This is a genomic window from Streptomyces sp. NPDC001941 (assembly GCF_040296945.1).
GTDB lineage: Bacteria > Actinomycetota > Actinomycetes > Streptomycetales > Streptomycetaceae > Streptomyces.
In genome coordinates this window covers 57,672-115,342 of sequence record NZ_JBEOYE010000009.1, presented here as the reverse complement: position 1 = coordinate 115,342, position 57,671 = coordinate 57,672, and the positions used below count along the sequence as shown (strand labels likewise).

Below are 57,671 nucleotides of genomic sequence, written 5' to 3'. Positions count from 1 at the left end.
TATGCATCGGAGCCTTCCTCCAGTCGGGGTGCGGGGCCGTCAGGCCATGAAGTTGCGGGCCCAGCCGTAGGCGTCGAGCACGGCCAGGACCAGCGGGACCATCGAGACGCCGACCAGCAGCTCGGCGATCTCCGCGGCGCGCCCCCAGTACGGCAGCAGGCGCCGGCCGGGCAGCAGGCGCGCGCCCAGGACGCACAGCCCGGCGAGGACCGCCAGGCCGCCCGCCATCAGGGCCAGCCGCGGGGCGAGCGGCAGGTCGCCGGAGAGCTTGAGCAGGACGATGACCAGCCCTACGGTGCCGGGGACGAGCAGGGCCATGCGCTGGCCCGCGCTGAGGACGACCCGGCTGCGCAGGACGAGCGCGGCGCACGCGGCGACCGACAGCGTCTCGGGGGCCCAGCCGTCGGCGGTGGCCAGGACCAGGAGCGCGGCGGTGCACACCACACCGACGGCCGTGAACAGGGCGGTCATGCCGTGGTCGGCGACGACGGCCCGGTCCATCAGGCGCTGGGCCCGGAACGGCTCGACCTCCTCCTGGAGCTCGTCCGCGTCGGCCGGGAGCGCGGGCATGCGCAGGTCGGCCATGCGGAACGCGGTCATGGGGACGGTGACGTTGAAGACGAGCGCGGCCACCAGGACCACGGCCGCGGCCTCGTACCAGCGCGCGTCGGCGAGCGCCGAGAGCAGGCCGCCCAGGGCGAGCGCTCCGGCGCCGACCAGGGCCGCCGCGAAGGCGGGCATGGTGACGGAGATGGCGACGAGGGCGAGGACCACGGCCAGCAGGGCCGCGCCGCCCGCGGCGAGCACCTGCTGGGCGAGGATCGCGTCCTCGCCCTCCACGGCCGCCGCGAGGTAGCCGGCCAGGCCCGCGAAGGGCCCGGCGGCCAGGCCGAGCATGGCGCCCGCCGCCTGGTCGTCGCCGGCCCGGGCTACCAGGGCGCCGCCGACGAGCAGCGCGAGGGCGATGACGGCGGCGACGGCGGCCCTGGCGGGTGCGGAGCCGCCCTGGAGGAGGACGAGGAACCCGGTCAGCAGCGCGGCGGCGGCCAGGCCGACGAACAGGCGGTGGGTCATCGCGTCCCGCCACCGGTCGGGGCGCTTGCGGGTCCCCTCGGCGACCCCGGTGATCAGGTCGTCGAAGTCGAGCGCGGGCAGTTCCGCGCTGCGCGGACGCAGGTGGACGGTCTCCCCGTCACGCAGGGAGAGCGCGGCGAGCGTGCGTTCCTCGTCGAGCGGGGGCTCGCCGAGCCGCTGGAGCACCCAGCCGTCGTGTTCCACCCCGACGTCCGCGAGGTCCGGCCCCGCGTAGACGAGAAGCGTCGGGAGGAGGTCGTACAGCGGAACGTCCGACGGCACCGCGATCTCCAGTGACGACGAGGGCGTCACGAGCATCAGCCGGCACAATTCGTTGGTCACGTAGCTGTTCACGGGGACAGGCACGCGGTGCCCGGTGCGCCGGTTCAAGCCGTCCGGCCACGAAAGGTGCCAGGGGTTTTCCGGCCTCCCCGGTGAAACTTCCGGCCCGGTGGTGCGTGCTGTGGTCCGTCAGGACCCAGCCGTGGGGTCAGGTACCGCGGCCGCGAACCCCACAAGGAGGCACCAGGGTGTCGACCGTGCTCTTCCGCCGCCCCGCCCGCCGCTCCGCGCCGGAGCTGCCGAGCGGGGAACTCAGTATGCAGTCACCTCCAGGCCTGCCCGCCCTGGAGAGCCAGGGATTCATGAGCGTGATGGGCGTGCTGCCCATGGCCGCGCAGGGCGTGGGCATGTCGGTGATGTTCCTGGTCCCCGGCATCAGTTCCACGCTGCGCTACGTGACGATGGGCGCCATGGCCTTCTCCATGGTCATCATGCTGGTGATGAACCTGCTGCGCCCGGGCGTCGAGCGCAAGCGCAAGCTGATCGGCGAGCGCCGCGGCTACCTGCGCTACCTCGCCCAGGAGCGCCGCAAGGTGCGCAAGGTCTCCGACCAGCAGCGCCGCCACCTGCTGTGGCAGCACCCGCACCCGGACGGGCTGTGGTCGGTGGCGCTGAGCAAGCGCCTGTGGGAGCGGCGCTCCAGCCACCCGGACTTCGGCGAGGTGCGGATCGGAACGGGCAGGCAGGGACTGGCCGTTCAGCTGCGCGCGCCCGAGTCGGCGCCGGTGGAGGACCTGGAGCCGGTCGCCACGCACGCGCTGCGGCGCTTCATGGAGGCGTACGCCACCGTCCCCGACACCCCGGTCTCCGTGTACCTGCCGGGCTTCGCGCACGTCCTGCTGGACGGCGACCGCGACGCGGCGCGCGGCCTGGCGCGCTCGATGGTCGCGGGCCTGGCGACGCTGCACTCGCCGGAGGACCTCAACATCGCGGTGCTCGCGGGTCCGGGCGCGGCGGCCGAGGAGTGGGACTGGGCGAAGTGGCTGCCGCACTGCCAGCACCCCAAGGACGTCGACGCGGCCGGTCCGGTGCGCCTGGTGGCGCGGGAGTGGGAGAAGCTGGAGGAGCTGCTCGGCGGTGACGCGCTGGGCGAGCGGGGCCGGTACGAGGCGGACGCGGAGGTCACCGCGAACGAGCCGTTCCTGGTGCTCGTGGTGGACGACGCCAAGGTCCCGGCGACCGCGCAGGTGGCCACCGCCGGCTACCGCAACGCGGTGGTGATCGACCTGGCGGCGGCCCTGCCGCGTCGCCACAACAAGTTCGTGCTGCGCCTGCAGGTGTCGGCGGACAAGGTCGAGCAGATCACCCGCAACGAGGTGGGCGCCGACGAGCACTCGCTGGTGTGCGCGCCGGACTTCCTGGCGCTCGGCCGGTGCCGCAAGCTGGCCCGGCTGATCGCGCCGTTCCGCGCGGGCGGCGCGGTGGAGAAGTCCGAACCGTCGCTCGCGGACTACGAGTTGCCCACCATGCTCGGCGTCGGCGACGCCAAGAAGCTGGACCCGCAGATCACCTGGCGCCCCCGCTCCACCTGGGACCAGCTGCGCATCCCGATCGGCTACTCGGAGAGCGGCCTGCCGGTGGAGCTGGACATCAAGGAGGCGGCGCGCGGCGGCATGGGCCCGCACGGCATCCTGATCGGCGCGACCGGCTCCGGGAAGTCGGAGCTGCTGCGCACCCTGGTGCTCGGGATGGCGGTGACGCACTCCTCGGAGGCCCTGAACTTCGTCCTGGTCGACTTCAAGGGCGGTGCCACGTTCCTCGGCATGGAGCGGCTGCCGCACACCTCGGCGGTCATCACCAACCTGGCGGACGAGCTGCCGCTGGTGGACCGCATGCAGGAGGCGCTGCAGAGTGAGATGACGCGCCGTCAGGAGTTGCTGCGGGCGGCGGGCAACTACAGCTCCGTGCACGACTACGAGAAGGCGCGCGCGGCCGGGGCCGAACTGGCGCCGCTGCCCTCGCTGTTCATCGTGGTGGACGAGTTCTCCGAACTGCTCTCCCAGAAGCGCGAGTTCATCGAGACGTTCGTGATGATCGGACGGCTCGGGCGCTCGCTCGCGGTCCATCTGCTGCTCGCCTCGCAGCGGTTGGAGGAGGGCCGCATCCACGCGCTCCAGTCCCACCTCTCGTACCGCATCGGCCTGCGCACGTTCTCGGCGAACGAGAGCCGCGCGGTGCTCGGCGTCCCCGACGCGTACACCCTGCCGTCGGCGCCCGGTCACGGCTACCTCAAGACCGACACCTCCACCCTGGAGCGCTTCCGCGCCGCGTACGTCTCCGGGGTCTACCGCTCCGCGGCGACCCGGGCCCGCCGCCAGGCCGTCATCGAGCAGCAGGTCGTGCCGTTCACCCCGGACTACATCGCGCCGCGCGTGCTGGACACCGGTGAGCCGGAGCAGGAGGAGCAGGTCACCGAGACGTCCGAGACGATGATGGACGTCATCCTGGAGCGCCTGGAGGACCAGGGCCCGCCCGCGCACCGGGTGTGGCTGCCGCCGCTGGGCGCGCCGCCCACCCTGGACATGCTGCTGCCCGCCCTGTCCGCGCACCCCGACCTGGGCCTGACCACCGCGGACTGGGACCAGCGCGGCCGGCTGGTGGTGCCCGTCGGCCTGGTCGACAAGCCGCTGGAGCAGCGCCGCGACAACCTGTGGGCGGACCTGTCCGCGTCCGGCGGCCACGTCGGCGTCGTCGGCGGTACGCAGAGCGGCAAGAGCACCCTCGTACGCTCCCTGGTCACCGCGCTGGCCCTGACGCACACGCCGCGCGAGGCGCAGTTCTACTGCCTGGACTTCGGCGGCGGCAGCCTGTCGTCGCTGCGCGGCCTGCCGCACGTGGGCAGCGTCGCGGGGCGCCTGGACGTGGACCGGGTGGTGCGCAGCGTCAACGAGATCAAGGCGCTCATCGACCGGCGCGAGGACGCCTTCCCGGCGCACGGCGTGGAGTCGATGGCCGAGTACCGCAAGGCCCGCCGCGAGGGCCGGTTCGCGGACGACCCGTACGGCGACGTGTTCCTCGTCATCGACGGCTGGTTCACGCTGCGCCAGGACTTCGAGAAGCTGGAGCCCGCCGTCCAGGAGATCGCCTCGCGCGGTCTGGCCTACGGCGTGCACCTGATCATCGCGTCCAACCGGTGGGCGGACTACCGCGCCTGGCTGCGCGACGCGATGGGCACCCGCTTCGAGCTGCGGCTCGGCGAGCCGATGGAGTCGGACATCAACTCCAAGGCGGCGGCGGGCGTCCCGAAGGTCCCGGGCCGCGGGCTGACCCGGCAGCGGCTGCACTTCATGGCGGCCGTGCCGCGCACCGACGCGGTGGAGAGCTCCGAGGAACTGGCCGACGCGCACCGCGGGCTGGTCGCCGAGGTCGCCACCGCCTGGCACGGCGCCCCGGCCCCGCAGGTCAAGCTGCTCCCCGACGTGCTGCCGCTGGCGGACGTGGCGAAGCCCGAGGGCGACGTGCGCGTCGCGCTGGGCCTGGAGGAGCGGGCCCTGGAGCCCGCGTGGCACGACTTCGACGCCAATCCGCACCTGGTCGCGTTCGGCGAGACGGAGAGCGGCAAGACCAACCTGCTCAAGGTGGTCGCCAAGTCGCTGGTGCAGCACTACTCGCCGGACGAGGCGCGCTTCATCATCGCCGACCCCCGGCGCAACCTGTTCGACGCCGTCCCCAAGGAGTACCAGCTCAGCTACGCGGTGGCGGCGTCCACCCTGGAGACGACGGTGAAGGAGGTCGCCGAGTCGCTGGCCAAGCGCGTCCCGGGCCCGGAGATCTCCCCCGACCGGCTGCCGCTGCGCGACTGGTGGGCGGGCCCGCAGCTGTACCTGCTGGTCGACGACTACGACCTGCTGGTGACGGGCAACCCGCTCAAGCACCCGTTCGCCCCGCTCTTCGAACTGCTCTCGCAGGGCTCGGAGATCGGCCTGCACGTGGTGCTGGTGCGCAGCACCACCGGCGGCATGCGCGGGGTGAGCGACGCGTTCGTCAAGCGCCTGAGCGAGGTGGGCACGCTGTCGATGCTGTTCTCCTGCGGCCGCGAGGAGGGCGCGTTCCTGCACAACACCCCGCCGAAGAAGCTGCCGGCGGGCCGCGCCCAGCTCATCACGCGGCGCGGCGCCCCGGTCCTCGTACAGACCGCGTTCGCGGACGAACCGGAGGCGTAGGCCGTACGTGAGCCGTGCAGAGGGGCCCCACCCGAACCGCTTCCGGGTGGGGCCCTCTTCGTGCCTCGCTCCCTACCGCCGGCGCGAGCTCATCCGTGCCGCGAGCACACCGCCCGCGAACAGGCCGACGACCGCGATGACGCCGACGACAAGGAGCACCATGCCGAAGGGCCCGGAGGTGCGGGCCGGCGCTGCCGCCGCGGCGGGCGCCGGCGGCAGCGGGGCCGGGGTGGCCGCGGCGGACGGCGCGGGCGAGGCACCAGGACGCTCCTCGGGGAGTACGGCGGTGACGGCTCGGTAGGGGTTGACGGTGCCCCAGCCCACCTGCGGGTCGGGCACCTTGCGCGCCGGGCGGTCCGCGGTGCTCTGGATGCGGTGGATGACCTGGCGGACGCTGAGCTCCGGGTGGTAGGCGCGGACCAGGGCGGCGGTGCCGGACACGAACGGCGCGGCGAAGCTGGTGCCCTGGTCGATGACGTAACCGGGGCCGCCGGTGCCCAGGCTGATGATGTCGACGCCCGGTGCGGCGACGTCCACGAAGCTGCCCGGCTCGGAGAACTGGGCGGGCTCGTCGTCGCGGCCGACCGCGCCGACGCCCAGGACGTCGGGGAAGGAGGCCGGGAAGCTCGCCCGCAGGGGCTCGGAGCCGCTCTGCCGGTTGCCCGCCGACGCGACCACCAGGACGTCCTCGCGCACCGCGTGGCGCACGGCCTCCTGGAGGGCGGCGCTGGTGGTGGGCGCGTTGGCGGAGATGTTGACGACCCGGGCCCCGCCGTCGACGGCGGCCCGGATCGCCCGGGCCATGCCGTCGGCGGAGCCGTCCTTGCCGTCGGACGTCTGGCGGACCGGCAGCACGGTGGCGCCGGGCGCGACGCCCGCGAACCTCAGCTTCGGGTCCTGGCGGGCGGCGATGACACCCGCGACGAAGGTGCCGTGGCCGACGCAGTCGGTGTCGCCCCGGCCGCTGTCGCCCACGACGTCCGTGCCGCGCAGGACGTGCCCCTTGAGCTGGGGCACCGAGGCGTCGACGCCGGAGTCGACGACGGCGACCTTCTGCCCGGCGCCCTGGGTCACCTCCCACACGCGTTCCAGGTCCAGCCGGGCCTGGGCCCAGGGGAGTTCGGGGATGGTCTTGACGGCCCTCTCGGCGCACCGGCCGGGAAAGCCGGCCGCCGCCGCACTCGCGTACGCCGACGGCGGGGCCAGCAGGGAGGAGCCGAGGACGCCGAGCGCGAGCGCCCCGGCGACGGGCCGCACACGGGCGGCGCGGATGTCACGCACGGGCGTGCTCCGGGGATCCGAGGAGCTGGGACTCCACGCGGGTGGGGGTCAGGCCGACCACCTCGACCCGGCCGGGCAGCACCAGGGCGGTGGCCCCGGCGGGCAGCAGCGGCAGCATCCGCAGCACGCTCTCCGGCAGCTGGAAGGCGTCCCGCAGGGCGCGGGCCGCCTCGATGGACACCCGGGGCACCAGGACCGCGTCGTAGCGGCGCATCTCCTCGGCCCCGCCGGTGGGGACCTTCGGCTGGACGGTCACGCCGACCTGCCAGACCCCGAGGTCGGCGCGCGGGCCGCCGCTGGCGCCCGCGAAGTCGTCGACGACCGCGACCGGGGCGAGCGGCGTGCCGGCCGGCGGGGTGACGCCGCCGGGCAGGTTGATCGCCATGTGGTGCGGAGCGACCCCGGCGGCGCGCATCAGGGTGGCCCAGGTCTGCGGCTGCGGGGACCGCACGTGGACGCCCGCGCCCGCGCTGAGCAGCCGGAAGACGACCAGCTCGGCGGTGGCGCGCGGCACGAACGCGCCCAGCCGCACCGGGTCGCGCCGCAGCAGCCGTACGGTGGCCGGGGAGCCGTCGCGCAGCGTGCCGAGCGCCAGCCCCTCGCGCTGGAGGGAGAGTTCGAGGGCACGCTGCTCGGGGACGGCGGTGACGTGGGCGCCCGCGGAGCGGCCGAGCGGGAGCGTGGCGAGCAGGCCCGCCGCCTGGTCCCCGTCGAGGGAGACGAGCCGCAGGCCGTGCTCGGCGGCGACCTTGACGAGGGCACCGTTGGCCTCGCCCGAGCCCCCCGACGTACGGATGAGGACGTGGCGGCGCAGGTGTCCCGCGCCGCTGTCGGTGAAGGTGACGGACAGGACGCTCGCCCGGGCCGGGAAGGCGCCGAGCAGGCCCTGGAGGTCGGCCAGGCCCCGGCCCGAGGGGTTCCAGTCGCGCACCCAGTAGGAGACGTGGTCGGTCTCGGCGCTCCAGGCGGTCCAGGACTCGGCGGGCTGCGCGGAGCCGCCGGCGGTCAGCCCGGCGGTCGCCGCCAGGGTCTCGGCCGCCTCGGTCTCGTCCAGGACGCGGGCCTGCCAGCCCTCGTCCTCCAGGACGCCCACCGCGCGCACGACGCCCCTGCGCAGGGCGCGCCGGATGCCCGCCTCTCCCCCGCCGCGTGCCTGCACGGCCTCGGGGCAGGACGCGGCGTCCAGGCGCACGACCACCCACGCGGACTGGGTGAGCGGCGTACGGTCGGCGTTCAGCTCCTGGTACGCCATCGGGCACAGCGGCGAGGCCGCGTCCTTGCCGGTGGGCGCGGTGACGCTCTGCACCAGGACCTGGACGGACTCGAAGCGGATGTCGTCCATGTGGACCAGGGCGCCGAGCCGGGCCAGCGGGAGCGCCCCGCCGTCCGCCTGTCCGGTGGCCGTGTCGCCGCGCTCGACGGCCACCAGCGCGACCCAGGCCCGGCCGTCGTGGACGACGCCGAGCCGGATGCGGCTGCGGCCCTCCGCCCGGCTGACGGAGATGTCGGGCAGCAGGGTCGTCAGCGGGGACAGCAGCGTGGTGTCGCGCACCGCGCGGGTGCGGCGGCGGGTCCAGTACCGCAGCCGGGTGAGCAGCCAGTCGTACAGCCAGCGCCGCTGGACGCGGAGCGTCGTGCAGAGGAGGACGACCGCGCCGGTGAACAGCGCGGCGTACCCCGGGGGGCTGGGCGAGAGCAGCCCGTACGCGAGGAGCATGGCGGCCAGTTCCCACGCGACGAGGTGACCCGGCCGGATGCCCAGCACCGGCCGGGTGGCCCGATCCGTCACCGCACTCATGTGTTCCGTCCTTCCGGCAGTCCGTGCGCGGTGCGGACGGGGCGCCGCACCGCTTCTGAGGAGGCACGTCCGGCGCGGGGGTTCGGCTCAAGCCCCCGGGTGGGCGGCGTCGCGGCGCTGAACCCGGCCGGGCCCGGTGTCGTGCCCGGTGGTACCCGCCGTCACCGGTACGGCGGGCCTGACGAACGCCTTGCGGGAGGAGCACCATGGCGAACGACTCCGGCGCCCCGGACCAGGGGACCGTCAAGCGGATCCTGGATCAGGCGGGTCTGTCGTACGGGACCGACGGCGAGGGGGACCTCTTCGCGGCCTGGGAGGGCCGCCGCACGTACTTCCTGTTCCTGCCGTGGGGCGAGGACGCGGCGGGCGGGCGGGTGTTCACGGTACGGACCTTCTACGAGCGGCCGTTCCGCGCCGAGGACCGGCCCGCGCTGCTCGACCACCTCGACGTGTGGCACCGGGGCGCGATGTGGCCGAAGGTCCACACCTACCCGCTGGAGGGCGGTGAGCTGCGGCTGGTCAGCGAGGCGGAGCTGCCGATCGGTCCCGGGGTGGGCGTGGAGCAGTTCACGGTGTGCCTGGTGGCGTGGGTGAGCGCGGCGGGCGAGTTCCAGGAGTGGCTCACCGAACGGCTGGACGCGCCGCCGACGGCACGGGCGGGGCGGGCGGCGCGGGCGGGCACGAAGCGCTGAGGGGGGCGCGGGCGGGACGTGGAGGGGGACGCCGACAAGGGCGTCCCCCTCCGTGCTTCTCCGGGGCTCTGGACTCCCTCAATCCGCCACGTCCAGCGAGGCCTTGAGGCGCCTCGCCGCGTCCAGGGCCCGGCGCTCGTCCGCGCCCTCGTGCAGCAGCCGCGCCACCGAGGCGACGTGCTCGGCGTGGAGCACGGCCGCCTCCTCCGTCTTCGTCGCGGACCAGAGGCCGTTCGGTGCGGGCAACGGAGCGTGTTCCCCGACGAGTTCCTCCGCGCGCCGCCAGGTGTCCGGGGGAATGCCGTCGATGCCGGTGTGGCCGATCGTCACGCGTTCCGCCCAGAAGTCGACGAGGCTGTCGTGCAAGCCCATCACGCGGACGAACTGGGCCAGTTGGGACACTCCGTCGACGGGCACGGGTCCGGTGCCGTCGCCGAGGAGCAGCCTGCGGGCCTCTCGGTAGTGCTTCCGGTACTCCTCGGAGTGCTCGATCAGCCGTGTGTGGACGCGGTGCGGACCGGCGCTCCAGTCCTCGGGCCACAGCCGCCGGGCGACGTCCTTGACGGAGAGGTGCTCGCGGCGCCACGGGGTGCGTTCCAGCCACTTCCAGGCGCTGGAGGCGTCGAGGCTCCGCGAGCGCTCGCCGGGCGTCACTCTCTGCCGTGCCCGTTGCGACGCCTCCCGCACACGGTCCTGCACCCGGGCGGGGTTCGGCCCGGACGGAACAGGCGCCCCGCCGTCCTTCCGCACCCGGGACTCGAACTCTTTGATGAAGGACCTGGCTATCCCCACGGGAGGCTCGCCGTTCCCCATGACCTCGTCCTCACCCTCGTCACCGCTCTCGACGCCGCCCCCGTCCGAGTCCCCGGGGTCCTCGTCCGTCTCGGAGTCCTCGGCCATGTCGGAGCCGTCGGTGGCGTCGGAGCCGTCGTCGGCGTCGGAGCCACCGTCCTCGTACGGGCCCTCGTTCGGGTCCTCGTACGAGTCGTCGGAGTCGTCCATCTCCTCGTCCCAGTCCGGCGTTTGCGGCCGCTGGTAGAGCACCCACTCCTCGGCCCCGTCCTCCTCCTCGTCGACCCCGATGTGCCGGACCAGCGTGACGTACGGGCCGCCCTCGGCCTCGGTGCCGAGGAGGCGCAGGCCCGTCATGCCGAGGACCGGGCCGTCGCGCAGCTGTGCGAGCCGCAGGGCGGCGGATCCGCCGCCGACGGCCGAGTGGCTCCAGCCCAGGACGACCGCCGCGTCGTCCGGGATCCCGATGAGCGCGAGCTTGGCCGCCAGCACGCCCATGTCCCACCACCGGCGCCCTTCGCCGGGCCAGAAGCCCTGCATCCGCGCACCGAACCCGGTGGCGTCGATGTAGTACACCGGCGTGTCCCGCGGGAGCAGCGCGAGCTTCCGGCTGAGTGCCGCCGACGCGCCGAGGGCCTCCTGGGGCTGCGCTTCGGTGGGCAGCTGGAAGGAGAACGTGTCACTGAAGGGCGGTGTGACGTCGAGCTGTTCGACGAGGAGGGGGTGTACGGGTACGTGGACGAAGGGCTCGTCGCCGGGTCGCGCGAAGACTCCGAGCGTCCCGCCGTCGAGGGGGGCCGTGGCGTGCGGGCTTCCGTACACGACGAGTCGGGGGCCACCCGTTCCCGCGCGTTCGCCGAGCCGGACGGCGATGGACTCCAGCGTGGCCCGCGTGCGGTCGGGCGACGAGCCGGTGCCGTTCGCCACGACCACGACGTTGAGCGGCGTGTCGCCGCGCAGGGCGAGGTCCGCGGCCTCCTGGAAGGCGGAGCTCGCCAGCGTGAGGTCCACCAGCTCCTCCGGGCTGATCACCCGGTGGCCCCGGGGCTGGGGGCCCTGCCGTCCGGCGGTCTGCGCCGACCCGAGCGGTGAACCGTCGTACCCGGGGTCCGCCGTCGCCGCGAGCAGGCCCCGGTCGTCGTGGCCGTGCAGGTGCAGGTACACCGTCGGCTGCCCGGCCCAGGGGAGCGGCGCGCTGCCCAGGACCGGTGGCCCGCCGATCGCCGGGGGCTGTCCGGTCGACGGGCTCTGCCCGGTCGTCGGGGTGCCGATGAAGTCGAAGGTGGTGAGCCCGGTGTCGGACCGGTGGTCGCCCCAGCGCGGCAGGTCGTCCGCCTCCTGGGTGGCGTCCAGCAGGCTGACCACCCGGGTGTGCGGTGCCTGGCCCGGCGTGGTGAACGCCGTCCGGAAGGGGTGGTTCCCGTCCGGCACGTGGAACCGCTCCTGCCGCTCGCGGAAGGTCTCAAGCAGCCCCTGGGGCGCCCCGGCGCCGACCGCGACGGCGAGGAGCCTGCGGTACCGCTCATCCGGGTCGGTCAGGGAGAACCAGCTCGGCTCGAACGCGGCCAGGAGGTCGTACGCCTGGCGGAAGCGCGTCTGCGCGTGCGCGTCGACCGTGACGCCCTGAGGGGCACTGCGGAGCAGGGCGCTGGCGTCGACGATCGCCGTGACGAGACCGACGGCCGCCGTCCAGCCGCGCTCCAGCAGCTCGCCCACCACGAGGTCGTCCAGCAGGGCCTGTTGTGCGGCGGTCTGCGCACCGTAGTTCGGGGTCGCTTGGGCCAGGTACGCCTGTACCTCGGCGTACGCCGTCCGGAGGTCCTCCAGCGCGAGCTCGCCCCGCCGGACCCGGAGTGCCGTGCGCTCCCGCGTCTCGCGGCTGCGCGCGGCGAAGACGTTCGCCTCGTCGAGCAGCCGCTGGCTCGCCTGCCGGACCACCTGCATCCAGCCGGGGCGGGTCGGGGCGGGCTCGGCACCCTTCGGGTGGAAGACGTGCCACTTCTCGTAGTCGCCTTCCGCCATGTCCTCGGACGGGGTGCTCCCGACCACCGCTCCCTGCCCCGCCGCGCTGTCCTTGGCGCCGTAGCGGCGGAACCCCCACAGCGCGATGACCGGCCGGCCCCTCAGGTCGGCCAGCTGCTGTCCGGCCGAGGTGCTCCGTTCGGAACGGCGCGTGACGGTGACCTCCGGGACGTACGGTTTGACGCCCGGGATGTTCTCCACCGGCGGCGGCAGGAGGAGGCGGCCCTCCTCGTCGCGCTGTGGCGTCCGTACGGGTGCGTCCGGTTCGTCCAGCACGCTTCCCCGGGCCGAGAAGTCCCAGCCGAGCACCAGGACGGCGTCGGCGGGGACCTGGCGGGCGAGCAGTTCCCGCTGGAGCGCCGCCATGTCCCAGTGGGCGGGCGGGGCGTGACCCGTCGCGGTGAGCGCGGTCCCGTCGACGAAGGGGCCGAAGCCTTCCGCGTCGACGTAGAAGAACGTGCTGCCCCGGGGGAGTTCGGCCATGCGCTGCTTCAGTTCGGGCGCGGCCTTCACGGGGTGGCGGGGCAGGGTCCCGGTGTTGGGCTGCACCGTGAGGGCGCCACTGAAGGGGGACTCGAAGGCCAGTTCCGGTATGTGCGGGGCGCGTATCGGCAGGGACCAGAAGGCCTTCTCGGTGGCTGGTGCGTTCACCGAGATGTGCCCGCCTGTCCGCACGGTGACGATGTGCGGGCTGCCGTGCATCACCATCTCCACGCCCGGCTGCGTGACGATCTCCCCGAGGCGCGTCGCCGCCGCGCCCAGAGCCGTGCGGGCCTGGCCGTAGTCCGCACCGGTTCCGCACGAGATCCAGACGATGTTGAGCCGCTCCCGTCGTTCGCGCGCGAGGTCCGTCAGCTGCGCGAAGACGGGGTCCTGGACGACGAGGTCGATCCAGTGCTCTGAGGTCACCGGTATCTCGGGGCGGCCGTAGGGCACCGGCCCCAGCGTGCGCCCGGTGTCGGGGTCGGTCCCCTGGACCATCCTGCCGAACGCGGTGTCGGCCGGTGAAGCGGCCACCATGTAGCCGTTGCCGTGCATGACCAGGTAGAGCACGGGCTCCCCGGCCCACGGCAGGGGCTCCTGACCCAGGACCTTGTAGTCCTGGTCCTCGAATTCCAGCCGGCTCAGCGGGCCCGCGTCGTGGCTGTTCCACATCCTCACCGTGCGGCCCTCGTCCCCGGGAGGCATCGACATGATGACGCGCGCGTGGGGGGACTTCAACGGGGCCATGCTCACCCACCGGAACGCCGACACCGGTGACGAACCGATCACCCGGGCCTGTTCCGCGTTCAGCCGGTCCACGAGTTTCGCCGGGTCCTCCATGACCTCCCGCGCCGCCCTGACCAGCCAGCGGTAGCGCTCGCCGGCGGTCAGCGAGGGCCACTTCGGCAAGTGGTGGCGCAGGTACCGGGCGCCCTGGGTGAACGCCTCGGTCAGGTACTCCTCACGGCTCAGCCGGCCCGTCGGGGCACTCATCAGGGCCGCCTCGTCGGACATCCTGAGCCCCAGCGCCTGCGCCGCTTCGGGCCCGTGCTCCCACAACTCCCGTACGGCGACGGCCTTGACGGCCCGTGCCTCCTGCGGCGTGAGCGCGCTCCACCCCGGGTAGTGGCGCGCGAACAGCCCCTCGGCGACCTGGAAGGCCTCGTCCACCTGCTCCTGCCTCGTCGTGCCGAAGGAGGCCGGCAGCGGCTTGGACGCGGTCCGCTCGTCCGTGACGACCGACGCGAGGGCCGCCTCGGCCCGGGCCCCGGCGTCGAGCCGCCCTTCGAGGCTTCGCCTCAGGTCTTCGAGCCCGACGGTGACGGCGCCCGCCCATGCGAGGCCGTCGGACGCGTCGTCTTCCCGCCGGGGCCCCTGCACCGAAGAGGACGTGCTCGTCGTCTCCTGCTCCCGGGGCCAGAAGACGGTCCACTCCGTGTTCTCCTCGGCCCCGTCGGCGCCGTGCTGCTTCCGTGAGGGCCCGACGAGCGGCACGGTCGTGCCCCGCTGCCGTTCCTTCCCGTACCCGACGAGTCCCCCGGCGCCGATGACGGGCGCGCGGCGCAGGTCGGCCAGTCGCTGGGCCGCCGACGCGTGGCGGGCCCGGGTCTCCCCGGCCCGGTCCCGGGCCGTGGAGTCCGGGGTCGCGCTGCCGACGCCGGGCGGCATCAGCAGCTTGCCCGTCGCCGGGTGCCGGAACGTCGTCGGCCCGAAGTCGCGTGACGTGTGGTCCGGGCTCCCGAGGCCCGAGTGGTTCCACCCGAGGACGAGGGCCGCGCCCGGTGGCACCGGGCGGCCGGGCGTGATGCCCGCGGTGAGTGCCTGGTCGAGCCGGGTCATGTCCCACCGCGTGGCCGTGCCCCCCTGGTCCGGCGCGCCCTGGACCGAGTCGCCGAAGCCGGTGGCGTCGACGAAGTACACCGGTGTTCCGGGCGGCAGCTGGCCGAGGGCCCCGGTCAGCGACGCGGACGCGCCCACCGGCAGGGTGGGCGGGCCGTCCGTGTTCGGGCGCAGGGTCACGGCGCCGTCGAACGAGCCGTCGTGGAAGAGCTCCGGCACGTGCGGCGGCACCGCCCGCACCGTCACGAACCCATCGTCCGAGGGCTCGGAGGCGACGTGCAGGACCCCGTCCCGCCGCTCGAGGTCCACGTCGTACGGACTGCCGTGCAGCATCACCTCCAGGCCCGAGGCGGCCGTCCACCGGCCCATCCGGGCCGCCATCGTGTCGAGCGTCGTACGGACCCGTCCGGTGTCCCGTGCCGTGCCCGGGGTGATGAACACGATGTGGAGCCCGGTCCCCCGCTGCTGCGCGTGCCGCGCCATCTCGTCGAAGACGGGGTCGTCGACCAGCAGGTCGACGAGGTGCTCGGGGCCGAGGGTCTGGGTGCCGCTCAGCCACGCCGCCCCTGGTTGCCCGCTCCCCTGCCCGTCCTCCTCGCCGTCGGACATCGCGTCCTGGTCCGGCTCCGCGTCCTGCGCCGCCGGCCCGTCCGACGGGCCTTCCCCCGCGCTGATGACCCTGCCGAACTCCGCCTGCGCCATCACGGGGGCGAAGGTGCCGGACACGCCGTGCAGGTCGACGTAGAGGACCGGTTCTCCCGCCCAGGGCAGCGGCACGGGGTCCGTGTTCTCGTACGGCTCGCCGTCCTCGTCGTCGTAGAGGTAGGACGCCCCCGTCCCGGCGTCGTGGACGTCCCACAACTGCGCGGTGTCGGCGTCGAGTTCGGACCACGTCGCGACGAACACCCGGGCGTCCGGCGACCGCCGCGGGCGCAGCGACGTCCAGCGGAAGGCGTCCCGCCCCGCCGAGCCGTGCACCCGGTCCTGCCGTGCGCGCAGTTCCGCGACGACCGCGGTCTCCGTCTGGTCGTGCAGCATGCGCATGACATGGACGAACTCGGCGTAGCGCTCGCTGGTGGTACCCCGGGAGCCCCACGTCGGGTAGTGGGCGGCGATCAGGTCGTACGCCCGGGACACCAGCGGGGCGAGGTGCTCCCCCAGCCGCTGGTCCGGCGGCTTCGCGGCGAGCAGCACGGCCTCGTCCGTGATCAGGGTCCCCACGGTCAGCGCGCTGCCCTCGCCGCCCTGCCAGAGCGACAGCGCGAGCACGGCCTTGAGCTCCTTGGCGGCCTGTTCCGGCAGCCGCGCCCAGCCCGGGTAGTGGGCGGCCATCTCCCGCTCGGCCTGCGCGAAGGCGTTGTCCACGGCTTCCTGCGTGGTCTCCCCCGACCGCACCAGTGCCGCGAGCCGCCGCAGCGACTGCTGCCCCTTGGCCGGCCACTGGCTCGCGCTCTGGCCGAAGTGCTCGGGCATCCCGCGGCTGATCGCCGCCTTGGCGGGCATCCGGGGGGCCGGGACCGTCTGCGACGTCCCGCCGGGTGCGCCTCCCCGGGGCGCGCGCGGCAGTTCCAGGCCGTGGGTGAGCGCCGCCCGGCGGGCCGCCTCGCGGGCAGCGCCGGGGTCGGTGCGCACGGCCGCGGCGACCTCGATCAGCGCCTGGTACTGGCCGGTGCCGTAGTCCTGGCGCCGGATCGGCATCCGGCCGAACTCCTGGAGCGCGTCCCGCGCCCGCGCCAGCACTGTCGCGGCGCCGTCCTCGCCCAGGTCCCCGCGCAGCTCCCGCTCGGCCTCCTCGGCGGCGTCCCACCGTGCCCGCCGGGTCGCGGCGTCCGCGGAGGAGCGGGCGAGGCGGTGGACGACGCGCTCGGCCGCCTCCGGGCCGTGCGTGCGGTACGCGTGCGCGACCTGGGCCGTCTCCAGGCGGTGCCGTAGCTCCGTCTCCGTACGCCGCTGTCCGTACGCGACCGCCAGCAGGTCCCGCGCCGCGCGCAGGGCTTCCGCCTGGTGCCTCCTGCCGTCTTGGAGGAAGGCCTCCGCGGTGCGCAGCCCCTCCATGAGCTCCTGGGCGGCCTCGTTCCCCTGGCGGTGGAGGGCGTCCGCCGCCAGCCACGCGTACGCGTCCCGCGGCCCCGGGCCCAGGGACGCCCAGCGCGGGTTGCGGTGCGCGGCGCGGGACGTGCCCTCGGCGTGCAGTTCCGCACCGACGGCGTCCCGGTGGGCCGGGTCCGGGGAGGCGTCGTCGAGCAGCCGGTCCCTCACCCGGAGCGCGTGCGCTTCGAGGGAGGCCAGGTCGCCGCGCAGGGCGCGGGTGAAGTCGTCCACCCCGTCGAGGTCGTCGTGGCCCCGGTCCCGGTCGCCCGCTGAGGCGCCCTCCGAACTGTCGCCGTCGTCGTTCGTCCGCTGCTGGTGGCCGGGCCCGCCGCTTCCCCCGTGTCCGCCGGAGCCCCGCGGGGTGCCGCCGGCCGGGCGCCACTTGCGGTAGCGCGCGCTGAGGCTCGCGGCCCAGAAGTCGGCCGTGGACCCCGCCAGGCCGCGCGCCGTCATCCGCTCCCGTACCGCCTGTCGCGCCACCTCGGTGGGCACGTCAGGGTTCAGGAAGAGCTTCGACGCGGTCACGAAGTCCCGGGCGTAGACCCCTTCGAGGGCGAGGAACTTAAGGTGCGTGCGCACCGCCTCGACCGGCGCGTCCGGCAGCTCGAAGCCCTTGTAGAGCAGCACGTCCTGCCGGGAGACGAAACCACTCGGCCTCCCGGTGGTCGCCTGCTCGAACTCGGCGAGGGTCGTCGGGGGTTCCTCCGGACCCCGGCCGCGGTGGGGTGCGAGCCCGAGGTCCGCACCGAATCCGCGCGCGTACCCGGTGGCGAGGGCCTCCCGGTGCGGCGAGCTCGCGTGCTCGGTCATGATCGTCGCGATGTCCGTCACCGCCTCGTCGAACAGGGCCCGCCACTGCTCGCGCTGCGGCCCCGGCCCCATCGCGGTCAGGACCTCGACCTCGCCGAGGAGCACGGCCCGGGCCCGGTGCCGCGCCTCCCGGTAGGCCTGCCCGTCCCCGCCTAGCAGCCGGCGGAGGTGCTCGTCCGCCGCCGTAGCCCGGGCCTCGTCGGGCACCGGCAGACCGGGCCGGTGGAGTTCTTCGGGCAGTGGCGTGGCGGGTGGCTGCGGCGTGTCGTCCCGGATGTCCTCCTGCTGGGCCGCGAACTCGTCGGCGGGAACGCCGAGTCCGAGGCGCTTGCGGATGAGGACCGCCAGTTTTACGGCCTCCAACTGCGGGTCGGGCGCGCCTTCGTTCAGGACGAGCGTGCCCGCGAGGGTGAGGACGGAGTCCTCGTACAGGTCCCGCCACAGGGCCTGTTCGGGACCGGGCACCAGGTGGCCGGTGAACTGGGCGTGGTTCAGAAGGAGTTGGGCCGCCTTCTCGGCCGCGGTCTCGAATGCCTCCTCGTCTCCGTCGAGCAGTTCGAGCAGGTACTCGGCCTTCTGGCGGACGGCGCCGTCCGGGAGGTGCGGAACGGTCAGCGGCTGCGCGTCGAGTTCGTACGCCTCACGCACCGCGTGGGCGATCCGGACGGCCTCCGCCTCGGGGTCGGGCGCGTCCCGGTGCTCGAACAGCGCGAGCGCCATGTCGATCACCGTGCCGTAGTACAGGTCCTTGTACGGCCTGAAGGCCCGGGAACTCTGCGGCAGCGAGGGGAAGACGACGTCCGACTCCAGGAGGTCCTTGGCCTTCCTCTTCCACTCGTTGAAGACGGTGAAGTCGTACCGCACCGCCTGGTAGAGACGCTGGTCCCGGTCCAGGATCGCCGACCGGTCGACCCGGGGCACCAGGATGCGCTGCGCCGACGCCTCCTCCGCCTCCCTCCGGCCGCGCACCTCCTCGGCCAGTGCGGCGGCCAGGGCCTGCCCGGCCCGCTGGCCGCCGGACATGATCTCGGCGGTCAACAGCTCCTTGATGCCGGGGAATTCGGCCAGGTCGTACCTGCGGATGTAGACATCCGCGGCGTCCGACGCGATCTGCTCGCGGTCGCTCCTCGGCGGGAGGTCGCCCCCGAGCCCCTTGAACGGATCGGAACTCATCCGGCCCAGGGGCTCCTCCTCCTCGACCGGCGACGTCTCGTCGCCGCCCCTGCCGAAGAACTTCTCCCGTACGTTCGTCAGGATCGCGGGCATCCTCGGCGACGACGCCGCCGCGTGGAGCGGCACGCTGCCGCTCGGCGCCATCGGGAACACCGGGACCTCCGGAACCGCCACCGTGGGCGCGCCCAGCGGGCGTTCCTTCATGACCGGGCCCGAGTCGTGCGCGTCCTCGATCTGGCTCAGGTACGCCGCGGGCAGCCACGCCTGCGCGGTGCCGCCCGGCAGGTCGAGGACGCTGGTCATGATCCCGTACGCGTCCGTGGTCCGCGCCGACCGGCGGAACAGCACGTCCGGGTCCGGGTAGCGGTCGCGCAGCCCCGCGTAGTGGAGCAGCTCGTGCAGCAGCACGCCGTCGTCCTGCCCGGGGTTCCCGGACTCGCGGTGCAGGTGGAGGACGAGCTGGTCGGACCGCGCGGCCTCGGAGTCGCCGAGGTGTTCCAGGCGTACGGCCTCGGTGTGCTCCGGCTGCTCGGTCAGCTTCACCTCCATGTGCAACTGGTCTCCGGACTCAGGGAGTTGGTAGCCGACGTTGATGTGCTTGTCGAGCAGCCCCTGCATCCGCTGCTCCAGGGCCGCCACCTCCCCCGCCCCGAAGCCGCGGCCCGGCCTGACCGGAAGGTGGACGAGCACGTTGCGCACCCAGCGGCCGTCCGTCGCCTGCACCCGCTGGACGAAGGACCGGACCAGCACGTTCGAGCCGGCGAGCACGCCCGGCCCCGATCCCTCGCCGTCCGGTCGCGTGGCGGGGTCGTACACCTCGGTGTGCACCGCGGCCCAGCCCCCGGGCCCGGTGTCCCGGCGCCCGTACCACGTGTTCTTGGCCAGCCGCCGGTCCTCGGGCAGCGGTGTGCTGCGCGCGGGCGTCAGCTCGCCGCGTTCGGCGTCGGAGGCCGGGGCGTTGGCGGTCTGGTGCTGCGGCTGGTGCGTGGTGCCCGTCGCCGTGAGGCCCACCAGGCTCCCGGGCACGTTCCGGGGGGTCGGCAGCGGTACGACGCCGCGCGCCCGGGCCAGCCGCTGCGCCAGCTGCACCGCCTTGGCCACCGCCCTGCCCTTGGCCTCCCGGTCGAGGACCGTGCCGGGTGACGACCCCTGGGCCCCCTGTTCGTGCCAGGTCCGCAGCTCGTGGGCGATGCGCTTGACCGCCTTGTTCCGCTGGGTGGCGATGCGGTTGGCGCGCACCGGGTCGGACGCGTCGACGGGCGGGTAGGGGTTGTGCAGGTCGTTGATCCAGGCGGCTTCCTTCAGCAGGTCGGTGCGCACCTGGCCGGACAGCGCGTTGAGGTACTCGTCGAGTTCGGCCACGTCGCGGAACTCGGTCGGTTCGAGGAGTTCCACGATCACGCGGCGCTGCTCGGCCTCCGGGGCGGCGTCCTCGCTCTTCTGCCGGAAGATCGAGGGGCGCCGGGTCGGCGTGCCGGCCGTCGGCGGGGAGAACGACCGCCGGCGCACCAGTGTCTGACGGCCGACGGAGGCGGACTGGATGAGGAAGTCGCCCAGCGGCGGGACCCGGTACCCCTGGCGCGCGAACTCGTCGAGGGCCGCCTGGAGTGCCTTCGTGAAGTGGGCCTTGGTGTTGTCGGCCCGCTTCTGGCCCGACGCCATCGCGCTCGTCGCGCTGCGACCGCTGCCCGTGATCCTGATGACCGGCAGGGGCATCCCGTGCTGGACGCGCCAGAGCACGTTCCGCGCCACGTCCCGCGCGAAGGCCTGGACACGGCCCTGGGCGAGGGCGTCCAGCGCCTTGTCGCCGGAGTTCTTGAAGACGATCTCCAGGTCGCGCGCGGTGGGACCGTGCTGGCCCGTGGCGACCAGCGGGTTGGGCGTCCTGGAGATGAGCCGGGGATCGCCGCCGCCGCGCGCGGTGGTCTCGAAGAAGGTCTCGCCCGCCGCCTTCCCGTACAGCCTGAAGTGGTACAGGTCCGCGTTGGCGCCCATCTCGTCGGTGCCGGACAGGGCGAGCAGCGCCTTGCCGGCCGCCGTCCGGGCGCGGGCGAGCACGGCGAGGCCCTGCTGCTCCTGCCGCCGCGCCTCCTCCTGCTGCCCGGAGCCGGAGCCGATGGCCTGCCGGGCGGTGGCGATCACGGTGCGGGCCGCCAGGATCTCGCCGATCCCGTTGGCCAGGGCGAGGCGGTTGCGCGTGGGCTGGGACGCCTTGCTGTTGTCGGCCAGGCGCTGTTCGAGGTTCGCGCGCCGCTCCCGCAGGGGCACCTTCTCGCTCTCCGGAACCCTCGCGGAGCCGATGCGCGCCTTCACCCCCGCGAGCTGTGCCTTCAGGGCCGCTTCCTCCGTCGTGAACGGGACGAGCGCGGCGCGCAGGGCCGTCACGAACCCTTCCGCGCTGCCCTCGTACATCTCCGCGAGCTGGTCGAGCGCCTCGTCGAGCACGGGCTGGAGCGGGGGCACCCGCCGGTAGTTCTCGACGGTGATGTGGTGCAGCCCGTTCTCGCTCTCGCCGACGACGGTCGCGAAGTGGTTGGTCGCGGGGTTCGGATCGCTGACCGGGTCCTCGCCCCGGGAGTGGTCGGTGCTGTAGTCGCGGGTGCCGATCATCCCCCCGACGCCGATCGACTGGCTCACGTACACGTCGCCGAGGGCGGGCCAGGTGAACTCGTTCACGCCCAGGGCCAGGGAGGCGCGGGTCCTGCGGTCGGTGTCCCGGGGACTCGCCGTCCGGGGGTGGAGCGTGCGCCCGTACGCGTCGCCGCGCCCCGCCCGCAGCCCGGTCCTGCCGCCCGTGGAGTTGTACGCGGTGTCGCGCGCCCAGGTCGGGTTCACCAGGGTCGGGTCGGCCTGCCCGTCGATCACGTCCAGGATCCCGTCCGCCAGTTCGTGGAAGACGCGGACCTCGACGCCCTGGGCGCTGCTCGACGGGATCAGTACGGTGCCGGACTCACCGGTCTCGCCCACGCTGTCGGGCTGCTGGTTGTGCAGCACCAGGTGCTGCAGCTGCCCGCCCGCGACGGCGGCCGCGAAGTCCCGTGAGCCGTCGCTCTCCAGGTCGGGGACGTTCAGGGAGGCCATGGTGAGCGTGCGCGGACGGCCGTCGACGACGACGGTCACGCTGTTCTCGGGCACGCGGACCAGCTCGGCCTTGCTCCCGATCGCGGCGAGCTTGCTCTCGGTCGCGTCGAGGACCTCGTCGGTCGCGTAGAACTCCGTGGGCTCCTCGGCCTCGGCGTTCACCGCCAGGGTGCCGTCCGCCGAGAGGGCCAGCGGGGGCTTCTCGTCGAACACGACGGGCCTCTTCAGGACCAGCGCCGGGAAGGCGTCGAGCGAGCCGGGGTCGCCCTTCGACTCCAGTACCGGCTTCGGCAGTCGGCGGACGAACGGCGGAACGTACGAGCCGTCCTCCCGCCGCCTGCTCGTCAGCTCGTACGCGGTCACGATCCGGCGCCCGGGCCACTGCTGCCGGATCATGTCGGGGTCGAGGCCCTGGGAGGGGCGGAAGTAGGGCGTAGGGTCCCACTGGATCGCCTTGGCGCTGGTGGGGGACGGCACCACGGTCAGCTGGGTGACCGCGCGGCCGGGCAGTGACTTCTCCCGCCCGACGACCAGTTCGCGCAGCTCGGGCTTGGCGGTCTGCACGTACGTGTCGCCGTTGAGGCCGATGACCTCGCGCCCCGACGCGTTGGCCAGGCGCTGGGCCAGGGGTTCCCGGCCGCCCCGGTCCATCCCGCCCTGCTTGCCGAAGCTCGGCGCGTGGGTGCCGGAGTCCGAGACGGCGAGGAGGACCGGCCTGCCGGGCTCAAGGCCGTAGTCGGACACCAGCAGGTCGGCGAACTCCTGGACGCTGACGGTCCTGCGCACCCCGTCCGTGTGGATCCTGATCCCGTCGCCCGCGTAGTCGGGTTCGGCCTCGATCAGCACGGGGTCCCGGCCGACGAGCTTCTGGAGCCCCCGCTCGACGCTCTCCACGACGACCGGGGGCACCGTGCTGGTGTCCCGCGGGTCGTTCGTCGCCTTCGGTCCCGTCAGCAGGGAGGTGCCCGCCTTGCGGAAGGAGATGGCGCCGGTGAGGTGCTGGCTGCGCACGCTGATCTCGGCCCGGCCGCGGATGCCCGGGATGACCGGGGGCTCCGGGATGTCGAGGACCGGTATCCGCCGCAGGTCGTGGCTCTCCTGCCGGGCGTGCGAGGGCGACGCGTCGGCTTCGGTTTCCAGCTCGTGGTCGTTCCCCGCAGTCGGCTCGGCGTACCGGTCCGGGAGCGGAGGCGTGCTGGCGTAGAAGTCCTGGGCGGTCGTCGGTGCCTTGTGGCCCTGAGGCAGCGAGGGCTCGGGGCCCAGGAGGTCGTCGAGGACCATGTTCACGTCGTCGAAGAGTGGGTGCGGGGGGATCACCTCCGGCCCGCTCTCCCCCTCTTCCGTTTCCATGCGGAAGTCGGCGAGGACGCTGTCCGGCGCGTAGTCGTCCGCGTCCCTCAGCGCCGCCAGGGTCCCGTCCTGTTCGAGGAGGCCCAGCCACGCCGTCGCGAAGTTCTCGTGCAGCCCCACGCTGTCGAGGTAGTCGGCGAGCCCGTCCAGGTTCCGGTGGCCCAGCTCCGCGATGAAGCGGTCCAGCTCGTACCCGTACACGAACGACTCGGCCTTCATCGCCTCGTGCACCGCCCGGGGGTCGTGGCCGTACGAGAAGACGTCGTCGCCGCTGTTCATCAGGATCAGCAGCCGCGTCACGGCCGCCTCGTCGAGCGGACGCGGGACGTCCCGGCCCTCCGGGTCGGTCACGTCCTGGCTGGTCGAGGACGTGCCGACCTCGTTCTCCTCGGTGACCGTCCCCAGGCCCGTGTCCGACGCCTCCGTGACGTCGCCCCCACCGGGCGGGGCGATGCGGATCTCCGCGCCGCGGGCCGCGCCGATCTCCTGGGCGAGCGTCCGGGCGGCGCCGCGCACGGCCTCGCCGCGCCGTTCGAGGTGGAGGAGGTACGCGACCCGGTTGCGCTCCGCACGCCGGCGCTCACCCACCTCCGGCGACGGCGCACCGAAGGCCATCGGCTCGTACGCGTAGGTGTGCAGCAGCGCCGACGCCCGGGTCAGCAGGGGCGTGGCGTCGGCTCCCGATTCGTACCACAGGATCTGGTCCAGCTGGTCTGCGGTGAACCGCCGTGCCAGGTCGCCCGCCTGCGCCATGGAGAGGACGGAGGGCGACGAGAACCGCTGGGCCAGCTCGGCGGCCGCGTACAGCTCGGGAAGGTCGTCGTCGGCCGTGGGCAGCACCACGGTCGACTCGTCCAGCGGCCCTTCGCCCTGGTTCAGCGTCCGGGCGAGCAGGTACTGCATGCGGAGGGACTGCTCGCCGCGGAGTTCACGGCTCCCGGTCACCTGGGCGCCGGTCACCTGGGCGCCGGGAGCGAACTCGTCGAGCACCTGGCCCGCCAGGATCCTCAGGCCGCGCAACTGCTCGTCACCGAGGACGCTCATCGCGTCCATCAGCTCCGACAGCGGGCTCCACAGGGCGGTTTCGAGGGGCTCGTACGAGATGCTCGGCGCCGGGTCCTCCTGGCGCGGGCCGTCCGTGCTCGGGTCCTGTTGGCGAGGGCCTTCCGCGGTCGGGTCCTGCCGTTCGTAGGCCGGGGACTCGGCGCTGGTGGCGAGGGCCTCGGCGAGCAGCAGGGCCGGTGCCCGGACCTCGTCGTCGATCGCCTGCGTACCGAGGACGCCCTGGGCGAGAAGCATCGCGTACATCAGCCGCTTGACCTGGTCGGCCTTGCGCGCCGTCACCGTGTCGTCCGTGGCCGTCGGGACGGGGATGTTCATGCCGGCGATCAGCTGCGCCTCGGACCGCAGGGCCGAGAATCGCGAGTGGTCGGCCGAGTCGAGTTCGGTGAGGCGGTGGTCGAGCAGCTCCCTGGAGACGTTCGCGGCGAGGAGGGGGATCTGCGGGAGGGAGGTGTCCTCGGCCACCGGGTTGTACGGGGGCAGGACTTCCTCCTCCGATGCCTCCGTCACCGGTTCCGGCCGCTGTTCCGGCCTGACCTGCTGGGGCTCCGCAGGCGCGACGGCCGACGGATCCCCTTCCTCGATGCGGTAGTCGGCGAACCGGCCCGCGAGCTGGATGGCCGCCTCCCGCACCTCGGGCGTCAACTGCCTTGTCCCGTAGTACTCCTGGGCAAGCAGCAGCGCGTAGGCGATGCGCGTCTCCTCGATCGTCCGGCGCAGCCGCGCCACCCGCGCCTCGATCCCGCTCCCCAGCAGGGAACCTGGGGCGTACGGGTTGTGCACGGCGGCGATCTCCCGCGCGGCGTCCCGCAGGTGCGGCGCGGTCTCCAGCCGCGCTTCCACGTCTTCCAGTAGGGCGCTCTCCGCGTCACCGACGAGGGCGGTGAGCGCCTGCTGCGCGTCCTGGCCGTCGTGCAGGACGTACGGGACGATGTCCTCGTCGTCCTCGTCCTGCTCGGACCCCACCTCCAACACCTCCGCCCGCTGCGCGGCGAAGCGCCGAGCGAGCGCGACACCGGGGGCCCGCACCTCGGGCGGCGTCCCCGTCGTGCCGAGGGCCTGCTGGGCGAGGTGGAGGGCGTAGGCGATCCGGATGAGCTGGTCGATGCCCTGCTGCCCCTCCTCGCTGTACGGGTCGACGTCGGGCGCGTAGGGGAGGTGCTCCTCGGCGATGAGCGCCGCGGCGTCCGTGAGCGGCTGGTAGCGCTCCTCGGTGAGGTCGCTGAAGAGGGCGGCCTCGATCTCCCCGCGCGCCGCCGAGGCCGCGATGTCGACCGCTTCCTCGGGGGTCGCCGGGATGACCTGGGGCGCGGGAGCCACGGAGTAGTGCAGCATCGCGGGTGCGTGGCCCTGGGGTTCCTCCTGGTCCTGCGGCTCCTGCTCGACCGTCGTCTCGGGCTGCGGGACGGACTGCGAGGCGGGCTGCGGGGCGGGCTGCCACCACTCGGCGTAACCCTCCGCGATCTCACGGGCCGCCGCCAGGACGTCGTCGCCGAACTCGGTGGTGCCCAGCTGTTCCTGGGCGACGTACATGGCGTACATCAGCCGCGAGACCGCTCCTTCCCAGCGGAACTGCTGGCCGGCGGCGCCGTAGGCCGTGGGGTCGAGGTGGGGACGCGAGCCGGGTATCCGCGTCTCCAGGACCTGCTCCGCCAGGCCCCGCGCGCGCTGGTGGACGTCCGGGGCCCAGACTTCGTCCAGTTCGGTGCGGATCGTCCCGAGCGGCTGGTTCCGTACGAACTCCAGGAACTCGGGGGTGGAGGAGGCCGAGGACGCCGAGGACGTGGATGCGGTGTCCTGGGGCTCCGTGGTGTCGACGGCGTCCTCCGCCCCGGCCTCCCGCTGCTGTGCGCTGGAGGAGACCTGGACCTCCGGCGACTCCGGGGCCAGGGCGACGCCCTCGGCCAGCTGTCGGGCGACGTAGAGCGCAGCGGTCTTGTGCCGGGGAACCGCCCCGTACTCGTCCATACCGAGGAGCAGCGCGAACATGATCCTGTGGTAGACCTCGGCCGCGTTCATCCTCACCGTGGTGCCGCCGGGGGCCACCACCTCCACCTCGGCGCCCTGGAGGTCGTACGTGCCCAGGACGTGCTCGACGGTGGCGACCACCGACGCGGTGATCTCGGACGCGTAGCCGGCGGCGAGGTCCACGACGATCTGCTCGTACGACCGGGCCAACGTGTACTCCGCCAGCTCGGCGGGCCCCTGCGCCTGGCCCGTCACCGGCGGCACCGGCGCGGTCGACGGCCCCGCGACGGTCGGCGGTGGGGCCGTCTCCTGGAACCCCTCGCCCGGGGTGTACTCGGGCGTCGGCCCGAGGTCCAGCACTTCCCGCCACCCCTGGGCGTACTCCTGAGCCAGTCGGGCGGCCGCAAGCCATTCGCTGTCCCTGAGCCGGCGGTGCCGGCCGGGGCCGAGGAGGCCGCCGGTGTCCCAGGCGGAGAGAAGCGGCTCCGCGCCCTGCGGGCGCTGCGAGGCGATGAGGTGGAGCACGTGGGCCACGCGCTGCGCCTCCTGGAGGCGCCGCGCCTCCAGCATGCGGGCCTGTTCCGGAGTCGCACCCTGGAAGGCGGCGTCAAGGCGGGGGTTGTATTCGTTGACGAGGTCCTGCGCGATGCGGTCATAGAGTTCCCGGGTGCCGGGAGACAGCCGGTTCCTGGCGCCGGCGATGTTCTCGAACGGGGAGAACTGGGCGAGCGGACCGAACATCTCAGGGTCCAGGTCGGCCTCGTAGCCCGGTACGTGCTCGCCCTGTTCCCCGGGGTGCTCCTCCAGCTGCTCCTCCAGCGCCCTGCGTGCGGCCATCGGCGTGACCGGTGTCCCCGGGGTCACCGACGGGCCTGACGTCGTGGCGATCGCCTGACGCACCTGGGCCGACAGGGAGTTCTCCCGCCGGTACTTCTCCGCGAAGTAGCGGGCCACTTCCTCGGCGGCGGACGGGCCGCCGGTGGTGGTGTTGTTGTTGGTGTTCCGGTCGGCGATCACTCCCAACTGGACGCGGCGGTAGTAGTCCTGGAGGTCGCGGTCGTCCAGTTCGCCGTGGGAACGGAGCGTTCCCAGCGGGGCGGCGACCGGGAAGTACCGCGCCATCAGGCCGAACGCCTCCTGGCGCACCGACGCGGCCTCGGTCGGGTACTGCCCGAGGGACGTGATCGCCGTCCGGTAGCTCCTGGTGTGCTGGGGGTCGTCCTTCGTGTTCGGCTCCGTGACGATGTCGCGCGCGGCCGTGGACAGGGTGGTGAGCGTGGGCGGGGCAACGGCCGGCTGAGCCTGCGCGGTGGAGGTGGAGGTAGGGGCGGAGGTGGAGGTGGAGGCGGAGGTCGAGGTGGTCGCCTCGGGCTCCGTGGCCTGGTCGTCCATCGGCGAGTACGCGGGCGGCAGTTCGTCCGGCACGTCGCCGCCCACTGACTCGTCGGTCTGCTGAACCGGGACCGTCACCTCCTCGGTCTGCTCGGCCGGGACCGTCACCTCCTCGGTCGAGGGCGAGAAGGCCGAGAAGACCTGCTCCGTGCTCGCACTCGTCTGAGCACTCGTCTGGGCACCCGACTGGGCACCCGACGGCGCACTCGTCTGCGCACCCGACGCGGTGGCCGCACCGGGGTTCGCGGCAGTCGTCTGCCCCTGGCGGTACTGCTCGGCGTAGTAGCGGGCCACGTCCTGGGCGACCGTGCTGGGCCCCGTCGCGTTCCGGTCGACGATCACGCCCAACTGGACCCGCCGGAAGGCGTCGTGGATGGCGCTGTTCGGCCCGGCGTGGAGATGGAGGCTGCCCAGCGGCGCGTTGGGCGGGAAGTACGTCTCCATCAGCTCGAACGCCGTCTGGCGTATCTCCGCGGCCTCGCCCGGCGTGAACGCGGCCATGGCCCCGCGGTACGTCTCCGGGTGCTCGGGGTGCTCCGACGTGCTGCGCTGGGCGATGATGGCCGGCGCGCTGTCGGGCAGCGGCGGTCCGGCCGGCACGGGGACGGGTACGGGTGCGATGCCCTCGCCGAGCTGCCGGGCGAGTTCCCTGGCGGACATGGGGGCAGCGAGGTTCTCCAGCTCCATCTGCAGGAGGAGGACGACGCGCCGCAACTCGTCCTGGTCCGGGGTGTAGAGCTCGTCCTCGTCCTCGCCCTCGGGCGCGTACGTGCCCAGCAGCTGGGTGGCCTGGCCCATGAGGAGGAAGATCTCCGTGATGCCCAGGCCGGAGAGCGCTTCGTCGAGCTGCTCCTGGGTCAGGTTGCGCACGTGTTCCGTCGCCTCTTCGACCGTACGCTCCGCGGGCGGCAGGCCAAGGTCGGAGTCCGCTTCCGATTCCAGGTCGGAATCCCGGTCGAGTCCCAGGCCCTCCCCGTCCCCGTCGTCGCTCTCCAGGTCCCCGTCCTCGTGTGCCGACATGTCCTCGTCGGACGACATGTCGTCGTCGGACTCGTACGTCTCCTCATCCCACGCCAGGATCGCCTCCTCGTCCGGACCGAGCGGCTCGTTCCCGAGCAGGGCCAGCCGCTCCGCCCGTGCCTGGGCGAAGTGCTGCGCCAGCTCGATTCCGAAGTCCCTCACGGACCCGTCGGTCAGCCTCTGCGCACCGAGCACCGCCCGCGCCCGGGTCATGGCGTACGCCATCCGGCGGGCCTCGTCGTTCAGGGTGCGGCGCTCCAGCTCGGCGCGGCGCGGATTGGTCACGGTGAGCTCGGGCGGGAGCGCGTTGTGCTCCTGGAAGATGGCGTTCGCCTCCGCCACTGCAGCCTGTGTGATCGCCGACCGGATGTCCTCGAACCACGACCTGACCTCGTCGTCCCGTGGTCCGGTCACCTGCACGATGATCTCGATGAGCCGCTCGGCCCTGGCGGCCATCTCCGTCAGCCGTTCCGTCACCTCCTCGTCCGTCAAGGGGCGCGGGTGTTCCCCGGTCAGGCCCAGTTCCTCGGTCCACTGGTCGTGGAAGCGTCGTGCGAGGGCCACGGCGGGTTCGCTGAGCTCGACGGTCGGCATCTCCAGGCGGGTGACGTCGAGGCCGCGCTGGAGTACGTACATCACCCGGGCCGTCTGCTCGATGAGCTGCTTGCGGAGCGCGTCGCCCTCGGCCCCCTCCACGATGAGCACGTGCCCCAGGAGGGGGTTGTTCTCGACCATCATCGCGACCGCGAGGTCTCGCAGCGTCTGTCGCCTCGCGCCTTCGACGGTGGTGATGAGGTAACTGCGCACGTCCGCCCAGGGAAGCGTCGCGGCCTCGTCCTCGAACGCGGGGATCAGGTCACTCGCCCAGTACGTACCGAAGCGTCTCGCCAGCTGCCTGCCCGCGCCCTGCACGTCGGGATGGCTGAGCGGCTGCCCGAAGCGCTGCTGTGCCTGGTGGAGCGCGTGCACCAGGCGCGCGTGCTCCTCCTGACGCCGGGTCCGCGCCGCCTCGCCCTCGGGCGTCTCGGCGGCCAGGAGGTGCGACCCCAGGCCGTCGTTGATCTGCTGGATCGTGGTCGCCATCGCGGACAGGGTCTGGCGCCGGGTCTCGGGAAGGGCGTCGATCTCCCGGTTCAGGACCTCCAAGGGCTCGGTCTCGCTCCGCTCAAGCGGGTCCTGGACCCTCGACTGTCCGTCCCGCACGAGTTCCGCGTACGAGGGCAGCGCTCCGGCCTCTGACGTCACGTTCGCGGGCGCCACCTCCGAGCCCTCGGACGCGATCTCCGTGACCGCCCCCGTGGACGCGTCCTGCGTGGTCACTTGCGGGGCCTGCGCCTCCTCCGTGGACGGGTCCGAGTAGACCGGCGGGCCGTCGTAGGCGGGCAGGGGCCCGGTGTCCTCGGCGACGCGCTCGATCTCCTCCGTCCTCACGGTGTGGAAGCGCTGGGCGAGCTGGATCGCGGGACGGCGGACCTCCGCCACCGCTGTACCGTCCGGCCGGAGCGCCGCTGTCAGGAGCAGGGCGTACCTGATCCTGTTCCACTCGTCCTGCGCCTGCCTCGCCGCCCAGCCGATCTCGTCGGAGTAGCCCTCCCCGATCAGCCCCTGGCCGTAGGCGTTCTCCGTCGCCTGGATGTAGTCGGTCTCGATCTCCAGGGTCTGGAGCTGCTCCTCCGTCAGCGTCGAGACCAGCTCGTCGATCCGGTCGAGGGGCTGGACCTCCGCCAGGTCCACGAGGGCGCTGTCGGGCACCTGCCCGGTGGCCGTCCCGCCCTCCGCATCCTCCTGACCGTCCAGGATGCCCGCGTCGACGAGGACCTCTCGCGCCTGCGGCCTGACCTCGACGAAGGCGTCACCGAGCCGGGTGAACCGCCTCGCTCCGATCTCCTGTGCCAACTGGATCGCGGGACGCGACAGTTCGTCGGTCAGTTCGAGCGTGCCCGCCTCGCGCAGGGCCAGGTGCAGCGCGTACGCGACCCGCATCAGGTCGTCCCTGCGCCGGCCCGCGTCCGCTTCCACGATCGTGGTGTCGTCGACTTCCGGCCGCGTCTCCATGGGCATGTGGTCGGCGCCGATCTCCGCCGTCGCCCCGAAGATGTGCTCGGGCTGGCTTCCCACGAGTTCGCGGCCCAGTTCGGCCTCGATGACCTCCGTGGGGACGGTGGAAGCCGTGGTCACGATGGAGCGCTCGGCCTCCGTGAGCGGGGGGTCCAACGGCACCGGCCACGCTTCCCCGGCACCCTCTTGCTCGGTGGACACGTCATCCGCCGACTCCGCCTCCGACACCACGCTCTGCGTCGCGGCTCCGGCCGTCGACGTCGACGGGCCCGCCTCCGTCTCGGACTCCTCCCCTCCCGACTCGGACTCCGAGTCCAGGGGTCCGGCGCCCGCCGGGAACTGCCGGGGCTGGACACCATGCGCGAGCCCGTACTGCTGGGCCAGCAGCCTGGCCGCCCCGCCGGGGACGGCCCCGTGGTCCTCGAAGTCCAGGAGCAGCGCGACGCGCCGCACCTCGCCGTCCCGTGCCTCCCGGGTAGCGGCCGTTCCTCCGGTGAGCGACAGGGGCTCGGGAGCGTACGTACGCATCAACTCATCGGCGCGACCCGTCAGTTCGGCGACCTGTTCGACGGCCATGCCCTCGAAGTGCGCGTCGAGTTGGGGACCGGTGATGTTCAGGGCGAGGTCCAGCGCCTCCGGCACGGTACGCATCGGCTGGGGGCGCGGCTGTTGCGCCTCCTGCGCCCGAGCGGCCTCCTCCACCCTCTCGACCCGGTCCCGGGCGAACTGCTGCGCCAGCCTCTCGCCCACGCCGATCACCTCGTCGGTGAGGTGCCCCGTGCGCGTCACCTGCATCGCGCGGTACATCACGAACCCCACCCGGACCCGTTCGGAGTCCAGGCGGAGGCGCTCCGCCTCGGCTTCCGGGGTGGTGGCCTCCATGAGGCCGGGCGGCGCGGGGTTGTGCACGGCGGATAGGTCCAGGGCATGGTGGTACGCCGCCAGCGCCTGTGCGTTGGGAACCGCGCCGAACCCCCTCACGACGTCCCTGTCCGTCAGGTTCGTCGCCTCGTCCAGGACGTGCTCGATCACCTCTTCCCGCCGCTCGCGCACCTGCTGCCATTCACGTGCGAAACGCTGCGCGAGCTCCACGCCCGGCGCACGGACCGCCTCGTGGCTGGCCGGCAGGCCCGACTCCTGCATGGCGCGGTGCACCGCGTACATGATCTGGATCTCCTGCCCCGCCAGCTGACGGCGCTGGGGCCCGGACTCCTCGACGGGAGCGTTCACCACGTGCCGCGGCGCCGGATTGTGCGCCTGGTTGATGGCTCCCGCCGCGCCGTGCAGCACGGCGAACTGCTCGGGCGAGACCCCGGTGAACCCGCTCTGCATCACACTGTCCGGCGACCGGTCCCGCGCCTCGTCCGCGAGCTCCGCGACGCGCGCCCGTTCGAGCCGCTGCGCCAACTCCACGGCTGGCAGGCGCACTTCGTCGGTGAGCTCGGACGTCGGGCTCGTCCGCAGAGCCTGGTGGAGGGCGTACGCGACCTGATCACGTACGGCGTCCGCGTACTGCCCACCTCGCGCGCCGACCCCGGAGGGGGTCAACGGCCCACGCCCGAGCGGGTGGTGGGCGGTCAGCACCTCCGTGGCCGCCGCGGTGATGCTCGCCTGGACCTCCGGCGGCTCTGCCGCGAGCTCCGCCGCCAGGTCCTGGGGCGCACGGTGGTCGACGGTGTCGAGGACGGTACGGGTGAACTCCTCCACCCTGGCCTGTGCCAGCTGCTGGGCCAGCTCGATCGCGGGCGCGAGGTCGACCTCGGTGTTCCCCGCCGACCGGGCCGCCACCATGATGTGGTGGAGGGCGTACATGACGCGTCCGTGGTCGTCGCGGAACCCGGCCCGCTGCTCGATCGCGTCCGGACCCGTCGCCTCCATCAGCCCAGGCGGGTACGGATGGTGCACGTCCATGATCTCGCGGGCCGTGCCCGAGAGGTACTGGAACTCCGTGTCGCCCAGCCCTTCGATCCATGCCCCGACCTGCTCGCCGGTCAAGCCCCCGGCCTCCTCCACCACGCCGCGGACCACCTCTTCCGGCAGGGCCTGCGGCGAGGGCGGTACGGGCGCTGGGGCCTGGAACTGCCGTGGAGCACGGTCCAGTTCCCGCCCCCAAGCCTCTCCGTACCGCTGCGCCAGCGCCTGGGCCGCCGCGATGTGCATCGGGGCCAACTCGTCCTGACGCGTCGCCAGCAGGGACCGGTGCAGGACGTACATGATCCGGACGCCCTCGTCCGAGAGGCGCTCGATCCTCTCGTCGTACTCCGGGTGATCGGCGTCGATCAGCTCGTCCAGACGGGGGGTGTTCTCCGACACGAGCCTGTTGACGACCCTGAGCAGCCTGAGCCTGCGCTCCTCCCTGAGGGTGCGGCCGAGGGTGTTCTCCACGTCCGGCAGGGGGAGCGAAGCCGCCTCTTCGGTGATCGTCGCGAGCGACTCGGCCACCCACGCGTCGGCGAAACGCCGTGCGAGCGTTCGCGCACCGTCCCTCACGTCGGGATGGTCCAGGGGCAGCCCGAGGCGGTTCTGCGCGGACCGGAGGGCGTGCATGAGGCGCAGGCGCTCCTCCGCCTGCCGGTTCCGCGCGGCCCGGCCCTCGGGCGTACGGGCGGCGAGGAGGTCCCGCGGCACGGCGGTCTCGGCCCGCTGGATCGTGTGCGCGAGGGCGTACAGCGGTGTGTACTCGGTCAGGGGCAGGGCGTCGATCTCGCGCGCCAGGTCCTCGATGAAGAGGTTCTCGCTGGTGTAGAGCTCTTCCTGGGCAGCCTGGTCGATGCCCAGGAACTCGGCCGAACCCTCGGTCACAAACTGATTGGGCGACCAGTCCAACCGAGCCTGGACCTGGGGTTGCTGACTGATCGTCGGGGTCGTCTGCGTACCGGCCAGCTGTTGCGCGAGCTGGACCGCGGGCTGCACGACCTCGTCCGTCAACGCGTCCGCGCCGGTCCGCATCTGGTTGAGGTGCAGCGCGTAGGCCACGCGCTGCACGTCACGCGCGTGCCGGTCGAGCGCCGCCTCGACGACCTCCGGGTCGGCGTCCAAGTCCAGCTGCGGCCCTGGCAGGTGCTGCGCGGTGATCCCCCGGGCCGCGTCGAGGATGTCCAGGTGCCGCCGCGGGTCGGTCCGGTGCGCGCGGTCGAGCTCGGCGTCCATGACCTCCGGGGTCGCCCACCGTGCGGTGTCCACGATCTCGTCCACCGCCTCGGTCGGCCGCGCGGCGGTGCCCTCCGCAAGGGCCGGCAGGCCTTCCCTGGCGACCTGGTCGATGACGCTGCCGGGCGCGTACTCGTAGTGCTGTGCGTCCCGCAGCAGGCCGTCCTGGTCCATCAGGCGCAGCCACGTGGTGAGCACGTCGGGATGGGCGCCCAGCCGCGTCACGTACGTCCGTGCCTCGTCCATGTCCTGGGTGGAGAGGTGGTCGAGCACGTCATCGACCACGTGCGTGTACACCGCCGAGTGCGCCACGAGGATGTCGTGCGCCTCGCGCGCCCCGGCTTCGTCGAGACCCGCGAACAGGTCTTCACCGGCGATGAGTTGTTGCTCGAGGTCGTACGCCCGCTGCGCCACGGCCTCGGCGGCCTGGTGGTCCGCGGTGCCCGTGCCCGTGTGGTCGTTCCTCTCCTCCCGGAGCGCGGCCGACGCGGACGTGCCTTCCTCGGTGGACCCGCCGGAGTCCTGGACGGTCTGCTCCCCGGCCTGGAACCCGGAGGACGGGAAGTTGTTCGTGGAGGCGTTGCGCAGACTCCCGAAGTAGCGGGCCACCTCGATCGCGCCGGCGAGCGGCTGTTGCAGGTTGCGGTCGGCGTGGAGGGCCATCGCCACGCGTATCGTCTCCTCCCTGCGCTGCTGGAGCAGGGCGTTGTCCGCCCCGGTGATCATGGACGGCATCGGCGCGTAGGTGTTGAGAAGTCCCGACGCGGTGGTCCAGAAGTGGCTCCGCGACGCCTGGGACAGGCTGTTGAAGATGTTCGCCACGAGCGGCAGCGGGAGGTTCGCGGCGGCGCGCGCTGAGTGCGTCAGGAAGGCCTGCTGCGGGCGCGCCTGCACTTGCCCGTGCACGGGCGTCGCCGGGAGGACGTTCTGGGGGATGACGAAGCCCTGCTGCCCGGTCCCGGACTGCTGGTTCTGCGGGACCTGGGGCGGCAGCGTCTGGGGCCGCTGGATCTGGTGCTGGGGATGGTACGGCTGCAACGTCTGTGGCCGCCAAGCCTGCGGTGCCCGGTTCTGGAGGCCCCAGGCCTGCAGTTGCGCGTTCGACCAGACGTTCTGCCGCGGCGGAGCGACGTGTGGGGGCCGACCGCCCAGCTGGGGCTGCCCGGTCCCCTGCGACTGCGTGCCCTGCCCCGCCTGCTGCTGCGTTTCCTGGGGGCCGGGATTGTGCTGGATGCTCATCTGTTGGAGCTGTGCGATCTGCTCCCGCATCTGGCGGGCGCGCTCGTCCAGGAGGCGCTGCGTCTCGGCCGACTCCGCCCAGTGGGTCTGCAGCCGGTCGCGCAGGTTCTGCGTGGACTGCGTCTGCGGGGGCCTCGGGGCCGCGTTCGAGGGCCGCGGGGCGAACGAACCCAACGCACCGGGCGGCGCCCCGATCCGGCTCGGTCCGCCGAACAGCGTGTTGTTCTCGCTGCCGAACGAGTTCGGCAGGTTGTCGAACTCGTCGTCGTCGATGTCGTCGATGTCCAGCTGGAGACCACCCACCTGCGGCTGGACCGGCGCGGGCAGCGGATTCGACTGGTTCCGGGCGTATGGCGGCGGGGCCTGCCCGCCGATCGCCGCCTGCCGGTCGGCCTCCGCCCGCTCCGCCCGCCGCTCCTGGCCGAACTGGTCCGCCAGCCTGGCCGCGGCGACGTCGTTGCCGACCGGGGGGTCGCCCAGCGTCTCCTCTCCGTCCGCGAGTCCGGCCCCTCCGGGTACGCGCGAGAGCAGGAGGGCGTACTGGACCCGCGCGTGCTCCTCCTCGCGGCGCAGCCGGGCGGCGACGGCCTCGGCGGAGTCGCCCGTGAGGTCTTCCGGCGCGTACGGGGCGTACTGCTGCATCAGCTCATCGGCGCGCGCGGCCGTCTCCTGGCCTACGTCGAGCGGCAGTTCTCCCAGCTCGTCGCCGACGGACCCGATGGACTCCCGCCGCGCGTGGAACACGATCCCGTCCGCGTCCCCGTACGCGGGCGCCGCGTGCCTCATCCCGTGCCGGGACATGGGCGGCTCGTAGGGCGGCAGTTCGTGTGCGTAGCCCTGGCCCGACACCATGAAGAACGGCGGCCGTGGCCGTCCGCTCGTCGCGGGGGTGTCCCGGTACACCTCGGCCGCGGTCTCGCGGGCGAAGAAGTCCATGATCCAGAACTCGGCGACGGACGGGTGCAGGCCCCTGCGCACCGCGAACCGCCTGACCTCCGCTTCGATGACGTGACGGGGAAGCGACGCCACGAACCCACGCTCGCGGTCGAGGTTCTCCTCCGTCTCCAGCAGCGCCCGGGCCATGGCGGTGTCCCTCATGAACGTCGGCGACTCGAGGGTGAGCCGCATGATCGCGTTGGCCTGTTCGGGCGAACCCGCGCCTCTCAGTGGCGTGCCGGTGTAGGCGAGGAACTCCTCGTTCGACACCCACTCGAGCGGTGCGTAGTCCTCGCTGTTGTCCCGCAACAGGTCGATCATCTCGTGCATGTAGCCCTCGGTCCCCACGTGCCCGGCGGGGAACTGGACCTGCGCCTCCTCGGGCTGGTTCTGCCGGCCCGCCGGTACCTGGGGGGCGTTCTGCACGGAGGAGGGAACGGCCGGGGCGGCGATCGGCTGCTGCGTCGTCGTGCCCTCGCCCGTCGTCGCGCCCTCGCCCATGTCCACGTCCATGTCCGCGTCCATGTCCGCGTCTTGCTCGCGGGCCCGCCGGGCCTCCTGGGCCAGCCGGTCCTGGAGCGCATCGCGCCGGCGCTCGGACTCCCCCATGATGTCGTCCTGTTCCTCCAACTCCTCCGCGACCGAAGGCTCCCGTTCGAGCAGTGCGTCCCAGTACGGAATGACTCCCGGCGCGACGCCACCGGCCTCGACCAGGTCGAGGAGCAGCAACTCACGGTTCGGGTAGCCCCGGAACCGCCTGTTGTCCCAGTGGTACCGCGTCATCAGCTCGCTGTACGTCGGGCTCCACGTGCGCAGCAAGGCGTCGGCGTCACGGATCTGCCGCCACGTCATGTCGGGGGTGAAGACGAGGCCCCCACCCTCGAACGTCTCTTCCAACTCGCCGACTTCCTCAGGCACTTCAGCTTGGAGCCCGACCAGCGGCCGCCGTTCCATCTCGTCGAGGAGCATCTCGTCCTCGGACTCGCTCCCGTCCACCCCGTCCTCATCGGGGGCGGCCAGTGTCAGCGCCGCCGCCATGAGGGCGACCGGATCGCCTTCCCTCGCGAGGACGTACTGCATCCGGGTGACCAGCTCGACTTCCCGCCCCGCCTCTTCCGACGACGTGTCGCGCGGCGCCGTCTCGTCCATCAGGCGGTACAGCCTGGCCGCCTCCGCACGCGTCTCGTTGAGCCGCGCCTCCGGGAGGCCGCTGAGGTACGCGGTGATCGTCTGGAGATCCGCTTCCGTCGCCATCCGGACGAGCGTGCCGACCTCGTCCCCGTCGATCACCGGAACGTCCAGGGACGATTCCCGACCGGATGCCGGTGCCTGGTGCTCGTGGCCGGGTGTCTCGGTCACCGGGTTCTCCGCACCGGTCACCGTCGACGGTCCCTGGTCGCCGGAAACGCTGGTCTGAGCGCCGGAGGCAGCCGCCTGGCCACCGGACGCGGTCTCCTCCACCGGCACAGGCTGCGACAGTGACGCGGACAGCTCCTGGTACAGCGAGGGGCGCAGCTCCCACGACTTGTTGTTGCCGCTGTTGTCGTGGTGGTGCTGCAACGCGTAGTACTCGGCGAGCGCCTCGGCGGTGGCCAGGGCCTCACCCGCGGCCGGTACGTCGCTCAGGGCCAGCGCGATCCGCTGGAAGTACGGCTGGAGGGGACTGTTCTCCAGTGGCCGGTTGAGGGGCTCCAGCGAGACCCACTGCGGGAAGTGACTGATCATCAGCTCGGCTGCCTGCCGCCGGATCTCGGCCGCCCTCCAGAACCCGGCCTGCTCCATGGCCCTCAGATAGGCGGCACGCGCGTCCGCGTTCCGCATGGCCACGAGGGACTGCGCGGCACGCGGCAGCGCCCGAACCGGAATGCGGGGCGGGGCCGGGACCACGACGTAGTCATGGCGCGCGGCGGCCGAGCTGGTGGCCTCCGCCGCCGTCGTGCCGGACGCCGAACCCGACGTGGATTCGTCCTGGTCCGTCGTCAGCGTGGACCCGTCATTGCCCGTCGGCGCCGCGCCGAGGGGAACCACGTGGTAGCCCTCCGGGCTGCGTGCGGCGAGCAGCGCGGCCACTTCCCGTCCGAAGCCCGTACCCGTCTGCTCGTTCGTACCCTGGAGCAGGGCGTAGGCGACGATCTGCACGTCGTTCTCGAACCGCACGTGATAGCGGTGGGACTGACGCGACGGGAAGACCGTGCCCTCGGGGAAGGCGTCCCGCAGGATCTGGGCCGCCCGGTCGAACAAGGCGCGGGCCTCCCCCCGGCGGATGCTCGCCCCGATCGCCGCGAGCCGCTCGTCGCCGGTCGAGAAGTACGCCGTACGGGCCTCGGGCGAGAGGCTCGTCAGCGTCTGCCGACGGGGCCTGTCTTCCGAGTCCATCAGCGCCTGCTGCTTCTGCCCCTGCCCCTGCCCGTCCTCGGCGTCGTCGTCCTGCCTGCGCTTGCCCTTGCCCTTCCCCTTCCCGTCGTCCCCTTCTCCGCCCGCCCTGATCCCCTGCGTCAGCGGCAGGTCCAGGTGCTGCCTGATCGAGCCGGCCAGCTCCCGCGCACCGGTGATGGCGGCGGCCGACATCGGCGCCGCCCCCGCGGCCAGCGCGTGCGCGACCGCGACGACGGTCCAGTACTCCAGCGGGTTCCGGCCTTCGAGCCCCTCCCCGAACACGCCGAACGTGAGCGGGAAGTACATGCTCTCCGACACGATGTTCCCGGCCCGGACCACCTGCTCGACGGGCAGGTCGCGGTACGGCCCCGCCTCGAAGTCGCGCAGGGCGTCCAGGTCCACGAGGCCGTCGAGCCCCCCTGCGAGCTGCTCCAGCGCCTCCGGCACCGGGCCCGGCTCCTGGGGGCGCGGGGCCGTGTCCGAGTCGGTCGGGTAGCCCTCGGGGCGTTCCCGTACGAACTGGCGCACCACGTCGACCGCCACGGTCTCGGGCTCCGGCAGGTCGCGCCCGAGCGCCAGGGCGTAGACCACCGCGTCCAGGTCGCCCAGGAACTGCGAGGACGGCTGGTCGCCCGCCTTCGGCAGCGTGGCCCGCGGCGGGAAGTGCTGGGTCATCAACTGCTGCGCCCGTGCGGAGAGCGCGCCCTGCTCCACCGGGGGCAGGGCGTCGAGCACGCCCTTGACCTCGTCGGCCGTCGCCCGGTAGGCCTGGTACGCCGCCTGCGTCAGGTTCTCCCGCGCCTCCTCCTTCGCCCGGGCCTGCGCCTCGGTGAACTGTTGCGTGGCGTTGTCGTCGGTGGCCGGCTGCTTGCCCTTGGGACGCGGCAGGGTCACCGGCTCGGGCTCGGATGCGGTCTCGGAGCCGGTCTCGGAGTCGAAGGACGTGAAGGGCTCCCAGACGTATCCGCGCGGGTGCTCCTTCGCGTACTGCTGTACGAGTTCGAGGGCCACCGCCTCCGGCGCGTCCGAGCCGCGCCCTGTGAGGAGGGCGTACGCGACACGGGCCCAGTCCAGGACGAAGCCGAGCGACGCTCCCAGCTTGCCGAAGGGAAGCTGCGCCTCGGCCGGGAAGTGCTCCTCCATGAGCGCCCGCGCGCTCGCGTGGAGCTCCAGTGCGCCGGATCTGCCGAGGCCCTTGAGCTTCGGCCCGAACTCGTCCAGCTGTGCCTGGTAGATCTCGCGCGCCGCGGCGGACAGACCGGCCGGCACCTCCGGCAGCACCTGCTGCGGCGCGGGCTCCGCCTGGTCCGCCTGGTCCGCCGACACGTCGCCTTCGCTCCGGTAGCCCAGGGGGTTCTCGGCGGCGAACAGCGACGCCAGTTCGGCGGCCACCGGCTCCGCCGCCGTCGCGTCCTCCCCGCCGAGGACAAGCGCGTACATGATCCTTCCCTGGTCGAGCAGGTAGTTCCCTGACGGCTGCGCTCCGGGCTCCGGCACCTTCGCCCCGGGCGGGAGGTACCGCTTCAGCAGGTCACTCGCTCGTGTGCGCAGCGCGATGCGGTCGTCCTTCCACAGGCCCTTGAGCGCGTCTGCGACTTCGTCCACCGAGGCGTTGTACGCACGGAGCGCGATGGGCAGCTGGGTCGCGTCCGGCTCCTGGACCGGTTCCGGCTGCTGCGGTGTCGACTCGACGGTCTCAGCCGACACTTGGGGCTTGACGCCCCCGAGGATGTCCCCGATCGACGGGGCTTCAGCCGCCCCGCTCTCCATGTGGGCGGATTCCTCCAGGGAGTTCTTGGTTGCGGCCGTCGCCGTCCCGTTGCCGGGGAGTATCTGGGTGGGCAGCAGGCCGCCCTGCTCCCGCACGGCCTTGAGGTCTTCCCGTCCCGTCGTGGACCGCTTCGGGGCCGAGGTGGTCCTGGCCCCGTTCGGGGCGAGCTGCGGCCCCGCACCGCCCGGGAGGAGGGGCACGAAGGGGACCCCGGGGGTGGTCGCGCCTTGGTCGGTGCGGGTGGACGGGTCGTCCGCGGGAGGGGTCACGACGATCGACGGGGGCTCGGTGACCGCCGGATTCCCGCTGATCGGCGGCGCTTCGGCGACGGGCGGCGCCCCGGTGACCGGCGGCGTCTCGGTGGTCAGGGACGGTTCCGTCGCGGGCGGTACCGTCGCGGGCGGTACCGTCGTGGAGGGCGGCGTCGTGGGGGATTCCGTCTTCTGGGTGCTCTGCGGGGCCCCGGAGACCGGCTCTCGTACGCCTTCCGTCTCCACGGTCGCGGCGGCGCGTGCCGCGTCCACCTCGGCCCGCAGCGCGGCCACCGCCTCCCGGACCCCTTCGAGGTCGAAGTCCCGGCGGGCCTGTGCGGCCTTCTGCCCGAGCTCGGCCACGGAAGCCGGATCGGCGCCCAACTCGACAGCCTGCGCGCCCAGTTCATCGGCGCCCTGGATCAGTTGGTCCGCCTGCTCCTTGAACGACCCGAGTACGGACTCGGCCTGGTCGCCCTGGAGAACCGGCGGCAGAGCGATCTCGCGCCGGGCCTCCACGCCGTACCACTCGGCGTCGCGGACGTGCGTGCTCGCCTTGCCCTTGTCGACGGAGACCGCGGGGTTCTCCACCGGGGAGTGCTCCGGCTGCTGGTCGTCGAGCCGGACCAGCTCCCGCAGTCCGTCCTGGGCCGCCGACAGGTCAAGGCGCTGGGCGGCTTCCTCGATCTGCTGCAGCACCGCCGCCTGGTCCTGGGTGAACGTTCCGGACCGCGTCCCCGTCTGAGCGATGAAAGCGGCCCGGTCCACGGTGACGTCGAGGGCCTTCTTCGCCTCGTCGAGGATGGACTTCGCCTGCTCAGGGGTCGTCTCCGGCGCCTTCCGCGTCGCCTCGGTGCTGTCATCTCTGTCGATCGTGTCCGGCTCGACCGGAACGGTCTCCGGCTCGACCGGAACGGTCTCCGGCTCGACCGGAACCGTTTCCTGCACGACCAGAGGGGCCTCCGGCTCCACCGGAACGACCTCCGGAGTGACCGGGACAGCCTCTGGCTCGACCGGGACAACCTCCGGCACGATCTCCTCCCGCACCGGCTCCACCACTTCGGGAGCCTGCGTGAGCGAGGCGTCCAGCCGGTCCCGGAAGGTGGCCTCGGCATCCGACACCAGGCCCGTGAGCTCGTCGAGGGCCTGCTGGGCGCGGTCGACGCGCCCGCTGTCCCGGTAGAGGTCGTGGATCGTCTGGGCGAGTTCCTGGACGCGCTCGGGCTCCGGCGTACGGTACCGCCGCGCGTCGAAGAGGAGGTCGTCCGTCGCCTCGAACTTCTGCCTCAGCTGGCTGCCGAGCTCGATCGGGTCCATGCCCTGCACCTCGGCGGAGTCGCGCAGGGCTTGGCTCGGCGCCTCCGCGGGGAGCTTCATCAGGACGTCGTGGGCCCGGCCCCACGGCATCTCCGGCAGGGCCGGCGGGAAGGGGTCCCGCGGGCGGGGGGCGGCGGTCTCCCCGACCGGCTCCACGGGGGTGTCCAGGAGGGTCTTCAGCTCGCCGAGCGCGCCGGTGGCGTCCTCGACGCGGCCGGAGAGGCCCGCCTTGCGCACCGTATCGACGAGCGCGTTGACGCGGTCGAGCTCGCCGGACCGGTTGCGTACGGCCTCCTGGAGCAGCGCGTTCGCCTCGGCGGCGGCCCGGTTCAGCTGCTCCCTGAGCAGGGCGGGGGACGTGTTGCGCTGCGCTGCGGCCTCGTTCAGTGCGAGCACCGAGGCGTCCTGATCGCCCGCGAGCTGCTTGAAGACCTCGGCCGCGGTCACCTTCGGCTTGGGCCTCTCCTGCGGCGTGAGCGGGCCCTCGTCCCCGGGCTTGTCCTGCGGCCCCCGCACGAGCAGGTCCTCCCCCGGGCGCGGCGGCTCCTGCCCGCCCCGGCCGGTCTTCGCCCCGGGCAGGTCGGTGGACGTACCCCCGGCGGACGGGTCGGATCCGTCTCCCGGCGGCCGGCTGCCGGTGCCCTTGCCGCCGGGCGGGTCGACGGGAGGCGGTACGGATCCGGACCCGCCCGGGCCCGACCCGGGGTCGTGGGTCGGCACGGGCTTCAGCGCGGCCAGCGGGTCCGTGTCGGCGGCCGGCTTCGGACCGCCGCCGTCGCCGCCCGCGTCCCCGCCCGGCAGATGGGTCGGCACGGGCGTCAGCTTGTCCAGGGCCTCCGCCACGTCCAGCGGCTTGGGCGCCTTGGGGGGCATCTGGGGGCCCTCGGCGGCGGCCAGCGCGTCGGCGGCGGCCTTCTTCGCCGTCATCTCCTCGATCCGCGCCTCGAACGTCGCCTGCAGGCTCGCGGCGGCGCGGTCGTCGCCCCGCTTCAGCAGCATGTCCATGGCGGAGCGGTGCGCGTTCACCTCGTACGGGGTCAGGCCCAGGTCGATCAGTTCGGCGTGCCGTGCGGCGGCGAAGGCCTCGACCTGCGCGTCGAACTCCTTGCGCCCGGCGAACTGCGTGTCCAGGAGCGTGCGCAGCTCGTCGCGCACCAGGGGCGAGTTCTCCGAGGCGTCCAGGCGCAGCTGCCAGACCTCGGCGTCCAGCGCGGACATGCCGAGCTTCCGCGCGCGGGCGACCAGATCGCCTTCCAGGGCCTGTACGTGACGGTCGAGGTCACCGTCACCGTACCCGTCGTCCCCGTCCCCGTCCCCGTCCTTGTCGAACAGGGCCTCGTCCAACGCCAGCAACGGGTCGTCCAGCGGATTGTCGAAGCGCGGCTTCATCGTGTCCGGCTTGAGCTCCTCGAACAGGTTCCACAGCTCCGTCTCGACGACGACCTCGCCGTCCTTGTCGCGCCACTCCGGACGGATCGCCTGCTCCAGCACGTCCGGCCCGTCCGTACCCGACCCGTCGCCCTGCCGCAGGTCGCTCAGCCGCAGCGCCATCACGTCGTCGAAGGACTTCTCGAACATGTCGAGGCGGGTCGCCCGCTCCCCCACCACCTTGACGACCTCGGCCAGGTCACCCCGCGCGTAGGCCTCGTCGATCCGGGACTGGAAGGCGAGCCACTCCAGGTCCCCCATCCCCGCCCGGTCCGCGCGGTCCTTCAGCGAGCCGCTGGTCTCGCTGGTCAGCGCGTCGAAGTCCCGATCCAGCCGGGCGGCCGCGATCTCCTCGCGCCACTGGTTCTCCGCCTTGGTGAACGCCTCCACGTCCTCGGTGCGCAGCGCGTCGCGCAACGTGCCCGCGAAGACCTCTCCCTCCAGCGACGGCAGGCCCGCCTCGCCGGACTCGGCGACCAGCGCGTCGAGGCGCTGGAACTGGTCGATCCGGAAGAACCAGTCGCCGCCCAGCTCCTGCAGCTTCTGCCGGCTCACGCCGTCCGGCGAGTCCAGGATCTCCGACACCTTCTCCTGCCAGAAGGCGATCTCGCCCTCCGACATGCCCCGCAGCCCACCGTGCGCCGCCATCGACTCCGACAGCTCGCTCGCCCACACCGCGTCCAGCACCGGGACCTTCGGCAGCGCCTCCAGGTCGGTCAGGAGTGACAGGTCGACCGTCTCCTCCTGGCTGCGCTTGCGCGGCTGGACCTGCGCCTCGACCAGCGCCGACACCTCGTCCGCCAGCGCCTGGTCCGGCAGGTCGGCCACGTCACGGGCCAGCAGCTCGCCCAGGCCCTCGGCGAACAGCGAGGCCGCGGCCTCGTCCTTGAGCCCGTCGTGCAGCTGGTGCAGGCGGCCCCGGAGCCCGGCGAGGTCCCCGTCGAGCGCGGCGCCCAGCTGCTCGCGCACCTGTGCGTCGATGGCGTCGCGCTGCCGACGGTTGGCCAGGAACTCCTCGAAGGGGACCCCTTCCAGCTCCGCCCACCGCTTCATCAGCCGCTGTTCGGCCACCTCGGTCTGGTGCGCCCCCGCCTCCTTCACCCGCTCCCAGAAGCCGTTCACCAGCCCGGACGCCTCCTCGGCGCGCCCCTCCGCCCAGGCTCGGCGGATCTCCTCGAGGCGCGCCACGTGCTCCACCAGCGGCACGCCCGCGTCCTCCGCGGCGCGCGCCAGGGCTTCGAGGGCGGTCTCCGGACCGGTCCGCCCGAGCTCCATCAGCTCGTCCACCGAGCTGCCCTTGCCGCCGGTCAGGGCCTCCAGCTCCTTGTGCCACTGCACGCTCAGCTCACGGAACTTCGACGGGCCCTCGACACCGCCCTGCTGGTACGCCTCCGCCAGCCGGTCGGCCCGCCCGCTGATCAGGGCCTGATCCATGCCCGCCGTACGGGACCGCGCGACGAGCGCCTCCACTATCTGGGCCTCGTTGAGGGCGGGCCTGGCACCGTCCAGCGGGCTGCCCGTCTCGTCGGCCGCGCTCGTGCCCTTCGTACCCGGTGCGTCCGGGACGGCGTCCAGCCCGAGCGGCTGCTCGGTCTTCTCGGGGGCCAGGCTCTCCTTCTCGGCCGCCAGGGCCTCGCCGCCCTCCCCCAGCAGAGCGTCCAACCGCGCCGCGAGCTCCGCGTCCGTCGGCTCCGTCACCTCGGCGCCTTCACCCCGCAAGGCATCCAGCTTGGCAGCCAGCTCGGCATCGGACGGTTCCAACTCCTGTGGACGCGAAGGGTCTTCGCCGCCTTCTCCACGCAAGGCATCGATCCGCGCCGCGAGTTCGGCATCCGTCGCGCCCGGAAGCGAGCCGCCCTCGACGTCCAGGTCCTCCAACTGCTTCACGCTCGCGGCCTGGGCCTCCAGGTCGTCGACGATCTGGTTGCGCTCCCGGATCAGGCTCATGGCGTCGGACAGACGGCCCTCGCTCACCGCGTCCGTGATGAGGCTCTCGAACCCGTCCCAGGCCGGACGCCCCATTCCGGCGTCCTGAGCGCGCTCGAAGCCCGCCGACACACTGTCCAGCGGCCGGAGCGGACTCCCGCCCCCGGGCTCGGTGACCAGCAGCGGGCCGCCGTCCCGCGGCGAGAGGCGGAACAGCAGTTCGCCGCGCGCTCGCGACAACTCCGCTACATGGGCGTCGCGTTGGGCGGTGATCAGTGCGGCGGCCTCGCCGTCGCCCTTCCCCGAAGCCTGCTCGATGCGCCACTCGTACTGCGCCCACTCCAGCGGCGACATGCCCGCCACCATGGCGTCCGGCTCCAGGACCCCGCCCGGTTCCCCGGGGGCCTGGGTGTTCTCGGGATCCGGCGTGTCCTCGGGCCCTGAGCGGAGGGCTTCGAGGCGGGCGAACAACTCGGCGTCCGCGACCGAGGCCGACTCGGGCCCGTCCGTGGTCGGCTGCTTCGGGTTCCCGTCCTCCGGCCGGGGCTGGAACTCGCCGTCCCCGGACGCGGCCTTCCCCGGGCGCAGGTCGTCCAGCCGGGACCGCAGCCCCGCGTCACCGACCGAAAGCGACTCCAAGGCCTTGTCGGACATGCCCTTGGCATACAACTCGCCGACAGTACCGCCATGTTCGGCCAGCGCCCGACCAACGAGGCCCGCGTCGGACATCATCAGCGCGACATCGGATCCGAGCGGCTTCAGTACGTCGCCCACCCGGCCGGCGAACGCCTGGCGCTGCTCCGGCGACAGCGACTCCCACACCTCGGCCGCCGGACGGGCCCGAGTCCCCTCGGCGAGGTCGGGCAGCGACGCAAGCCCCTCGCGCACCACCGCCACGGCCGCCTCGCCGAACTCGGGCGTGTTCAGGAGGGCTTCGAACTTCACCTTCTGGGCAGCGGACAGGACGTCGGACGCCTCACCGACCCGGCCGTCGCCAAGCAGCGCCGACAGTTCGCCGTCCCCCGCCACCACGCCTTCCAACACCTCGCCGAGCAGCTCCGCCGCGGGCCGGGGCCTCGTCACCTCCACGTCCGGGACCGGGCTGAAGTCCGGTCCGGCCAGGTCGCCGATGGTCCGCTCGCCCACCGTGTTCTCGAAGAAGCCCGTGCTCAGCAGGTCCGCGCCGTCGAAGCCCGACTCCGCGATCCCGTGCGCGTCCAGCAGGCTGACGAACTGCGCCTGCTGCTGGGGGTCCAGGACGTCGAACAGCTCGATTGCGGGCCGGTTCGCGACCTCCGGCGCCCGGAGGTCCGCCCCGAGCTCGGACAGGGCGTCGCGCGCCGCCGTCTCCACGACCGAGACGAGCTTGTCGCGCGCCGCGACCACCTCCGGAGTGGTCGAGAAGGCCTCGGGCCCCTGACCCAGCTCCCAGCGCGCCCGGCCCTTCGCCGCCTCGAAGTACTCCAGCATCACACTGGCCGCGCCCGGTGCGTCACCGCCGTCCCCGATCTTGCGGGCCAGCGCCTCGAAGGCCTCGCGCCGGGGCAGCGGGAACTCCCCGTCGGTGCCCTTGCCCCCACCGGTCCCCACGCCCGTCCCCTGTTCCTTGCCCGGCTCCGACACCGGAGCGGAGGGAAGTGCCTCCAACTGCTCCAGTGCCGTGAGCCCCTTCGATTCACCCTCGGGCGTCACGGGCTCGGGGTCCTGCTGCCGCACCGGATCGGGCAGTTCGGTGACGGGGCCTTCGTACGGCCCGAACTCCTGCTTGGACGCGAGGGGCACCAGGTCCGGGTTGGCCGCCTCCCAGTCCGCCCGGGCCTTGGTCTTCGCGTTGAGCTCGTTGAGGATCTCCCAGCCGTAGCGGTTGTGCGCGTCACCGTCCCAGTCGGCCTTCTTGGCCGCTTCGAGGTACTTCTTCCGGTCGGGTACGGGAGGTGCCTCCTGGAGCTGCTTCGCGACGCCGTCGTCCAGTGGCGTGGACGTCGCCTTCGAGCTCTTCGCCGCGGTCGGAGTGCTGGTCGCCGAGGCCGTGTTCTCCGCGGTGACGGTCAGCTCCCCGGGCTTCACCGGCGTGGTGGTACCGACGACGGGCTTGGCCTCCGACGTGGTCGTGCTCGACTGGGCCTTCACTCCCGTCCCGCTGCCGGTGGTGTTCTGCCCGGTCACCACGGTCTCGACCTTGCCCACTCCCGTCGGGGTCTGCGGTACGCCGGACGACCCGCCCGGCGCAGACACAGGCGAATCGGTCCCGCGCCCCGTCGCCGTGGAGGTCGATCCGCCCAGTGGAACGGACGCGGGAGTGCTGCCCGAGGGCGCGTGGGGTCCTGCCACCGCCGTGTTCGGTTGGCTCGCCGATGGCGCCTGCGGCTGGGTCGTCTGCGGGTGCGTCGTCTGCGGCTGTGCCGTCGGGGTGTCGAGGGCGTGCACCACGGGCGGCGCGGGCGTCTGGGGCGCGGCGGTGTCCTTCCCGCCGGACAGCACCGAGTCGATCGAGGGAGGCGAGGACGACGACGGGGTCCCGTTGGCCAGTGTCTCCGTCGTGGTGTTCGACGGCAGCGGGTTGGCGACGTTCTCCGTGGGCGTCGGAGTGGACGTGGAAGGGGACGTCGGAGTGGAGGTGGAGGACGTCGTCGTCTCGGTCGTCGACGGGGTGATCACGTTCTCGGAGGACGAGGACGGGAGCAAGGGCGAGGACGAGGACGAAGAAGGCGAAGAAGACGACGAGGGGGACGAGGACGGCTCGGGAGTCGACGTGGAGGACGAGGCCGTGGCGTTCTGCTGTGTCTGCTGTGTTTGCTGTGTCTCGGACGGCGTGGTGGTCGACGTCGGCGTCTCGGGCGTCACGACGTTCTCGGACGCCACGGATTGCACCTGAGGTGTCTCGGAGATCACCTCCTTGGGCGTGGAACTGGGAGTCTCGATGTTGCGTACGACCGTTTCGAGACCGTTCCCCTGCCCCTTCCCGGTTTCCCCGTTCCCGGGCACCACCGTTTCGACCGTCGTCGTCGTATCCGTCGTCACCCGAATTCCGTTGCTCGGCGGTTCCCCGCCGAAGGAGGAAGAGGAGGACGTGGAATCCGTGGACGTCGTGGAGAACGTGTCCGAATTGCGCGACCCGAGCAACGGCGCCTTCTCCGCCGTGAACCCGCCTCCACCACCAGGACCACCACCCGGGCCGTCGAAGAACGACTTCAGCTTCCCCAGACCGGTATTGATCGACTTCGGGATCGACGCCGGGTCGATCCTCACCTCTTTCGCCTTCTGACCCGCCCAGCCCGCCGCACCGAACGCCGCACCCGACGTCGCCGTCTCCCACGTCAGATGAACCCCAGGCTCCCCACCCGTCATCCACGCCGACACATAACCCATCGGCACCGCCGACACCACATTGTTGACCGCACCCCCCACCACCGACGACGCGAACGACCCCACCCACTTCTGCCCGAACACCTTCCCCACACCGAAGTCGAACGCTTTGCCCACACCGAAACCGACCACACCGCCCACCGCGCCCAGCGCCACGTTCGTGCCCAGCTCGCTCCAGTTCTCCGCACCCCACTCGCCCTGGCGTGTCCCCTTCGCGAACCCCACCATCTGCGCCACCGCGTTGATCACACCCATCATCAACGCCCCCTGCAACACCGCCGCCACCAACTGACGGATCAACGCCGGCACCGCCGCACGAATCGCCGCCCACACCGCCGCCGTAAACGCAAACCCCCACCCACCCGTCAACACCGTGAACGCCGCCATCGCCAACTGACCCAGCAACCACGTCACCATCCCCAAAATGGTGACCTTCGCCGTCTCCACCTGAATCGCCAGCTTCCGCAGATTCACCGCGACCTGACGGTAAAGACCCTCGATCGCATCGAAAACCGGCTTCTCCGCCCCCTCCGGAACCCCCGACAGGAACTTGTACACCGAATCAAGGAGCGCCTGGGCTCCCGCGCCCTCCATCGAACGCCCCGCACCCACCGCCGACTTCTCGAACTCCCCCCGCATTCCCTTCACCACATCAGCCATCGCCTCGAACTTCAGCGACCGCTCCACCAACAACGACTCACTCAACTGCGGCCACGGCTGACCACCCAACGCACCCAGAACCGGCTCCGCCCACTCCGGAACAGTGATGTCACCCATGACCCAATCGCCCCAATCCCGTTCTGGACCGCGCGGAGACGCCATGGACCACAGGGCATGCTGAACGTCTCCGGGGGACCGCCGGCACACACATCGATTCGTGGCCATGCACGGTCGGGATCGGGCCAGGGTTCAGGCTGAACGGACCGCCGCGCCCTCCCGTGCTCCCGTGAGGCAGCCCGCTACAGCAGCGACCGACGGCGCCTCCGGCACACCGTGCCGGGCGGGCCAGGAGTGGAGGCACCGACATGGTTCAGCGAATCCGCCGGAACAAGCACAGCGGCCAGGCCCGCCCGGAGGAGCCCGCGGCCGACCGCGCGTCGACCGGGTCCGTACCGGCGAACGCCGCGTCCGCGGAGGCCGCCGATCTGCTCGACGAGCTGGACGATCTGCTCGGGGAGCTCGGGGACGCGAAGGAGTTCGTGAAGAACTACCAGCAGCGTGGCGGAGAGTGACGGCGAGCGGACCGGCCGCGTCAGACTTCGGTCAACTTCAGTCCAAGCCCGAGCGGTTATCGGCCACGCGTGGGTAAAGGTTCTGTACGTTTCCGATCCGTGTCGGCCGTACGGCAAGATCGTGCACGCCGTTTCCAGCGGATGACCGCTGGGTGACCTACCTCTCACCGCTCAGCGGACGCACCGAGGGTTTCCGGCCATGAACGTGTCCGTTTGCCGTACACCGTCCCGCCAGAACGCGCCTTCACATCCGGAAGGAGCCTCCGGGAGCGTGGGGTTCCCTCACCTGAGGATCTCCGCCCTCACCCACGTGGCGAAGGCGTTCGTACGCGACGCCCGGGGCGGCGCGTTCGCAGCACGTTGCAGGGGTGACCGTCGCGCCGCCCCGGGGGACGACGCCGTTCCCGCAGATGGCGCGGCACGGACGTACCCGTCACGGGAGCCGGTACGACCGGGTGGCTCCCGCACTGGGAAAAAGCGAACGCCAAGCGTTCCGCTCCCGGCGCACGGCCGTGCCGCCCGCCGCACCGGGCGAGCGTGATCATCCTGCCCGGCGGGCCCAGTGGTCAAGACCTCTGGCGGCATCCGCCCCCGACCGCCCGAGCGGCTTTCGGCCAGGTGGGGCCGCGTTCCCCCGGAAGTGAGCGCTTGCTGCCCAAGCTCGTTGTGGTCACCAAGAACCCATGAAGATGGAGTTGTTGACGGGTTCGTGGAGGATATGCGAAGGTCTGGCCACCCGAGGATCTCCGACACTCCGCTTCGGGCCGCACGAAACAGTCGTCACTCTTCGCGCAGGGAAGGCCAGCCCCTCTCCACCGCAGTGTCCGCGCGGGCCCGCACTCCGGGCCGCGCCCTCCTGAGCACCACAGCGCCACCCGCACCACGGCCCCATCGCTCCACCCCTCATCCCCCATCTCGGCTGATCCGGCCTGCCCACCCGCCGTACACGGGTGCCCGGCCGCACAGCCGTGCTTCGAGCAACCCCGAGGAACCGTCATGGGCAAGATCGCCGTACTCACGAACGACCTGCAGGCCGACGTCGTCCACAAGACGCCCGAGCGCACGCACGCCATGGCCGAGGCTCAGCCGCGGTTCACACACTTCCTGGACGAGATGCGCCGCCGCGGCCACGGCGTCTTCCACCTCCAGCTGGTCAACCTGCCCGACGACCCCAACGTCGAGCGGGACTTCGACGGCACCCTGCCGCTCCAGCGCGGCAGCGAGGGCGCCGCGATCCTCGCGGACTTCCTCGACGAGACCGACGACGTCGTGGAGAAGAACAAGGACAGCGGCTTCTACGAGACCGAGCTGCACGACCGGCTCCAGGCCGCCGGCGTCGACACGGTCCTGATCACCGGCCTGCAGACGCAGATATGCGTCCAGACCACCGCGGCCGACGCGTTCTTCCGCGGCTACAACGTGTGGGTGCCCTCCGACTGCGTGGTCTCCGGCGACCCCGAGGCCCGCGACCGCTCCCTGGAGTGGCTGAGCGGCTACTGCGCCACCGTCGCGGACTCCGAGGAGATCCTGGCCCAGATCGACGCCACCGGCGAGCTGCCCCGCAAGGTCGTCAAGATCCTCCCGTAGTACGTCCCTTCAGGCACGCCCGCACCACCGCGCGCCCCGACGCTCCGTACGGCGTACCCGCCGCGCGCGACGCCACCGCACCACCCGTCCGGCGGCCGGCACCCCCTCGGTGTCGCCGCCCACCGGACGGCGCACCCGCAGCACGCGACGCACCGACCGGCGCCCCGCACGGCGCCTTTCAGCGCGGTCCGCGCGCCGCGCCGCGCCGTCCTGCCCGGACGGTCCCGCAACGGCGTCACCGCGCCAGGCATCCCGTACCCCGGAGCAGGACCGCGCGCGTCACCCCCTCATACCCCGAAGGGACACGCCCGCATGACCAGCCAGGCCACCGACCTCGGTGAGGTCCTCCTCGACCACGGCAGCGGAGCCCAGCTCAGCCACGAGCTGATCTCCCTGATCGTCCAGACCCTGGGCGACGTGTACATCGGCGAGATGGAGGACAGCGCCATGCTGCCCATCTCCGCCGGTCGCATCGCCATGACCACGGACTCCTTCGTCGTCGACCCGCCGTTCTTCGGCAACGGCGACATCGGCAAGATCGCGGTCTGCGGCACCGTCAACGACCTCTCCGTCGTCGGCGCCAAGCCGCTCTACCTCACCCTCGGCATGATCCTGGAGACCGGTCTGCCGATCTCCCGTCTGGTGCAGGTCCTCACCTCGATCCGCGAGACCGCCCGCGAGGCCGGCGTGCTGATCGTGTGCGGCGACACCAAGGTCGTCCGCAAGGGCGAGGCCGACCAGATCTACCTCAACACCGCGGGCGTCGGCGTCTTCGAGCGCGAGCCGCTGCGCATGGCGCACGTCCGCCCCGGCGACCGCGTGATCCTGAGCGGCCCGATCGGCAACCACACCGTGCACCTGCTCTCCATCCGCGAGGGCCTGGGCTTCGAGCAGCGCGTCCTGAGCGACTGCGCCCCGCTGAACGGCATGCTCGACCACCTCTTCTCGGCCGTGTCCGAAGGGGACGTCCGCTCAGTGCGCGACGTGACGCGCGGCGGTCTGGCGGCGGTGCTGCACGAGTACTCCGAGGCCGTGGACCACAAGATCCGGATCGAGCAGGAGCTGCTGCCGGTCCAGTTCGAGACGGTGATGGCCACCGACATGCTGGGCATCAACCCGATCCACTCGGCGAACGAGGGCTGCGTGGCCCTGTTCGTGGACCCGGCCGCCGAGCAGAAGGTCCTCGACGCGCTGCGCGCCCACAAGTACGGCGAGGACGCGGTCTCGATCGGCGAGGTCACCGAGGAGGCCGGCGCGCTGGTGCTGCTGCGCGACACCGAGGGCCGCGACACCATCGTCGAGGAGCTCCAGGGCGCCGAACTCCCCAGGCTCTGCTGACCGATGACGACCACTCAGGACGACGTGACCCCCGGTGCGGCGCTGGTACGGCGCCGCGCCCGGGTCACCGGTGTGGTGCAGGGCGTGGGCTACCGGCCCTTCGTCTACAAGGCCGCGCACGGCTACGGGCTGACCGGCTGGGTCCTCAACGACCCCGAGGGCGTGCTCACCGAGGTCACCGGACCCGCCGGGGCCGTGGAGTCCTTCCTCGCCGACCTCACCGACCAGGCGCCGCCGCAGGCGAAGGTCACCGGCGTGCACGTCGAGGAGCTCGACCCGGAGGCCGAGCCGGCCACCGCGTTCGTGATCCGCGAGAGCGTGCACGCGGGCAGCAAGCAGACCATCGTGCCCGCCGACGGGCACGTGTGCGCCGACTGCCTGGCCGAGCTGCGCGACCCGGCGGACCGCCGCTACCGCTACCCGTTCATCAACTGCACCAACTGCGGCCCCCGTTACTCGATCGTGCGGGCCCTGCCCTACGACCGGGCGCAGACCACGATGGCGTCCTTCACCATGTGCCCGCCGTGCGCGGCGGAGTACACGGACCCGATGGACCGGCGCTACCACGCGCAGCCCAACGCCTGCCGCGACTGCGGCCCGCAGCTGCTGCTCGCCGACCGCGACGGCGGCACGCTGGACGGCGAGGAGGCCCTGGCGGCGGCCGTGGAGGCGCTGGCCGCCGGGCGGATCGTGGCGGTGAAGAGCGTCGGCGGCTTCCACCTGGCCGTGGACGCCCGCGACGAGGACGCGGTGCACCGGCTGCGGGCGGGCAAGCGCCGCGACTCCAAGCCCTTCGCCGTGATGGCGCGGGACCTGGAGACGGCCGCCGCCTTCGCCGAGATCGGCGCGGAGGAAGCCGAGCTCCTCGAGTCGTCGTCACGGCCCATCGTGCTCGTGCGCAAGCGCGAGGGCGCGCTCCCCGAAGCGATCGCGCCGCGCAACCCCAACATCGGGGTGATGCTCCCGTCGGCGCCGCAGCACCACCTGCTGCTCGCCGACGAGCGGATGGACACGCTGGTCATGACGAGCGGAAACGTTTCGGGATACCCGATCGCGCACCGCAACGAGGACGCCCTGGAGCACCTCTTCGCGATCGCCGACGTGATCCTCTACAACGACCGCGACATCGAGATACGCGTCGACGACTCCCTGGTGCGCCTCTCCCGCCACCCGGAACTCGACCAGCCGCTGGTGAGCTTCCTGCGCAGGGCCCGCGGGTACGCCCCGTACCCCGTGGAGGTCGGTGTCGACCTCGCTCCCATGGTCGCCTTCGGCGCCGAGCTGAAGACCACGGTGGCGCTCTCCCAGGGCACCCGGGTCTACCTCAGCCAGCACATCGGCGACCTCAAGAACGACGAGACGTGGGAGTCGCACCAGCAGACCGCCCGCCACCTCGCGGGCCTGCACGACCTGGTGCCCCAGGACGCGGCGGTGGACCTGCACCCGCAGTTCCGCGCCACGCGGCTGGCCCTCAAGGAGGAGGGCGCCGGCTACGGCCGCGTCGTCCAGGTGCAGCACCACCACGCGCACATGGCGTCCTGCATGGCGGAGAACCGGCTGACCGGGCCGACGCTCGGCGTCGTCTTCGACGGCGCGGGCTACGGCCCGGACGGCACCACCTGGGGCGGCGAGTTCCTGCTCGGCTCCTACCGGGACGCGCGCCGCGTGGCCCATCTGCGCACGGTGCCGCTGCTCGGCGGCGACCGCGCCGTCAAGGAGCCCATCCGCACCGGCTTCGCCCTGGCCCTGGACGCGCTCGGCGAGCCGGACGCGGCCCTGGCCGCCTTCCCGGTGCTCGGCCAGTGGGACGAGCAGCAGCTGCACGTGTACGCGACGATGGCCCGGCGGGGCGTCAACGCGCCGCCCGCCTCCAGCATGGGCCGCCTCTTCGACGGGGTCGCCGCGCTGCTCGACGTCACCACGCACGCCGAGTACGAGGCGCAGGGCCCGATCGAGCTGGAGGGCCTGCTCGCCCGGGACCTGGCGCTCGCGCCCGTGGCGGAGCGCTACCGGTTCGCCCTGGGCGACCACGACGGCGTGGTGGAGGTGGACCCGCGCCCGGTGGTGAAGGCGCTGGCCCGCGACCTGGCCGCCGGGGTGGCTCCGGCCGACATCAGCCGGCGCTTCCACTCCGGGGTGGTGGACATGGTGGTGGAGCGCTGTCGTGCGGTGCGCGAGGCCGAGGGGCCGGACGCGTTCGACCAGGTGGTGCTCTCGGGCGGGGTGTTCCTCAATGAGTTCCTGCTGGTGAACTGCCTGGTGGAGCTGGAGCGCGCGGGCTTCCGCACGTACTGCCAGCAGCAGGTGCCCACCAACGACGGCGGCATCGCACTGGGCCAGATCATGGTCGCGCACGCCCGCCTGAACGAGCCGGAGCCGGGCGAGTGAGCGGGGGCGCGGGTCCGGGAGCGGGGGCGGGCCGGGAGCACGTGGTGGTGCTGCACCGCTGGCGCGACCGGCACGCCCGCTACACCTCCTACCTCGACCACGCCACGACGTACGTCACCTACGTGAGCACCGAGTTGGGGCTCTCGTCCGTCCCCGAGGAGGCGGCGGCGGTCCGGCTGGTGCCGGCCACCGACCGCCTCCCCGAGGTGCGGGCGGCGCTGGAGGCCCTGGTCGCGGAGTTCGGCCCGGCGAGCCGACTGGTCGCGCTCAACGAGGGCGACCTGGACACGGCGGCCGAGCTGCGCGCCGCGTTCGGGCTGCCCGGGCAGACTCCCGGGGGCCTGGACCGGTTCCGCGACAAGCTCACCATGGTCCGGCACGTGGAGGCGGCGGGCGTGCCCGTGCCGCGCTCCGCCGACGCCGGCAGCGCCGAGGACGTACGACGCTTCGCGGCCGAGCACGGCTGGCCCGTGGTGGTCAAGCCGCGCCGCGGCACGGCCAGCCGGGGCGTGCTCGTCCTGCACGGTGAGGCCGACCTCACCGCTCACGCGGACGTGTTCGGGCCGGAGCTGCGCGAGCCGAGGATCGTGCAGTCCTTCGTGGCCGATCCGGTGCTGCACCTGGACGGCCTGTGGACGGGCGACGGTCTGGGCCCGTGGCGCGCCGCGCGGTACCTGAACAGCTGCGAGGAGTTCACCAAGGGCACCTTCCTCGGTTCCATCGAGCTGGACGACCCCGAACTCCTCGGACCGCTGGGCGAGTTCACGGCCAGGGCCGCCGCGGCCCTGGGCGACGGGGAACCGTGGGTCTTCCACATGGAGGCGTTCCTGGGCAGCGGCCCCGACGGCACGCCGCACCCGGTCTTCCTGGAGGCCGGGTCCCGGGTCGGCGGCGCGGAGATCCCGTTCGTCTGGCGCGAGGTGCACGGCCTGGACCTGATGGCGGCCGCCGTCGACATCCAGCTGGGCCGGGCCCCCGAGGCCACGCCCGTCACGCCGGACGAGCCCGCCGCGACCGCCGGGTGGCTGCTCCTGCCACTGCCGGTACCGCCGCCCTGCCGGGTGACCGGGGCGAGCTGGGACCGGGAGGGCTCCGAGGGCGGCCCGTACGCGCACGTGGTGCCGGAGCCGGGCTCCCTGATCCCGCAGGTCGGGGGGTACGAGCACGTCGGCGGGCGGTTCCGCTTCCGCGGCGCCTCCGGCCAGGAGGTGGAGGCGGCGATCCGCAAGACCGCGGGCTCGTTCGCCCTGGACTGCGAGCCGCTGACCCCCGACGCACCCCGGCCGGCGGGCCCCTGACCGGCTGAGCCGGGCCGCCCGGCGCCGCAGCCCCCGTACCGCCGTCCCCCCACGACAGAGAGTGGAACACCATGCAAGAGCGCAGAACCCGACTGGTCGTCGTGGGAAGCCGTCTGAAGGCCTACCGCGAGTACGCGCTGGCGTCGCTGGCCCGTGCGTACGACATCGACCTGGTGACCTCGCAGGAGATCACCTGGGAGAAGCCGTACGTGTCGTCCTTCCGGATCGCCGACACCACGCGTGCCGCGTCGCTGCGCGAGGCCGTGGAGTCGCTGCACGCCGAGGCGGCGCTGAGCGACGCGGGGGCGCCCCGGGCCGGGCTGTTCACCTGGGACGAGGTGTCGCTGATCGCGACCGCGACGGTCGCCGGTGAGCTGGGCCTGCCGCACATGTCGGCGCGGGCCGCGGCGGCCTGCCGGGACAAGTACGTGACGCGCTCGCTGCTGGAGCGGGCCGGGCTGCCCGGGGTGCGCCACCGCCTGGTGCACAGCGCGGCGGAGGCGGCCGGGGCCGCGGCGGCCATCGGCTTCCCGGTCGTGCTCAAGCCGCGCGCGCTGGCCGGCAGCATGGGCGTCACGCTGGTGCGCTCGGCGGCCGAACTGGCCGCCGCCTACGAGCGGGTGGCGGTCACCACCTTCGCGGGCATCGACGCGGAGGCGGGCGTCCTGGTCGAGGAGTACCTGACCGGGCCCGAGATCAGCGTGGACAGCTGTGTGGTGGACGGCGAGGCGGAGCCGGTCTTCGTGGCCCGCAAGCGGCTGGGCTTCGACCCCGGCTTCGAGGAGGTCGGGCACCTGGTGGGCCCCTGGCGCCACGAGCCGTGGGCCGACGAGGTGGCCGCGCTGGTCGGGGCCGCGCACCGGGCGCTGGGCGTGGAGCGGGGCATCACCCACACCGAGGTCCGGCTCACCCCGGCGGGCCCGCGCCTGATCGAGCTGAACGGCCGCCTCGGCGGCGACCTCATCCCGTACGTCGGGACCCTCGCCCGGGGCGTCGACCTCACGCTCGCGGGCGCCGCCCTGGCTTCCGGGCAGGCCCCGGACCTGACGCCCGCGCGCGAGGAGTACGCCGAGATCCGGTTCCTCTACCCGCCGCACGACGGGGTCCTCGAGCGCCTGGACCTGGGCGCGGCGGAGGCCGTGCCCGGTGTGGCGGACGTGGTGGTCCTGGCCGGGCCCGGTGACGAACTGCTGCTTCCCCCGCGCGCGTTGACGCCGCGGACCGCCGCCGTGATCGCGTCCGGCGCGGACGAGGCGGCCTGCACGGCGGCCCTGGACCGGGCCGAGGCCGAGGTCGTGCCGGTGATGGGCGGCTCGCCGCTGGACGGCCTGGGCGCGCTGATGGAGAATCCGGTGACGCGGCGCTTCCTGGCCGCCGAGCGGGGCGCGGCGAAGATGGTCGTACCGGAGCTGCGCAACGACTGGAACGCGTACGGCGCGGGCGGCGGCAAGGCCCTGAACCGGCCGGTGTTCCTGGCGACGGCGGACCGGCTGTCGCTCCAGGCGGACCTCAACGGCCTGTTCGAGCTGCTGACCACCATCCCCGACCGGCTCTTCGGCGGCGACCGCCGGGCCTTC

Annotated in this window: 16 protein-coding genes (2 of these 16 cut by a window edge); 11 read left to right on the top strand and 5 right to left on the bottom strand. The window is 72.9% G+C overall.

From position 1 onward, the window contains the following. Both eccB and eccD read right to left on the bottom strand, forming a co-directional pair. Nucleotides 1-7: the beginning of a type VII secretion protein EccB gene (gene eccB / locus ABT160_RS10195; protein WP_351645977.1), read on the bottom strand. The gene continues 1,469 nt to the left of window position 1, outside the view; only the first 7 of its 1,476 coding nucleotides appear in the window; the start codon lies at nt 5-7; its stop codon lies off the left edge, out of view. Between the two features lie 32 nt (nt 8-39). After that, entirely contained in the window at nt 40-1,416 is a 1,377-nt protein-coding gene (gene eccD / locus ABT160_RS10190; RefSeq protein WP_351645975.1) for a type VII secretion integral membrane protein EccD, read from the bottom strand. A gap of 188 nt (nt 1,417-1,604) precedes the next feature. On the opposite strand from eccD, the gene eccCa reads away from it, so the two are divergent. After that, nucleotides 1,605-5,579, top strand: coding sequence for a type VII secretion protein EccCa (gene eccCa, locus ABT160_RS10185; RefSeq protein WP_351645972.1), 3,975 nt, complete (start codon nt 1,605-1,607; stop codon nt 5,577-5,579). Between the two features lie 72 nt (nt 5,580-5,651). On the opposite strand, the gene mycP is transcribed toward eccCa, so the two are convergent. Both mycP and eccE read right to left on the bottom strand, forming a co-directional pair. After that, the gene (gene mycP, locus ABT160_RS10180; protein ID WP_351645971.1) at nt 5,652-6,860 is read right to left on the bottom strand and encodes a type VII secretion-associated serine protease mycosin; all 1,209 of its coding nucleotides are present in this window, start codon (nt 6,858-6,860) and stop codon (nt 5,652-5,654) included. Further along, a complete protein-coding gene (eccE, locus tag ABT160_RS10175) occupies nt 6,853-8,658 on the bottom strand; it encodes a type VII secretion protein EccE (RefSeq protein ID WP_351645969.1) in 1,806 nt (601 codons plus the stop codon). Before eccE ends, mycP begins: the two co-directional genes overlap by 8 nt. Before the next feature lie 206 nt (nt 8,659-8,864). Between eccE and ABT160_RS10170 the strand changes: the two genes are divergently transcribed. Then, the gene (locus ABT160_RS10170) at nt 8,865-9,350 is read left to right on the top strand and encodes a YbjN domain-containing protein (RefSeq protein WP_351645967.1); all 486 of its coding nucleotides are present in this window, start codon (nt 8,865-8,867) and stop codon (nt 9,348-9,350) included. A 78-nt stretch (nt 9,351-9,428) separates the two neighbouring features. Here the strand turns inward: ABT160_RS10170 and ABT160_RS10165 are convergent, their stop codons facing one another. Continuing rightward, nucleotides 9,429-47,072 carry a hypothetical protein gene (locus tag ABT160_RS10165; RefSeq protein ID WP_351645964.1) on the bottom strand — a complete coding sequence of 12,548 codons (37,644 nt, stop codon included), beginning with the start codon at nt 47,070-47,072 and terminating at the stop codon, nt 9,429-9,431. Here ABT160_RS10165 and ABT160_RS10160 point away from each other — a divergent pair. The 9 genes from ABT160_RS10160 to ABT160_RS10120 form a co-directional block, all read left to right on the top strand. Then, on the top strand, nt 47,065-47,760 hold the full coding sequence (locus ABT160_RS10160; protein ID WP_351645963.1) for a hypothetical protein: 696 nt from the start codon (nt 47,065-47,067) through the stop codon (nt 47,758-47,760). The genes ABT160_RS10165 and ABT160_RS10160 overlap by 8 nt on opposite strands. Nucleotides 47,761-47,787: 27 nt before the next feature. Then, on the top strand, nt 47,788-48,150 hold the full coding sequence (locus tag ABT160_RS10155; protein WP_351645961.1) for a hypothetical protein: 363 nt from the start codon (nt 47,788-47,790) through the stop codon (nt 48,148-48,150). A 126-nt stretch (nt 48,151-48,276) separates the two neighbouring features. Further along, nucleotides 48,277-48,543, top strand: a complete 267-nt coding sequence (locus ABT160_RS10150; protein ID WP_351645959.1) for a hypothetical protein — start codon at nt 48,277-48,279, stop codon at nt 48,541-48,543. A gap of 733 nt (nt 48,544-49,276) precedes the next feature. Next, nucleotides 49,277-49,483: a ubiquitin-like protein Pup gene (locus tag ABT160_RS10145; RefSeq protein WP_351645958.1), complete on the top strand. Its 207-nt coding sequence runs from the start codon at nt 49,277-49,279 to the stop codon at nt 49,481-49,483. Between the two features lie 996 nt (nt 49,484-50,479). Further along, nucleotides 50,480-51,070 (top strand): cysteine hydrolase family protein, encoded by a 591-nt coding sequence (locus ABT160_RS10140; RefSeq protein ID WP_351645955.1) that lies wholly within the window; start codon nt 50,480-50,482, stop codon nt 51,068-51,070. 312 nt (nt 51,071-51,382) lie between these two features. Continuing rightward, complete coding sequence (gene hypE / locus ABT160_RS10135) at nt 51,383-52,408, top strand: hydrogenase expression/formation protein HypE (protein ID WP_351645954.1); 1,026 nt, start codon at nt 51,383-51,385, stop codon at nt 52,406-52,408. A gap of 3 nt (nt 52,409-52,411) precedes the next feature. Further along, nucleotides 52,412-54,796 carry a carbamoyltransferase HypF gene (gene hypF, locus ABT160_RS10130; protein WP_351645953.1) on the top strand — a complete coding sequence of 795 codons (2,385 nt, stop codon included), beginning with the start codon at nt 52,412-52,414 and terminating at the stop codon, nt 54,794-54,796. Continuing rightward, nucleotides 54,793-56,094, top strand: a complete 1,302-nt coding sequence (locus tag ABT160_RS10125; protein WP_351645950.1) for an ATP-grasp domain-containing protein — start codon at nt 54,793-54,795, stop codon at nt 56,092-56,094. The genes hypF and ABT160_RS10125 overlap by 4 nt, the downstream gene beginning before the upstream one ends. Before the next feature lie 71 nt (nt 56,095-56,165). Next, nucleotides 56,166-57,671 carry the 5' portion of an ATP-grasp domain-containing protein gene (locus tag ABT160_RS10120; RefSeq protein WP_351645949.1) on the top strand. 1,149 nt of this gene lie beyond the right edge of the window, so only the first 1,506 of its 2,655 coding nucleotides appear in the window; its start codon is at nt 56,166-56,168; the stop codon falls past the right edge of the window.

Coding starts and splice junctions, on each gene's coding strand:
- hypF (WP_351645953.1), top strand. CDS start 52,412: ATGACGACCACTCAGGACGACGTGACCCCCGGTGCGGCGCTGGTACGG.
- eccE (WP_351645969.1), bottom strand. CDS start 8,658: ATGAGTGCGGTGACGGATCGGGCCACCCGGCCGGTGCTGGGCATCCGG.
- ABT160_RS10170 (WP_351645967.1), top strand. CDS start 8,865: ATGGCGAACGACTCCGGCGCCCCGGACCAGGGGACCGTCAAGCGGATC.
- hypE (WP_351645954.1), top strand. CDS start 51,383: ATGACCAGCCAGGCCACCGACCTCGGTGAGGTCCTCCTCGACCACGGC.
- ABT160_RS10140 (WP_351645955.1), top strand. CDS start 50,480: ATGGGCAAGATCGCCGTACTCACGAACGACCTGCAGGCCGACGTCGTC.
- ABT160_RS10145 (WP_351645958.1), top strand. CDS start 49,277: ATGGTTCAGCGAATCCGCCGGAACAAGCACAGCGGCCAGGCCCGCCCG.